Annotated in this window: 58 protein-coding genes and 2 pseudogenes (1 of these 60 running past the window's edge); 57 read left to right on the forward strand and 3 right to left on the reverse strand. The window is 52.4% G+C overall.

Translation table 11 applies throughout. The annotated features are described in order from the left end of the window. Positions 1-81 precede the first annotated feature (81 nt). The 17 genes and pseudogenes from NFS31_RS12725 to NFS31_RS28475 form a co-directional block, all read left to right on the forward strand. Positions 82-840, forward strand: a pseudogene (locus NFS31_RS12725) (type IV secretory system conjugative DNA transfer family protein); the annotation flags it as partial. 108 nt (positions 841-948) lie between these two features. Continuing rightward, positions 949-1,206, forward strand: coding sequence for a hypothetical protein (locus NFS31_RS12730; protein ID WP_251495620.1), 258 nt, complete (start codon positions 949-951; stop codon positions 1,204-1,206). Positions 1,207-1,217: 11 nt separating this feature from the next. After that, on the forward strand, positions 1,218-1,436 hold the full coding sequence (locus tag NFS31_RS12735; protein ID WP_160262703.1) for a Maff2 family mobile element protein: 219 nt from the start codon (positions 1,218-1,220) through the stop codon (positions 1,434-1,436). Positions 1,437-1,453: 17 nt separating this feature from the next. Continuing rightward, a complete protein-coding gene (locus NFS31_RS12740) occupies positions 1,454-2,125 on the forward strand; it encodes a VirB6/TrbL-like conjugal transfer protein, CD1112 family (protein WP_251495622.1) in 672 nt (223 codons plus the stop codon). A gap of 576 nt (positions 2,126-2,701) precedes the next feature. Beyond that, a complete protein-coding gene (locus tag NFS31_RS12745; protein ID WP_251495624.1) occupies positions 2,702-4,534 on the forward strand; it encodes a reverse transcriptase/maturase family protein in 1,833 nt (610 codons plus the stop codon). A gap of 102 nt (positions 4,535-4,636) precedes the next feature. Beyond that, positions 4,637-4,912 (forward strand): annotated as a pseudogene (locus NFS31_RS12750) (VirB6/TrbL-like conjugal transfer protein, CD1112 family); the annotation flags it as partial. A 29-nt stretch (positions 4,913-4,941) separates the two neighbouring features. Next, a complete protein-coding gene (locus tag NFS31_RS12755) occupies positions 4,942-5,469 on the forward strand; it encodes a PrgI family protein (RefSeq protein WP_251495628.1) in 528 nt (175 codons plus the stop codon). After that, positions 5,351-7,726 (forward strand): VirB4-like conjugal transfer ATPase, CD1110 family, encoded by a 2,376-nt coding sequence (locus NFS31_RS12760; RefSeq protein ID WP_416389461.1) that lies wholly within the window; start codon positions 5,351-5,353, stop codon positions 7,724-7,726. The genes NFS31_RS12755 and NFS31_RS12760 overlap by 119 nt, the downstream gene beginning before the upstream one ends. 12 nt (positions 7,727-7,738) lie before the next feature. Continuing rightward, complete coding sequence (locus NFS31_RS12765; RefSeq protein ID WP_251495632.1) at positions 7,739-8,596, forward strand: DNA-methyltransferase; 858 nt, start codon at positions 7,739-7,741, stop codon at positions 8,594-8,596. Beyond that, the gene (locus NFS31_RS12770) at positions 8,571-10,298 is read left to right on the forward strand and encodes a C40 family peptidase (protein ID WP_251495634.1); all 1,728 of its coding nucleotides are present in this window, start codon (positions 8,571-8,573) and stop codon (positions 10,296-10,298) included. The genes NFS31_RS12765 and NFS31_RS12770 overlap by 26 nt, the downstream gene beginning before the upstream one ends. 40 nt (positions 10,299-10,338) lie before the next feature. Beyond that, positions 10,339-11,556 carry a DUF4315 family protein gene (locus NFS31_RS12775; protein ID WP_331482624.1) on the forward strand — a complete coding sequence of 406 codons (1,218 nt, stop codon included), beginning with the start codon at positions 10,339-10,341 and terminating at the stop codon, positions 11,554-11,556. Continuing rightward, positions 11,528-13,633, forward strand: coding sequence for a CD1107 family mobile element protein (locus NFS31_RS12785; RefSeq protein ID WP_251495636.1), 2,106 nt, complete (start codon positions 11,528-11,530; stop codon positions 13,631-13,633). The genes NFS31_RS12775 and NFS31_RS12785 overlap by 29 nt, the downstream gene beginning before the upstream one ends. A gap of 297 nt (positions 13,634-13,930) precedes the next feature. After that, positions 13,931-14,575, forward strand: a complete 645-nt coding sequence (locus NFS31_RS12790) for a hypothetical protein (protein WP_251495639.1) — start codon at positions 13,931-13,933, stop codon at positions 14,573-14,575. A 69-nt stretch (positions 14,576-14,644) separates the two neighbouring features. After that, positions 14,645-16,747, forward strand: coding sequence for a DNA topoisomerase 3 (locus NFS31_RS12795; protein ID WP_251495641.1), 2,103 nt, complete (start codon positions 14,645-14,647; stop codon positions 16,745-16,747). Positions 16,748-16,750: 3 nt separating this feature from the next. Beyond that, positions 16,751-18,340, forward strand: coding sequence for a YodL domain-containing protein (locus NFS31_RS12800; RefSeq protein ID WP_251495643.1), 1,590 nt, complete (start codon positions 16,751-16,753; stop codon positions 18,338-18,340). 4 nt (positions 18,341-18,344) lie between these two features. Further along, the gene (locus NFS31_RS12805; protein ID WP_251495645.1) at positions 18,345-18,626 is read left to right on the forward strand and encodes a hypothetical protein; all 282 of its coding nucleotides are present in this window, start codon (positions 18,345-18,347) and stop codon (positions 18,624-18,626) included. A gap of 142 nt (positions 18,627-18,768) precedes the next feature. Then, complete coding sequence (locus tag NFS31_RS28475; RefSeq protein ID WP_331482625.1) at positions 18,769-27,510, forward strand: MutS N-terminal domain-containing protein; 8,742 nt, start codon at positions 18,769-18,771, stop codon at positions 27,508-27,510. A 40-nt stretch (positions 27,511-27,550) separates the two neighbouring features. Here NFS31_RS28475 and NFS31_RS12825 read toward each other — a convergent pair whose 3' ends face one another. The 3 genes from NFS31_RS12825 to NFS31_RS12835 form a co-directional block, all read right to left on the reverse strand. Beyond that, positions 27,551-29,044 (reverse strand): recombinase family protein, encoded by a 1,494-nt coding sequence (locus NFS31_RS12825; protein WP_251495649.1) that lies wholly within the window; start codon positions 29,042-29,044, stop codon positions 27,551-27,553. 167 nt (positions 29,045-29,211) lie between these two features. After that, positions 29,212-29,655 (reverse strand): SWIM zinc finger family protein, encoded by a 444-nt coding sequence (locus NFS31_RS12830; protein WP_251495650.1) that lies wholly within the window; start codon positions 29,653-29,655, stop codon positions 29,212-29,214. 50 nt (positions 29,656-29,705) lie between these two features. Further along, positions 29,706-30,107 carry a helix-turn-helix domain-containing protein gene (locus NFS31_RS12835; protein WP_251495652.1) on the reverse strand — a complete coding sequence of 134 codons (402 nt, stop codon included), beginning with the start codon at positions 30,105-30,107 and terminating at the stop codon, positions 29,706-29,708. Positions 30,108-30,285: 178 nt separating this feature from the next. On the opposite strand from NFS31_RS12835, the gene NFS31_RS12840 reads away from it, so the two are divergent. From NFS31_RS12840 to NFS31_RS13035, 40 genes are all read left to right on the forward strand, one after another. Further along, positions 30,286-30,489 (forward strand): helix-turn-helix domain-containing protein, encoded by a 204-nt coding sequence (locus NFS31_RS12840; protein ID WP_251495655.1) that lies wholly within the window; start codon positions 30,286-30,288, stop codon positions 30,487-30,489. A gap of 19 nt (positions 30,490-30,508) precedes the next feature. Further along, positions 30,509-31,177: a Rha family transcriptional regulator gene (locus NFS31_RS12845; protein WP_251495658.1), complete on the forward strand. Its 669-nt coding sequence runs from the start codon at positions 30,509-30,511 to the stop codon at positions 31,175-31,177. Positions 31,178-31,189: 12 nt separating this feature from the next. Further along, entirely contained in the window at positions 31,190-31,351 is a 162-nt protein-coding gene (locus tag NFS31_RS12850) for a BOW99_gp33 family protein (protein WP_251495661.1), read from the forward strand. Between the two features lie 36 nt (positions 31,352-31,387). Continuing rightward, positions 31,388-32,938, forward strand: coding sequence for a hypothetical protein (locus NFS31_RS12855; protein ID WP_251495664.1), 1,551 nt, complete (start codon positions 31,388-31,390; stop codon positions 32,936-32,938). A gap of 146 nt (positions 32,939-33,084) precedes the next feature. Further along, positions 33,085-33,570: a cell wall hydrolase gene (locus NFS31_RS12860; RefSeq protein WP_251495667.1), complete on the forward strand. Its 486-nt coding sequence runs from the start codon at positions 33,085-33,087 to the stop codon at positions 33,568-33,570. Between the two features lie 2 nt (positions 33,571-33,572). Beyond that, complete coding sequence (locus NFS31_RS12865) at positions 33,573-33,941, forward strand: hypothetical protein (protein ID WP_251495748.1); 369 nt, start codon at positions 33,573-33,575, stop codon at positions 33,939-33,941. After that, on the forward strand, positions 33,934-35,022 hold the full coding sequence (locus tag NFS31_RS12870; RefSeq protein WP_251495670.1) for a hypothetical protein: 1,089 nt from the start codon (positions 33,934-33,936) through the stop codon (positions 35,020-35,022). Before NFS31_RS12865 ends, NFS31_RS12870 begins: the two co-directional genes overlap by 8 nt. An 11-nt stretch (positions 35,023-35,033) precedes the next feature. Then, positions 35,034-35,588 carry a hypothetical protein gene (locus NFS31_RS12875; protein ID WP_251495673.1) on the forward strand — a complete coding sequence of 185 codons (555 nt, stop codon included), beginning with the start codon at positions 35,034-35,036 and terminating at the stop codon, positions 35,586-35,588. An 11-nt stretch (positions 35,589-35,599) separates the two neighbouring features. Continuing rightward, positions 35,600-36,964 (forward strand): DEAD/DEAH box helicase, encoded by a 1,365-nt coding sequence (locus NFS31_RS12880; RefSeq protein WP_251495676.1) that lies wholly within the window; start codon positions 35,600-35,602, stop codon positions 36,962-36,964. Continuing rightward, a complete protein-coding gene (locus NFS31_RS12885) occupies positions 36,961-37,134 on the forward strand; it encodes a hypothetical protein (protein ID WP_158604908.1) in 174 nt (57 codons plus the stop codon). The genes NFS31_RS12880 and NFS31_RS12885 overlap by 4 nt, the downstream gene beginning before the upstream one ends. Then, positions 37,131-37,298, forward strand: a complete 168-nt coding sequence (locus NFS31_RS12890) for a hypothetical protein (protein ID WP_158604907.1) — start codon at positions 37,131-37,133, stop codon at positions 37,296-37,298. The genes NFS31_RS12885 and NFS31_RS12890 overlap by 4 nt, the downstream gene beginning before the upstream one ends. A 14-nt stretch (positions 37,299-37,312) precedes the next feature. After that, positions 37,313-37,525, forward strand: coding sequence for a hypothetical protein (locus NFS31_RS12895; protein ID WP_251495679.1), 213 nt, complete (start codon positions 37,313-37,315; stop codon positions 37,523-37,525). Between the two features lie 6 nt (positions 37,526-37,531). Further along, the gene (locus NFS31_RS12900; protein WP_251495681.1) at positions 37,532-37,768 is read left to right on the forward strand and encodes a hypothetical protein; all 237 of its coding nucleotides are present in this window, start codon (positions 37,532-37,534) and stop codon (positions 37,766-37,768) included. Next, the gene (locus NFS31_RS12905; protein WP_251495684.1) at positions 37,750-38,883 is read left to right on the forward strand and encodes a hypothetical protein; all 1,134 of its coding nucleotides are present in this window, start codon (positions 37,750-37,752) and stop codon (positions 38,881-38,883) included. The genes NFS31_RS12900 and NFS31_RS12905 overlap by 19 nt, the downstream gene beginning before the upstream one ends. Positions 38,884-38,885: 2 nt before the next feature. Further along, the gene (locus tag NFS31_RS12910; protein WP_103240143.1) at positions 38,886-39,335 is read left to right on the forward strand and encodes a gp33 family protein; all 450 of its coding nucleotides are present in this window, start codon (positions 38,886-38,888) and stop codon (positions 39,333-39,335) included. A gap of 5 nt (positions 39,336-39,340) precedes the next feature. Next, positions 39,341-39,892 carry a hypothetical protein gene (locus tag NFS31_RS12915; RefSeq protein WP_103240142.1) on the forward strand — a complete coding sequence of 184 codons (552 nt, stop codon included), beginning with the start codon at positions 39,341-39,343 and terminating at the stop codon, positions 39,890-39,892. Positions 39,893-39,904: 12 nt separating this feature from the next. Next, positions 39,905-40,237, forward strand: a complete 333-nt coding sequence (locus NFS31_RS12920) for a hypothetical protein (RefSeq protein WP_103240141.1) — start codon at positions 39,905-39,907, stop codon at positions 40,235-40,237. Positions 40,238-40,258: 21 nt separating this feature from the next. Beyond that, complete coding sequence (locus NFS31_RS12925) at positions 40,259-41,077, forward strand: hypothetical protein (RefSeq protein ID WP_251495687.1); 819 nt, start codon at positions 40,259-40,261, stop codon at positions 41,075-41,077. Positions 41,078-41,142: 65 nt separating this feature from the next. Further along, positions 41,143-41,496: a DUF7768 domain-containing protein gene (locus tag NFS31_RS12930; protein ID WP_251495689.1), complete on the forward strand. Its 354-nt coding sequence runs from the start codon at positions 41,143-41,145 to the stop codon at positions 41,494-41,496. After that, a complete protein-coding gene (locus NFS31_RS12935) occupies positions 41,493-44,270 on the forward strand; it encodes a DUF927 domain-containing protein (protein ID WP_251495691.1) in 2,778 nt (925 codons plus the stop codon). Before NFS31_RS12930 ends, NFS31_RS12935 begins: the two co-directional genes overlap by 4 nt. A 409-nt stretch (positions 44,271-44,679) precedes the next feature. After that, positions 44,680-45,150: a hypothetical protein gene (locus tag NFS31_RS12940; RefSeq protein ID WP_251495694.1), complete on the forward strand. Its 471-nt coding sequence runs from the start codon at positions 44,680-44,682 to the stop codon at positions 45,148-45,150. After that, a complete protein-coding gene (locus tag NFS31_RS12945) occupies positions 45,147-45,374 on the forward strand; it encodes a hypothetical protein (protein ID WP_251495697.1) in 228 nt (75 codons plus the stop codon). The genes NFS31_RS12940 and NFS31_RS12945 overlap by 4 nt, the downstream gene beginning before the upstream one ends. 26 nt (positions 45,375-45,400) lie before the next feature. Next, a complete protein-coding gene (locus NFS31_RS12950) occupies positions 45,401-46,147 on the forward strand; it encodes a hydrolase (RefSeq protein ID WP_251495699.1) in 747 nt (248 codons plus the stop codon). Between the two features lie 288 nt (positions 46,148-46,435). Beyond that, positions 46,436-46,930, forward strand: coding sequence for an ASCH domain-containing protein (locus NFS31_RS12955; RefSeq protein ID WP_160229200.1), 495 nt, complete (start codon positions 46,436-46,438; stop codon positions 46,928-46,930). After that, entirely contained in the window at positions 46,902-47,129 is a 228-nt protein-coding gene (locus tag NFS31_RS12960; protein ID WP_160229199.1) for a hypothetical protein, read from the forward strand. Before NFS31_RS12955 ends, NFS31_RS12960 begins: the two co-directional genes overlap by 29 nt. Then, on the forward strand, positions 47,126-47,392 hold the full coding sequence (locus NFS31_RS12965; RefSeq protein WP_251495701.1) for a glutathione peroxidase: 267 nt from the start codon (positions 47,126-47,128) through the stop codon (positions 47,390-47,392). Before NFS31_RS12960 ends, NFS31_RS12965 begins: the two co-directional genes overlap by 4 nt. Next, entirely contained in the window at positions 47,385-47,588 is a 204-nt protein-coding gene (locus NFS31_RS12970) for a hypothetical protein (protein WP_160229198.1), read from the forward strand. Before NFS31_RS12965 ends, NFS31_RS12970 begins: the two co-directional genes overlap by 8 nt. 3 nt (positions 47,589-47,591) lie before the next feature. Then, positions 47,592-47,969 (forward strand): hypothetical protein, encoded by a 378-nt coding sequence (locus tag NFS31_RS12975; protein WP_160229197.1) that lies wholly within the window; start codon positions 47,592-47,594, stop codon positions 47,967-47,969. Next, the gene (locus NFS31_RS12980) at positions 47,956-48,114 is read left to right on the forward strand and encodes a hypothetical protein (RefSeq protein ID WP_160229196.1); all 159 of its coding nucleotides are present in this window, start codon (positions 47,956-47,958) and stop codon (positions 48,112-48,114) included. Before NFS31_RS12975 ends, NFS31_RS12980 begins: the two co-directional genes overlap by 14 nt. Positions 48,115-48,122: 8 nt before the next feature. Next, positions 48,123-48,539, forward strand: coding sequence for a VRR-NUC domain-containing protein (locus NFS31_RS12985; protein ID WP_172455126.1), 417 nt, complete (start codon positions 48,123-48,125; stop codon positions 48,537-48,539). Next, on the forward strand, positions 48,536-48,907 hold the full coding sequence (locus NFS31_RS12990) for a hypothetical protein (RefSeq protein ID WP_251495703.1): 372 nt from the start codon (positions 48,536-48,538) through the stop codon (positions 48,905-48,907). The genes NFS31_RS12985 and NFS31_RS12990 overlap by 4 nt, the downstream gene beginning before the upstream one ends. 83 nt (positions 48,908-48,990) lie before the next feature. Next, the gene (locus NFS31_RS12995; protein ID WP_103240131.1) at positions 48,991-49,335 is read left to right on the forward strand and encodes a hypothetical protein; all 345 of its coding nucleotides are present in this window, start codon (positions 48,991-48,993) and stop codon (positions 49,333-49,335) included. Next, positions 49,277-49,783 carry a hypothetical protein gene (locus NFS31_RS13000; RefSeq protein WP_103240130.1) on the forward strand — a complete coding sequence of 169 codons (507 nt, stop codon included), beginning with the start codon at positions 49,277-49,279 and terminating at the stop codon, positions 49,781-49,783. Before NFS31_RS12995 ends, NFS31_RS13000 begins: the two co-directional genes overlap by 59 nt. A 703-nt stretch (positions 49,784-50,486) precedes the next feature. Next, entirely contained in the window at positions 50,487-51,833 is a 1,347-nt protein-coding gene (locus NFS31_RS13005) for a site-specific DNA-methyltransferase (protein WP_120484843.1), read from the forward strand. Continuing rightward, positions 51,833-52,399, forward strand: a complete 567-nt coding sequence (locus NFS31_RS13010; RefSeq protein WP_120484842.1) for a hypothetical protein — start codon at positions 51,833-51,835, stop codon at positions 52,397-52,399. The genes NFS31_RS13005 and NFS31_RS13010 overlap by 1 nt, the downstream gene beginning before the upstream one ends. Then, on the forward strand, positions 52,386-54,299 hold the full coding sequence (locus tag NFS31_RS13015; protein WP_243126727.1) for a terminase gpA endonuclease subunit: 1,914 nt from the start codon (positions 52,386-52,388) through the stop codon (positions 54,297-54,299). Before NFS31_RS13010 ends, NFS31_RS13015 begins: the two co-directional genes overlap by 14 nt. A gap of 18 nt (positions 54,300-54,317) precedes the next feature. Beyond that, positions 54,318-54,539, forward strand: coding sequence for a peptidylprolyl isomerase (locus NFS31_RS13020; protein WP_243126726.1), 222 nt, complete (start codon positions 54,318-54,320; stop codon positions 54,537-54,539). 11 nt (positions 54,540-54,550) lie between these two features. Continuing rightward, complete coding sequence (locus tag NFS31_RS13025; protein ID WP_120398183.1) at positions 54,551-56,197, forward strand: phage portal protein; 1,647 nt, start codon at positions 54,551-54,553, stop codon at positions 56,195-56,197. A 19-nt stretch (positions 56,198-56,216) separates the two neighbouring features. Further along, positions 56,217-56,747 (forward strand): HK97 family phage prohead protease, encoded by a 531-nt coding sequence (locus NFS31_RS13030; protein WP_120398184.1) that lies wholly within the window; start codon positions 56,217-56,219, stop codon positions 56,745-56,747. An 11-nt stretch (positions 56,748-56,758) separates the two neighbouring features. Continuing rightward, positions 56,759-57,671, forward strand: the 5' portion of a protein-coding gene (locus tag NFS31_RS13035) for a phage major capsid protein (protein WP_103240125.1). Its footprint extends 665 nt past the window's final position; the window shows 913 of its 1,578 coding nt (coding positions 1-913); the start codon lies at positions 56,759-56,761; the stop codon falls past the right edge of the window.

Below are 57,671 nucleotides of genomic sequence, written 5' to 3' on the forward strand. Positions count from 1 at the left end.
GTGAGCTGAAAGGTTCACGCCCGGTTTAGGGCGGGGGAAAATCCGGAGATAACATCAAAGGATTACCTATCGCTATTCGCCGCTGTCCGGGAGATGATGGCTTATGACGAACTGGGGCTTGAGAAGCTGGGGGACGAAAAGACTGCCCTTTTTGCGGTGGTGTCGGACACTGATCCCACCTTTAACTTCCTTTCGGCCATGATGTACTCCCAGATGTTTAACGTCCTCTGCGACCGGGCTTTGAAGGTCTACCATGGCAGGCTCCCCGTCCATGTGACCTGCCTGTTTGATGAGTTTGCCAACCAGAAGATTCCCAACTGGGAGCATTTGGTATCGGTGATCCGGTCAAGGAACATCTCGGCCCACATCGTGTTGCAGACCTTCAGTCAGTTAAAGGGAATGTACAAGGACAACGCCGAAACCGTGGCCGGGTGCTGCTCCACTATGCTGTTTTTAGGCGGGAAGGAGGAAAGCAGCTTAAAGATGGTGTCCGGCCTTTTGGGGAAGGAAACCATTGACACCATGAATGAGAGCGATTCCCGTGGGGCGCAGCGCACTTACGGATTAAACTACCAGCGTCTGGGAAAGGAGTTGATGAGCGTGGACGAACTGGCGGTTATGCCCTCCAGCCGCTGCATTGTCCAGGTGCAGGGGGTGCGCCCGTTTTATTCCAGGAAATATGACCTTACCCGCCACCCCCAGTACAAATACACGGCGGACGCCAATCCCAAGTATGCCTTTGACGTGAAGGCTTACCTGGAACACCGGCTGAAAGTAAAGCCGGAGGAGGAATATGAACTTTATGAGTTAGGAGAACTGCCACCGGAAACGGCTGGGTGAAGGCTCCACCGAAACGATACCCCTTGGGGTTTTCAAAATCGGTGGGGCCTTTTTCTTTTTGCCCAGATACGGCGGATACCGGAGAAACCAACCGGAAAGGAGGCTGTTATGGAATTTTTCAATGAAGCGGTCAGGGTGCTGGAAACAATCGTGGAGGCATTAAATGGAAAGCGTGGAAAAGATGATCTGTCCCAGATTTCCAGACACCGGATAAGAAGGACGGAGTGCCCGGAATTTACCAAAACCATGGTGCGGGTGAAGAAGCACGTCCGCCCGCCGGTGAGGGCTGACCCGGAAAAAGGCCGACACTCAAATACCCTAAAACCAGTCACAGATAACCAGCAGACAACACATTTTCAAAAATAGGAGGAAAATATATGGGTTTCTTTACTACTGCCGTTTCAACGATGTCAACCTTAGTGGTGGCCCTTGGCGGGGGCGTCGGCGTGTGGGGCGTGATCAACCTCATGGAAGGGTACGGGTCGGACAACCCGGCCAGCAAGAGCCAGGGCGTTAAACAATTAATGGCCGGCGGGGGGATCATGCTCCTGGGCCTCAAGGTGGTTCCCATGCTGTCCACCCTGATCACGATCTAAGGGGAAGGTAGTGGCCTATGCAGAGTATCATCGACGCCATTGAGCAGTGGATCAGGGATTTCCTGATCGGGGCTGTCACCGGCAACTTGTCGGATATGTTTCACGATGTCAACAGCAAAGTGGCCACAATCGCTTCGGAAGTGGGAAAGACGCCGGAAACCTGGAACTCCGGCGTCTTCTCAATCATTCTCTCCCTCTCCCGGAACGTGGTCGTCCCCATAGCGGGGCTTGTGATCGCCGCCGTGCTGACTTATGAGTTAATCTCCATGATTATTGACAAGAACAACCTCCATGACATTGATACGTTTATGTTTTTTAAGTGGGCGTTCAAGTCAGCGGCGGCGGCAATCATCGTGAACCATACTTTTGATTTTATCATCGCCATTTTTCAGGTGGCCCAGACCATGGTGCAGAGGAGCGCCGGGGTCATCAACACCAGCGCCGCCATTGACATCACGTCCGCCTTGGCCAACATCACCACCCAGCTGGAGGCCATGGAACTGGGGGAGTTGTTTGCCCTCATGCTGGAAACCTGGGTCATGACCTTTGCCATGAAGGTCATGGGGCTTGTGATCACGGTCATTTTGTATGGGCGCATGATTGAGATTTATAGCGCGTCCAGAAGTGCCGCTTTTCATCCAAAGGCGGTGCGCGGGCATTTTGGGAATCCGGCTTTGGCAAGCCGGTAAAGAAAAGTATCAAAGACATGAAAAAATGTCACTTTAGCGTCATTCGGTTTACCCCGGAGGGAAACCACAAGGGGGACAATAGCGTACCGAAAAAATCGCAAGTTGGGGAAACCATCTACCCACGACTGAGCGGCAAGACGCAACATTGTGAATGAGGAACAAGGCTAAACTGCTTTAAGGGCAGTCCGAGGCGGGATACTCGACCCGGCGGCGCAGGATGGTTGTATTCGCCGTATGTCATAGCGGAATGTGACAGGTAGACACAGACCGCACGATACTTATGACAGCCAGCCGCAGTAAGCGGAAAAGGACGAAAACCCATTACCGACATCACAATACGCTTTTCCCAAGGTGTCTAACTGGAGATTGCCTAAACCGGAGTGCCGGGATTATCCGGCTATGCGTAATGCCGCAAGGTGAAAAATTTCAAGGGGTAAAAACCCAAGAAAGATGACGCTGAATATCCGGCATGGCAACGGAGCCTCCGTAGTAGTCCGAGGGCGGGAAAGCCGTCTACATGGCGAAGGGAGGTAGGATGTCAACCAATTCATAAAAAGGAAAGGTGCGTGAGGCATTATGAGAAGTCCTGAAAATGTGTTGGAAAGCCTAAAATCCAAGGCGTGTAACAAGAGTTACAAGTACGAGCGGTTATACCGCAATCTATACAATCCACAATTCTATCTGCTGGCATACCAGCGGATACAGGCGAAACCAGGCAACATGACAGCCGGAACAGACGGCAAAACCATTGACGGTATGGGAATGGCAAGGATAAACGCCCTCATTGAAAAAATGCGTGATTTCAGCTACCAGCCCAACCCGGCGAGGAGAACGTATATCCCGAAATCCAATGGGAAAATGCGCCCTCTGGGAATACCGTCATTTGACGACAAACTGATACAGGAGGTGGTGCGGCTCATCTTAGAGAGCATCTATGAGCCAACTTTCAGCGACTACTCCCACGGTTTCCGCATAAACAAAAGCTGCCATACGGCACTCAAATATGTGCAGAAATATTTTACGGGGACAAAGTGGTTCGTTGAGGGGGATATAAAGGGCTGTTTTGACAATGTAGACCATCATGTGCTGATTGACATTCTGCGGAAGCGGATTGCAGACGAACATTTCATTGGTCTGCTATGGAAGTTTCTGAAAGCCGGATATATGGAGGACTGGAATTATCACAATACCTACTCCGGCACTCCCCAAGGCTCTATCATCAGCCCCATCCTTGCAAATATCTATATGAACGAACTGGACAACTATATAGCAGAATACGCAGAGAAGTTCAACTGCGGAAACCGCCGTAAAATCAATCCTGCGTTCAAGAAGAAGTTGGATGTTTGCCGGGGAAAAGAGCAACGGCTTAAAAGAAATCTCTCTAAAATGAGCGAGAAAGAAAAAGAGGGCTTAATTGCGGAAATCCGGGAACTGCGGCGCAGTCTGAAATCCATGCCGTACAGTGACCAGATGGACGACAGCTATAAGAGGATTTGCTATGTCCGGTATGCGGATGATTTCCTGATAGGGGTTATCGGCAGTAAAGAGGACGCAGAACAGGTAAAACAAGAAGTAGGCTGTTTTATCTGGGAAAAACTTCATCTGGAAATGTCCGGAGAAAAGACACTGATTACCCACGGACATGATTTTGCAAAGTTTCTGGGATACGAGGTCACAATCGCCAAAGGCGCATATAACAAAAAGACCAAAACGGGAGCTACCAGACGAGTAAACAACGGAAAAGTCCTGCTTTATGTTCCCCATGACAAATGGGTTAAACGCCTGCTCTCCTACAGTGCCCTCAAAATTAAATACAACAAACAGAACGGAAACAAAGAGGTTTGGGAACCCGTCCGGCGTACCCGCCTGTTGCACCTGGACGACTTGGAAATCCTAAACCAGTACAACGCAGAAATCCGTGGATTGTACAACTACTACCGGCTCGCAAACAACGTGACCGTACTCAACAACTTCTACTATGTAATGAGATACAGTATGCTCAAAACTTTCGCCGGAAAGTATCGGACACGAATTAGCAGAATTATTCGCAAGTACCGCCAAGGGAAAGACTTTGTTGTGGAGTACCCGAAGAAAAATGGCAAAGTTGGTAAAGTGCTGTTCTACAACAACGGTTTTTGCCGGAATACCAAAGTGGAAAGCGGCAATCCCGATATAGTAGCAAGAGTAGTCGAGAACTATGGGCGCAACAGCTTGATGAAAAGATTGCAGGCGAATAAATGCGAGTGGTGCGGCGCAGAGAATGTACCGCTTGAGATACACCATGTACGAAAACTCAAAGATTTGAGTGGCAGGAAACAATGGGAAATCGCCATGATTGGGCGCAGGCGCAAGACAATGGCACTCTGCATTGACTGTCACGATAAGTTACACGCCGGGAAATTAGACTGACATCTGGAGAGCCGGATACATCGAGAGGTGTAAGTCCGGTTCGGAGGGAAGTTCTCGGAAACCTGCCATAGTGATATGGTAAGGCGTCGGGTTCTTACCCTACTTTACGCCAGTGTCGGCCCCCTTCCCTTCGCCACCTTGATGAACCGGGAATGGGGGAACATCGGCACCAACTATGTGCGGGGCCTTGCCGCCCTGGGGCTTCAGGGGTTTTTTATCATGGTCTGCGTGGGCATTTACGCCGTGCTGGTCAACGCCCTCACCCTGGGAGGCGATCTGCAGGCTGCCCTCTGGAGCTGCGCCGCCTACACGGTGCTTCTGTGCTTCAGCCTGTTTAAGACCGGCTCCGTGGCCAAGGGTATCCTGAATGCCCATTAAAAAGCCAGCGCAAAGAAAGGAGGATTTCTATGGCTTACGTGACCATTACCAAGGACTTGACCGAGGTGAAGGACAAGGTGGCTTTCGGCCTTACCAGGCGGCAGATCATCTGCTTTTTTCTGGGCGGCCTTTTGGGGGCCGGGGGGTATTTTCTGACCCGGCACGCTCTGGGAAATGACGCCGCCCTGCTTCTTCTGATCGCCCTGGCAGCGCCTTTTATGCTGCTGGGGCTGTATGAGAAGAACGGGCAGCCCCTGGAAAAGATTTTAAAGAATATCATTCGTGTCCGGTTCCTGGCCCCGGCGGTCAGGCCGTACCAGACCAACAACCGCCTTGCCGCCCTGGAACGGCAGGAGCGCTACGAAAAGGAGGTAAAGCAGCTTGTTTCCATTCCGAACAAGACCACAAACGACAAACGCCGTGGGCTGGGAACATCTTATCATTCGCCCCGGAACCAGGCTCTCCCCCGCCGACAAAAGGCGGGTGGAAAAGGCCGTAAGGCGGGCGAAGCGGGAAGGCAAAATTGCCCGCACCGCCCAGCAGACCATTCCCTATGAGGAGATGTACCAGGACGGCGTCTGCCGGATCACCAGCCGGCTTTTCAGTAAAAGCGTCGTGTGCGAGGACATCAATTACGCCGAGGCTTCTGACGATGAGAAGGCGGTTCTCTTTGAACTTTACTGCAAGCTGGTCAATTATTTCGGCCCCTCCGTGGGCTTTGAGTTGTCCGTGGTCTGCTGCCCGGCGGATATGGCGGAATACCGGCAGATGTTAGCTATCGCTCCCCAGGGCGACGCCTTTGATGAGATCCGCAAAGAGTACAGCGATATGCTGGTGGAGCAGGTATCAAAAAGCCGGTATGAGCGCCGGATCTGCCTGACCTATACCATTGAGGCAGATAATGTAAAGCAGGCACGCTCCCGGCTGGGGCAGATCGACAGTGACGTGGTGGGCCATTTCCGTGCCCTTATGGTGACGGCCCACCCCATGGACGGGTACGAACGGCTGGCCCTGCTCCACAAATGCCTGCACTTGGAGGAACGGAGGAAGTTCCGGTTTAACTGGGATTCCTTAAACGGCACCGGCCTTTCCAGCAAGGACTATATCGCCCCCAGTTCCTTCTTTTTTAAGGACGGGCGTTACTTCCGCACCGGCGCTTCTTTCGGCGCTGTTTCTTTTTTACAGATACGGGCCACCAAGTTATATGACACCCTGCTCAACAGCGTTTTAGAACTGGAGGGCAGCCAGATCGTCAGTATCCATGCCAAGGCTCTCGACCAGAACGCCGCCTTAAAAGCGGTGAAGCGGAAACTGAGCGATCTGGACAAAGCCAAGATTGACGAGCAGAAACGGGCCGTGCGTTCCGGGTTTGACATGGATATCCTGCCCCCTGACCTTGTGACCTTTGGCAAGGAGGCCCAGAAGCTGTTGGAGGATTTACAGAACCATGATGAAAAGATGTTTATGGTGACAATTCTCATTGTCCATATGGCTGCCAGCCGCCAGAAGCTGGAAAACCTGGTCTACTCGGCGGACGGGATCACCAATACCCAGAACTGTGATCTAATCCGGCTGGACTACCAGCAGGAGCAGGGCTTTCTTTCCGCCCTCCCTATCGGGATCAACCAGGTGGAGATCCAGCGGGGGCTGACCACCAGCGGCACGGCTATTTTCCTGCCCTTTCGGGCCTGCGAGGTATTCCAGAAGGGCGGGGTTTATTATGGGTTAAATGCCACCACGGGGCGCATGATACTGGCTGACCGGAAGAAACTGAAATGCCCCAACGGGGTGGTGCTGGGAACCCCCGGCTCCGGCAAGTCCTTCAGCTGCAAGCGGGAGGCGGCGGACGTGTACCTGCATACCAGTGACGACCTGCTGTTTTTAGACCCGGAGCATGAGTACCTCTCCCTCTGCCGGCAGCTTTCCGGCCAGATTATCCGGCTGGCCCCAGACAGCGGCGATTACATCAACCCCCTGGATGTGGACTTGTCCGTGGATACGGGGGAGAACCCGCTGCTTATGAAGGCGGATTTTATTATGTCGTTCTGTGAGTTGATTTTATCGGCTTCCCATGGCGGGTTGAAGCCCATAGAGAAATCGGTGATCGACCGGTGTATCCCCAAGATTTACCGGGAGTATTTAAAAGACCCAAGGCCGGAACGGATGCCGGTGCTTGGGGATCTGTACCAGTGCCTGCGCTCCCAGGAGGAAGGGCAGGCACTGGAACTGGCCACGGCTCTGGAACTTTATGTGTCCGGTTCTCTTTCCTATTTAAACCACCAGACCAATGTGAACATCAACAACCGGGTGGTCTGCTATGATATCAGCGCCCTGGGGCAGAACTTAAAAAAGCCGGGTATGCTGACGGTGCAAAACAACATCTGGCAGCGAACCACCATAAACCGCTACGCCGGGAAGACCACCCGGATCTACCTGGACGAGTTCCACCTTTTATTAAAAGAACCCCAGACAGCGGCCTACACAGCGGAGATTTATAAGCGTTTCCGCAAGTGGAACGGTATCCCCACGGCTTTGACCCAGAACGTGAAAGACCTTTTGGACAGCCCGGAGATTGAGAATATCCTGGAAAACAGCGATTTTATTTTAATGCTGAACCAGGCGGCCAGCGACCGGAATATCCTTGCCCAGCGGCTGGGGATCTCGCCCCAGGAACTGACTCATATCACCAACAGCGGGGCCGGGGAAGGGCTTTTGTTCTTCGGGGACAAGATCATTCCTTTTATTGATAAGTTCCCCACGGACACCAAACTGTACCAGGTCATGACCACCAAGCCCGCCGATCTTGCGGAGTAAGGGGGCAGGATTTTGGAGGAGAAAGACATAGGAGCCATGGATTTATTACGCAACCATATTTATTTGGGGGACTGCATGGAACTGTTCTTCAAAATCCCGGACGGTAGTGTTTCCTTAATCCTCACTGACCCGCCCTATGGCATTTCTTATCAGAACCATTTTTCTAATCGGAAACATTCCATGCTGGAGGGGGACACGGGAATTGACTACCAGAGGTTTGCCAGGGAAAGCTACCGAATCTTAAGAGAAAACGCCCACGCCTATTTTTTTACCCGGTTTGACTGCTATCCTTACCATTATCAGTGCTTAACGCAGGCCGGGTTTGTGGTGAAAAACTGCCTGGTCATTGAAAAGGGAACCATTGGCGGCATTGGGGACTTGGAGGGAAGTTTCGCAAATAACGGGGAATGGCTGATTTTCTGCCAGAAGGGACGGCGGGTATTTAATCACACCACGCTGCTGAAAAACCGTAAAAAGGAGGGAACCCGTTTTCAGCGGGGAAGGGAACCCAGCAAGAAGTATAAGACAAGATTTAACAGTTACTGGTTCGGGGAGGAATATCCCAAGGCGACCTATAACTCTACCTGGCAGAAGCGGAACCAGATTTTTCACCCTACGATCAAAAACGTGGAGTGCCTATCCTGGCTGATTCAGATTTCCAGCCTTCCGGGGGATCTGGTCTTTGACGGGTTTATGGGAACTGGCAGCACCGCATTGGCGGCTATGGCCACGGGAAGGGACTACTTGGGCGCTGAAATCGACCGGGGCCATTATGAAACCGCCAGGAGAAGGATTGCCCAGGCAATACAGCCTTGCGAAAGGATAACAGGAGGTGAAGGGATTCTTGAGAAAAAAGGGAAATATTTATGACGCCGATGATGTGGAGCGCAGTAAGCGGCTTTTGTTCAGCCCGGAGGAACGGGCGGCCCGTGCCCAGCACAAGGCGGAAGTCCTGGGAACCAAGCTGGAACGGGCAAAAAAGAAAATCCCCAAAAAGAAAAAGCTGCGGCTGAAAAAGGAACTTGACCCCCAAAAAAGCAGGCTGAAGCACACCCTCCGGTTTGAGGAAACGGAAAAGCGGCGGGGGAAGGAGGCCCTGCCAAAGAAGGCGGCAAGGCGCATGGCCCAGAGCGCCGGCGCCAATCTCCACGCCAAAGTCTACCAGGCGGAGGAGGAAAACGTGGGAACCAAGGCCGCCCACAGGACGGAACTGGCCGGGGAGGGAACCGCCGCCCTTGCTGCTCACAAGGTAAAGAATTATCACCAAAATGCCCCTTATAAGCAGGTGGAGAAGCTGGAGATCAAGGCGGACAAGGCCAATGTCAGTGCCGCCTACCGTGCTGCCCTCCGGGATAACCCGGAATTACAGAAGCACACGGTCAAGAATTTTCTCCAGAAACAAAAAATCAAGCGGCAGTATGCGAAAGATTACCGAAAGGCGAAAAAGGCCGGGAAGCAGGGTGTGTCCGCTGCCGGGAAAGCCAAGGACATTGCCGGCTCCATAGGCCGGGCAGCTTTAAACATCGCAAAAAAGCACAAGGGCGGCCTGGTGGTCGTTGGCCTTGGGGCGGCCCTGCTTGTTATGGTGGGTTCCTCCCTTTCCTCCTGCTCCATGATGATGGAGGGAGCCATAAGCGCCGCCCTGGGTACGTCCTATACGTCCGAAGAACCGGATATTATCCAGACGGAGGCGGATTTTGCCGCACTGGAAACCGGTCTGCAAAACCGGCTGTCGAATATTGAGGGCACTTACCCCGGCTTTGACGAGTACCGCTATGACGTGGACAGTATCGGCCACAACCCCAATGAACTGATCTCCTACCTGACGGCCAGGTATGACGCTTTTACCCCCGGCCAGGTGTGGACGGAATTACAGAGGCTTTTTGATCTGCAGTACAGCCTTACCACCCGTGAGGTAACGGAGATCCGGACACGCACCGTCACCCACACGGATTCGGAAACCGGGGACACCTGGGAGGAAGAGGAGGAATATGAGTACAAGATCCTCTATGTGACCCTGCGGAATAAAGGAACCGGCACGATAGCTATGGGAGAACTGACGGCGGAACAAAAGGAACGGTACACGGCAATCCTCTCTTTAAAGGGCAACAAGCCGGATCTGTTTGGAAATGATATTTACGCCAATGAAAGCGCCGGGGAGGATTACGACATTCCGGGGGAGGCCCTGGCTGACCCGGAGTTTGCGGTCCTTATCCGGGAGGCGGAGAAATACCTGGGATTCCCTTACGTCTGGGGCGGTTCCAGCCCGGCGACCAGCTTTGATTGCAGTGGCTTCGTGTGCTATGTCTACACCCACAGCGGCGTCCACAACCTGCCACGCACCACGGCCCAGGGCATTTATAACCAGTGCGCCCATATCCCAAAATCCGAGGCCAGACCGGGGGACATCATCTTCTTTACCGGCACCTACAACTCGCCGGGGCCGGTGAGCCATGTGGGGATCTATGTGGGGGAAAACCGCATGATCCACTGTGGGTCGCCAATCCAATACGCCCGGACGGACAGCCCGTACTGGTCTGGGCATTACTACGCCATGGGCAGGCTTAACTAGGGGAAATGCGGGGATACCGCAGAAAAGGAAGGAGGAAGGATTGAGGATCGGATTGATTGATGTGGATGGCCACCGCTGGCCCAACCTGTGCCTGATGAAACTTTCGGCCTACCACAAGAACCGGGGTGATACTGTGGAATGGCATAGGGAAAGCCGGCGTTATGATTTGGTTTACATGAGCCGGGTCTTTACGGACAGTTACTCCAAGGATTTTACGGGGATAATCCACGCCGACCGCATTGTGCGGGGAGGCACGGGCTACGGCCTGGACAACCGGCTCCCGGAGGAGGTGGAACACACCTGCCCGGACTACGCCCTTTATCCCCAGTTTGCCGACACCGCCTACGGCTTTCTGTCACGGGGCTGCCCTCGTGGGTGCGGTTTTTGTATCGTGGGGAAGAAGGAGGGGTTGAGGAGTGTGGCGGTGGCTGACCTCTCGGAGTTCTGGTGTGGGCAGAAAGAAATCAAGCTGCTGGACGCTAATCTTCTGGCCTGCCCGGACTGGGAACGGCTCCTTGCCCAGCTTGCGGACAGCGGGGCCACGGTGGACTTTACCCAGGGGCTGGACGTGCGGCTTATGACCCCCAAAAAGGCGGCCATGCTCAACCGGGTCAGGACAAAAATGCTGCATTTCGCTTGGGATAACCCGGAGGACGATCTGACCCCGTATTTTAAACAGTTCGCCCAGATGACCGCCGTTAAGGACTGCCGGAAGCGCCGGGTTTATGTGCTGACGAATTATGGGAGCAGCCATGAGCAGGATTTATACCGGATTTACACCCTGCGGGACATGGGATACGACCCTTACGTGATGATCTATGAGAAGGCCACCGCCCCGCCCATTACCAGGCAGCTCCAGCGGTGGGTGAACAACAAGCGTCTGTTCTGGGCCATTGGGGATTTCAATGATTATGACCCGGACTGGCGGAAACAGGGCGCCCCGGCAGCGGGGAGTTCCGGAAAAGAAAACAGAAAAAGGAGGATTTACGATTTGAATTCAAGCAATAAACTTCAAAAAGTCCTGACGGAAATCAGCAGGACAAAGGAAAAGATTGCCGCCCAGCAGACCCGGCTTCGGGAACTGGAACAGCAGAAAACAGAACTGGAAAACGTGGAGATCGTCGGCATGGTTCGCGGGCTTAGTGTGGCCCCGGAGGAACTGGCGGCGTTTATCAAGGCGTTCCGTGGCTCAAAAGCCGGGGCGCCTGTTTTCATGGAGAGGGAGGAGAATGATGGACTGGAACAGAAAACGGAATAAGAGGCTCACTGGGACGGCCTGCCTGCTGCTCTCTCTGTTTCTTTTCGCCGTGCCGCTTCTTGGCATGGCAGCGGAAAATACGGGTTCCGAAAACAACGCCGGTGCCTGCGTCTGTGACAGCTTCTGCACGGCGGAGGCTTTCAACCAGGAGTGCCCGGTATGCCTGGAAAATGCCGAAAGCTGCACGGGGCAGGCGGCAGCGGAGGAGGAAACGTCACAAAAGCCGCCCTGCTTTTGCGAGAAGCGCTGTACCAGGGACAGCCACAATACCCAGTGCCCGGCCTGCGCCGCCGACATGGATCTGTGTATTGCCCCGGCGGTTGAGGAGCCGCCCGCTGCCTGCTCCTGCGCTGAAAAATGCCGGGAGGGTTTCGTCAACCCGGAGTGCGCCCTTTGCCAGACTGACCAGACACAGTGTACTGGCAAGGAACCGGAACAGCCTTCGGAATCGGAAAAACCGTCGGAGCCGGCGAAACCGTCAGAATCGGAGAAACCCTCGGAGCCGGAGAAGCCGTCAGAATCGGAGAAACCTTCGGAACCGGAAAAGCCTTCAGAATCAGAGAAACCGTCAGACGAGCCGGAGAAATGTGTTTGCAAAGAGAAATGCGCCGCCGGTGCGGTCAATACGGATTGCCCGCTCTGCAAAAATGACCGGACAAAATGTACCGGCCAGGAACCGGCAACACCTAAGTTTACCATTTCCATTCTCTCCCCGGACGGCTGGCATACCAGGAAAGCTAAGGTGACAATCCGTGTCAGGGACATAAACGGAACCGGCTGGGAAACCGTGGAGGCGAAGATCAACAGCGGTGGCAGCTGGGTGGACTTGACGGACGACCTGGCGGAGAAAGAGAAAACCGCCGTGGAGATTTCGGAGAACTGCACCATTTATGTGACCGTCACCGACAAGAACGGGAAGACCCACACCAAGAACCGGTACATAGAAGTTTTTGACCGGGAGGCCCCCACTGTCCGGGCGGGGATTGACGGGGAACTTCTGCGGGTGGAGGCCAGTGACGACCTCTCCGGCGTGGATCAGGTGTATGTGTGCGGAAATGCCTTTTCTGATTTGAACAATGGCACCCTGGACGTGCGGCTGAAGGATTACGCCGACAATTACCAGCAGATCACCATTCAGGCTACGGACAACGCCGGCAACAAAAGCAGCATGACCCAAATGAGAAACGCCTACTATGAGGAACCGGGAAAAGAAACCGGGGCAGGCTCTGGAAGCGCCGCTAACCCCACGGCCCAGGCCCCGGCAGCCCAGAACCCGGCTGCGTCACCGGCTGCTCCGGGGACGGCTGCCTCCGGCAGCGGAACCGCTGTCCCTGGCGGCCAGAAAGGGAACGGTTCTGTATCCGGGCAATCGGAAAAGCCCGGTGGTTCCGGCCAGACTTCCAAGGAGGATACAGAGGAAAAAGACCCTTCTGCGGTAAGTCCTACGGCTGTGGGGGAAAAGGAGGACAACCCTTTTACCCCGGAAGGCAGCGCTACGGTGGTGGACAACGCCACGGACAGCCAGGGCAAGGAGTTCTACACCATTATGACGCCGGACGAAAACGTGTTTTACCTGGTCATTGACAAGCAGCGTGACAGCGAGAACGTCTATTTCCTCAACGCTGTGACGGAAAGCGATCTCATGGCTCTGGCGCAAAAGGACACCCAGGCCGCTGTCACTGCCACAAAACCGGAGAAACCGCCGGAGGAAACAGAGCCAGTGACCGAACCGCCCACACAGCCGGAGGAGCCAAAGGAGGAGCCGGAGCCGCCCGCACCAAAGAGCAATAACGGCATTTTGTTCCTCGCCCTGGTGGTCGCCCTTGCCGCCGGCGGCCTTGGCTACTATTTTAAGGTTTACAAACCCAGGCATGAACTGGACGATGCCGAGGACATTGACGAGTTTGATTTTGAGGGGCCGGAGGAGCCTATGGTCAATGAGGATATGGCACAGCCCTTTGGGGAGGAACCGGAAACACGGGATATTTCCGAGGAAGAAGAAGCCGAACAGCGCCGGCTTTATGAGGAAGATAACGAGGACATTCCCATAGAGGGTGACGATGACCTTGTTTTCTGACAACCCCGGACTGGAGCGCATGATGACGCAGAAGCCCACGGGTGGGCGTGTGAGAAGGGGAAACCCCTCTGCCGCCCAGGATTCCCCCTGCCATGACTGTAGTTATGGCAGGGGGCGGCGCTGTGTGGGGATCTGCTATCGGGAACTGATGAATGGAAGGAGGAGAAAAAATTGATATGATTTGAAAATCGTTTTATTTCCTAAATTTCATGTGGTTTTGAGAAACAACCTATGCTAAAATTAGAAACATATTTGCTATTGATTTTCGCTATATATTCACGATTTAGGAGGCAATTTATGTTTGACTGGTTAAAAAGGCACAAGATACCGATAGCAATAATTTCATTTGTTATTATTTTTGGAGTTCCACTAATTATTCATGTATTGTTTAAAATTAAAGCACCTAATTCATTTTGGGTTGCTGAATGGAGTGCCGGTGATTTGTTAAGTTATTACGGCTCAATCTTAGCCTTTTTAGGTACAGTAGTATTAGGTATTTTAGCCCTCTATCAAAATCATATAATAAAAATCGAATCAGATCGAAGAACAGAACTTTTAGAACAAATGGAATACGAACGCAATATTCCTAAATTTAGTGCCTTTTCAAATGGGACACAGGGACGAAAATCACATTTAAAATTTAATATTCAAAATATATCTGAAAATATTGCAAGTGAAGTAAAACTTTATAATATTAAGATTTTTAGTCCCAATAATGATATAATTTGGAAATCAAATGATGATTATCAATATCCTTGTATTCCAAGTAATGGCATATATCAAGTGGATTTGAAGAATCCGGGACTTGAAGAGGAAGGATGTATTTTCTTTTTAGAACTACAGTGTACTGACAAATTTAACAAACTTCATAAATTTGAGATAAAGGGACTATGCCAAAAAGGAGAAAATTATCCAGCTTTTAAAGTAACAAAATCAGAATAAACATTTTTCAGAGAGCAGTCAATAATGGTTGCTCTTTTTTGTTTTCAAAAATTGGCAGGAGGAATTTTTATGAAACTTGTGATTGCCGAGAAGCCCAGCGTGGCCCAGAGCCTTGCCGCTGTGCTGGGGGCCGGAAAACGGGGGCAGGGGTATCTGGAGGGGAACGGCTATCTTGTGTCCTGGTGCGTGGGGCATTTGGTCGGGCTGGCGGCGGCTGACGCTTACGACCCTAAATATTCCAGGTGGTGTTATGAGGACTTGCCCATTATACCGGAGAAATGGAGATACGCTGTCGCCCCGGACAAAAAGGAACAGTATGAGGTGCTGGTTTCGCTGATGAACCGCCCGGACGTGGAGAGCCTGGTCTGTGCCACGGACGCAGGCCGGGAGGGGGAACTGATCTTCCGGCTGGTTTATGACCATGCAGACTGTAAAAAGCCTTTTGACCGCTTATGGATTAGCAGCATGGAGGATTCCGCTATCCGGGAGGGGTTTGCCGCACTGCGCCCTGGAAAGGACTATGACCGGCTGTATGAAGCCGCCCTCTGCCGTGCCAAGGCGGACTGGCTGGTGGGGATCTCCGGCACACGGCTGTTTTCTTCCCTTTACCAGAAAACCCTGAACGTGGGCCGGGTCATGACGCCGACCCTGGCCCTGGTGGTGGAACGGGAGGCGGCGATCTCCGGGTTTAAAAAGGAAAAATTTTATACCGTTGCTCTGGATTGTGGGAAGTTTTCCGCCGTCAGCGGGCGGTGTGAAAACCGCAAAGCCGCCGACCATTTGGCTGCCGCCTGCTACGGTCAGGCTGCTGTTGTAAACAAGGTGGAGAAGAAACAAAAGTCTGTCCAGTCCCCAAAACTGTATGACCTGACCTCCCTGCAAAGGGACGGGAACCGGATTTTTGGCTACACGGCCCAGCAAGTCCTGGATTACGCCCAGGCGTTATATGAGAAGAAACTGCTGACCTACCCCCGCACGGATTCCAATTATCTGACGGAGGACATGAGGGATACTCTCCCCGGACTGTGTGAGGCGGCCATTTCTGCCCTGCCCTTTCCGGTGACAGTTTCCGGCGTGGACGCCGCCCGTGTGACAGACAACGCCAAAGTGAACGACCACCATGCCCTGCTCCCCACAAACCAGATGGCCGGGGTTGACCTTTCGGCGCTGCCTGCGGGGGAACGGAACCTTCTGACCCTGGTGACGATACGGCTTTTGTGCGCCGTGGGGGAAAAGCAGGTTTATGAGGACACGGAGGCGGAGATCACCTGCGGCGGCGGTCTGTTTACGGCAAAGGGACGGGTGATCGTTTCCCCCGGATTTACAGAAGTGGAGCAGGCGTTTCTTTCCACCCTGAAAAAGAAACCGGAAAGTGATTCTAAGGAAGAACCGGGAGCCCTGCCGCCTCTCTCCCAGGGGCAGACCTTTGAGAAGATGAAAGCGACCGCAAAGGAGGGAACCACAAGCCCGCCCCGGCATTTCACGGAAGATCTGCTCCTCTCGGCCATGGAACACGCCGGCGCTAAAGAGTTTGCCCAGATCGGGGACGTAGAGCGCACGGGCCTTGGAACCCCGGCCACCCGTGCCGGCGTGCTGGAAAAGCTGGTGCGAGGGGGATTTTTGGAGCGCAAAGGCAGACAGTTACTCCCCACCAAAAAGGGAACCGACCTGATCGCTGTCCTGCCGGACACGGTGAAATCCGCCAGCCTGACCGCCCAGTGGGAATCGGGCTTAAAGGACGTGGAACGTGGGGAACAGTCCGCCGCCGCTTTCATGGAGGGGATCGAGGGCATGGTTTCTGACCTGGTGGCCCAATACCGGGGCGTTTCCGTGGATACCTCTATGTTTCGGTCAAGGGAAGTGATCGGAGCCTGCCCCCGCTGCGGGAGTGACGTGGTGGAGGGAAAGAAGAATTTTTACTGTACCAGCCGGGAATGTCCGTTTTCCATGTGGAAAGACGACCGGTTTTTTACTTCCAAGCACAAGGAACTGACCAAGCCCATGGCGGCGGCTCTGTTAAAGAACGGGCGTATCAAGGTAAAGGGGCTGTTCAGTGAGAAAAAGGGCGTTCTCTATGACGCTTTCGTAGTGCTGGCGGACACGGGCGGAAAGTATGTCAATTATAAGATTGAACTGCCACCCAGACCGAAAAATACCCAGGGAAAGGAGTAAACTATGGATATAAAAACGTTGTTAGATAACGAGATCGACATACTCCTGGCTGCCCTTGACCGCTTAAAGATCTATGACATCAGCCTTTCCTATACGGCAGACGGGCAGATAACCGCAAGGGATTATGAGAACCAGTGGACAGCAAAAGAATTTTATGAGTTTCTCTTAAATGAGGCTATCTCCTATCAACCGGACGGGACGAGCGCTGTGATGGCAGAGAACACACTGTTGTCCCTGCGCCGGCTGGGGGAGCATTACGGCGCTGTCTTTCCGTTTATGGAGCAGGCAGAAAGCCCAAAGCGGGAGGCGGACACGTTTACCATTTACCAGTTAAAGGACGGGGAGGCGCTCCACTACCACCGGTTTGAGCCTTTGGAACGGTTGGAAAAGTCCGGGCTTTCTGTGGAGCCGGACAATTACAGCCAGGTTTACACCGCCCCGCTGCCGGAGGGCGGCTCTGCCCAGGATAAGCTGAACCAGATTTATGAGAGGTTCAATCTCAACCACCCGGCGGATTTTAAGGGGCACAGCCTTTCCGTGTCCGACATCGTGGTATTCCATGAAAATGGCAGGGATACGGCCCACTATGTAGACCGGTTCGGGTTTCAGGAAGTGCCCCAGTTCATCGCCCAGGAGCCGGGCCGGTTCCGCTATTACATTACCCAGGAAGCCATGAATATCGGCACTTACCCCTACATGGGGCCAACGGACGTGACCAGGTTCACCGCCAGGCCCCACAAATATGAGCGGGGCACGGTGGAGGCTTTTGGCTATGCGGAATATCCTGGCCCTCTGTCACCGGAACAGTCCCGGTCATACGCCCTTATCCCGGCTGCCGCCAATGAGAATTATCTTAAAAACGCCGAGATGTCGATGGAAGCCAACACCAACATGATCGACGGAATCCTGAACAACCTGCCGGAACAAAAGCAGGAGCCGGGGGATTTTAGGGAACCGGAAGTCTTTCCCGTGGAGCCAGTGGGCCGGTTTAAACGCCACATCGAGCCGGACGAGATCACCCCGGAGCAGCTGATCATCAAAGGCGGCATTGTCCTCACCCCCTGCGCCTCCAACCCGGAGTATTATGAATCCACCAACCGGAACGTGGCAGGCCGGTACATTGACGCCCGGATCTATGAAGTGGCCGGACGGAACAAAAGGGGAAAGCCTACGGCCTTTCGTGTGGCCGAGGGCGCAGCTGTGGAAAATCCCCTGGAACCGGCTGGCAAGATGATCGGGATCACCCAGTCCGGCGGGATTGTTTGCGGCCTGGTGGAGAAATATGAGATGGAGGGCTTTGTCCTGGCGGACAAGACGGTGCTGCTTGAAAAGGAACGTGACGCCCACGGAAACTATTACGCCGGTATCAGTCTGGACGGCATGATGTTAAAGCTGCCGAAGATGTATGCCGCTGTCACTGATGAAAAGGGGAAAGTCCTGGCTTTCCGGGAAATGCGGGAGAAGGATTTTTCCAGGGAGGAACCTCCTAAGAAGGCAGAGAAAAAGCCCTCTATCCGGGAGCAGCTTGGGAAAAAAGTGAGCCAGAAACCGGAGTTAAAGCCGCCCGCCAAAAAGAAAAGCCATGAGAGGTGAGGCCATGAACGTGACAAAGTATGAGCAGGAAACCATTATCCTCTTTAATGAGCAGGAGGCCGCCGCCACGATCTATACCTACAATACCGGCTTGCAGCGCACGCTTATCTCCTTGTGCGAAAGCCACCCGGCCCAGGTGCGGCAGACCGAGGACAACGGGATCGGGGCGCTGACCTTTGAACTTCCCAAGAAGTGGGTCAAAGTATCCCCGCCCAGGGCGCTGTCGGAGGCTCAGAAGAAGGTGCTGGAAGATATGAACCGGAAGAACCGGGAGCGCCGGAAATAACATTTACGTGGCCCGCAAAATAGCAGACTACATAACCCCTATTACCAAACAGCTTGTTACCCAACAATCACCTATCCATAAACCACCCGGAATTTGCCCGCCCAGCAGGTTCCGGGTTTTTTCGTCTGAAAGGAGGTCAATTATGGCAGACAGATGGTTTACGCACATCTCCGAACTGGCAAAGCAGGCCCAGCAGGAAGTCACCAGATCGCCGGAACAATGGCAGAAATTTTTAACTACCGCTTCCCGCTTTTACAAAAGCTACAGCTTTGACGACCAGCTTTTAATCTATATCCAGCGCCCGGACGCCACGGCCTGTGCCGACATGGAAACCTGGAACGGCAAAATGCGCCGCTGGGTCAACGCCGGCTCCAACGCTATCGGCTTAATCCGCAAGGGAACCGGCGGCAGGCCCTATATCCAGAACGTCCATGACGTTTCCGACACCCACCGGGTCAGGGGAGGCAAAGACCCCTGGCTCTGGAACATGGAGGAATCCTACCACGCCCCGGTAGTGGAGCGCCTGGCGAAAGCCTTTGACATTCCCGGAACCGGCAGCCTGGGCGACACGGTCATGGAGGCCGCCGCCCGTGTGGTGGAGGACAGCTACGGGGAATACCTCCGTGACCTGCACTATGAGGTGGAGGACAGCTTTTTAGAGGAACTGGACGACCAGAACATCGACCTTATCTTCCGTGACACCCTAAAAGCCAGCGTCCAGTACGCCGCCCTGACCCGCTGCGGCCTGGACGCCTCCCTTTACCTGGACACGGAGGACTTAGGCGACGTGGTGAATTTCAACAACGTGGGAACCCTGGCCTGCCTGGGAACCGTCACCGCCGAGGCCAGCCGTGCCGTCTTAATGGAGGTGGGGGAAGCGGTCAGGCTCGCCCAGCTTGAGCAGGCAAGGCAGGGGCAGAAAGGGCTTGCCAAAACCCAGGGGATCGCCTATAATGAAAGTGCAAACTTTAACGCTTTAAATCGTGAAAGGAGAAAGGAACATGAACAATCTGACATACACCAACCGGAACGGATACCAGATACCCAATCTCGTGATGGACAGCAGGGAAGGAGAACCGGAAACCCTGACCAGGTTCGGCAGGGCCAGGGAGAAATACCTGATGGAACACCGGAAAGCCCTTTACACCAGCCTGCTCTTAAAGGGAACCCTGTGGAGCCATTTGACGGAGATCGACCAGGCGGCCAACGAGCAGATGGACAGCCTGACGGCGGAACTGGCAGCCAGCGAGGGCGTGACGGAGAGGCTGAAAGCGGAGAACCAAATGGCTTGGGTGGGACAGCTGAACAATATCCGCCAGCGGGCCGAGGAGATCATCATGGCGGAACTGATCTACAGCTGAATACGGAGCCGGAAACGGCCAGACCAGAAGCGGCGGGCATTGGGCCTGCCGTTTCTGCGTCCCTGGAAATGGCTGTGGAGATGGGCGGGCCGTTTTCCGGCACGCCTTACTCCCAGCTTTCCCTATTCCCTACGGTGGAGGAACAGATCGGGCGTATCGCCCAGGCCGGAAGGGAGGAACCTGCCCCTGGAAGTTCCCTCATGGGGGTCGTGCCGGAGCAGGCGGTGGAGAGAATCTTATCCGCCGGAACCAATGACCCGGCCAGCGCGTTGCGGATCTATGCCCAATACCAGGCCGGCGCAAAGGCCGGGGAAATGGCGGTTTCTTTACGGCGAGAATTTGGCCGAGGGGGGCGTGGCTTTTCCATTGACGGCGCTTCCTACGCTGTGTGGTTTGACGGGAACGGGCTTGCCATAAACAGCGGAAAAAGCGCCCGGTATGACCGGGAGAGCCTGCGCTTATCCTGGACAGAGGTGGAAAGCCGTATCCGCCGCCTGGTGGAAAGCGGCGGATACCTCTCCCCGGAGCGTGCCGCAAAGACCTGGGACAATGAGGCCCACGAACTGGCGGAGAGCCTCTGGTATCTCCGCCAGGATTTTGGCGAGCCGGCACGCCAAGCCGGGCTGCTCCCCCTGGTGAGTGAGGTTTACATGGAACGGGGCGGATTCCCGGAGGCGACAGAGAAGCTGGAAGCCATGCTGCAATCCCCGGAAAAGACAGCCGCTCTTGCGGAAGAAATGCGGGAACTTTGCTCCACATACGCCGAAAACCCGAATATCCTCCGGTTCCATTTCCACCGCCCCCTTGCGGTAATGAGGCGGCTGGAACGGCTCCAGACTTCCGTAAAAGTATTTCCGCTGACAGAGGGATTTAAGGAGGAGCGCCCCGCTTTTATTACCGAGGACGAGATCGATGAAGCCGTTGCCCCAGGAGGAAGCTATTCGGACAGCAGGCTGGCGGCTTATGTGTTCTTCCAGAACCACCCTGACCGGAAAGAGCGTCAGGAATATTTAAAGGAATCCTTTGGCACTGGCGGGGCCGGCAGGCTTACCCAGGACACCTGGCATGACGCCAAGGGGTTCAAACTGAAAAGAACCTTTGAGGAGCCATACGCCCAGATCGCTTTAAACTGGAACCAGGTAGAGCGCCGCATAGACAAACTGATGGGAGCCGGACGTTTCCTGACACCGGACGATCAGGCACGCTTCCCGGAATATGAGAAGTTTATCCTCTCCCGTGATGTTAACGCTTTCTTTTACTATGGGGCAAAGGAACAGCGGCCTTATGAGGAACCGGACTTTGGAAAGGGCTGGGAAACCGTCCGCAAGTTGATTGACGACCCGGCCCAGGTGGATACCCTTCTTTCCGTGATGAGGGACGGTTTACAGTCCATGGCTGTGGGGCAGCGTGGCTATGAGGTATGCGCCAACGCTTATGACAGCCTTTCCGCTTACAAAGACGGCACATACTCTCTCCTTGGCCGCCCCGTGCCTGCTCCCGCAAAGGAAACCATGAAGGGGGCGGGACAAACGGAACCCGGCAAGAACCGGGAGAAACAAGGGCCGGCAAACCGTGAAAAACGCCCCCAGGACGCCGCCAAGTCCACCCTTAACCGGTTAAAAAGCCAGAGCCGGAAACAGACGAGGGAAGAACAAACCGGCCAGCTTGCCTTTGATTTCTCCGGCGGGACGGTTTCCATGGAGGAAAAAACGGTCACAGAAACCACGGCGGAGCCGGAAGCGGCCCACCCTACCCTCCGTGACCTTTATCACCAGTACCAGCCTGTGGTGCTGTCCCAGGTATTTGAGGACAGCGCCTTTTTTCATGCCCTTAAAAACTCTGACGAGCAGAACCTTCTCCTGGAATGTGACGCCGCTATCCAGCGAGCCGTCCTTTCCCTGGGGGAAACGGAACTGACCAAAGCCTATTTTGACACGCCCCAGTTCCATAACCGCCTGCACCGGGAGATTCTGGCGGAGGCAAAGGAGAGCCTTTCCCGGAACCCAAGGCGGCTTTATGAGGCAGCCCTGCCGGAACTGGTGGAAATGGTGAAACAGAGTGAGAGCTATCCCTTCCTCCGTGACCGGGATACGGATGTGGTGGAGGCGCAAAGGGAACTTTATGCAGAAGTTGATAACCTGCTGGCAGGCTTAAAGGACAAAAGCCCTGCCCTCTATGAAGCCTACACCACCCTGCCGGATTTCCGGGAATATCTGGTGGAGGATATTTTACAGCGCACCTACCAGGACGTGGCGGCGGACAGCCATACCAGCGTGGAGCAGCATGAAAAGGAAGCAAACGCCCCGGCATGGGTGAGGGGCGGCGCAAAGACGGAGGAATCACCGGAACCGGGAACAATGGAAACAGAGAATGCCATAGAACCGGAAACAGCCGGGGAAACCTGCCTTGTCCCCCATATCCATGCTTATAACGCCTTAAAAGAGGCCCACCCGGAGGAACTGGTGGGAATCCAAAACGGCGGTTACTGTCTGTTTTATGGTGAGGACGCAAAGACAGCTTTTGAGAAAATGCCCGTGTCCTGGCTGCTCCCCGCCGACCTTCCCGGTATCGGCCAAGTGACCGTGGCGGGAATAAGGGAGGGCTGGCAGGAGATCGCCGCCCGGTTAATGGAGGCCGGACAAAGCGCTGTATTCTTCCAGGATAACGGTGAGGATTACACCGCCCTGGGCCGCACCCTGGCTCTGAAAGAGCCTGACCAGGCCGATATACCACACTTGCCCCAGGAGCCGGAAAATCCTGCCCGTGGCGGCGTGCCGGAAGGGGAAAAACAGCCCAGCCCGGAGCCGAACCTGATTCCGCTTACAGAGGAATATTTACAGTTAAAGGCCCAGTACCCCGGCCATGTGGTCGGCGTCCGTGTGGACGACCTCTATCTATACTATGGCAAAGACGCCGAAACCGCCGCTAACGCCCTGGGGAAAAAGGCGATCACCAGGGAAATACCGGGGCTTGGGAAAACTCTTGTCACCGGTTCCCGCACAAGCTGGCAGGCCCAGGGGGAGAAACTGTTACAGCACGGCAGCAGCGCCGTTTTTGTCCGCCCGGAGGGGAATACCTACACCGTTGTAAAAGAACTGGAAATATCCGATTATCTCCCCATTGGACTTCAAGTGACGGACGATGAGCGCACTTTTATTATTGAGAGCGTGGACTACGATTTCGGCACGGTCAGCCTCCGTGACGAAACCTTCGCAGGCAGCGCCGGCTTTCCCATTTTTCGGAATGAGCCGGTTCCTTATGTGCGGGAACTGGTAAAGCAGGCGCTGGAGCAGGAACGGGAAGCCCTGCCTTCCGCCGGCCTGACACCAAATATTACCCACCAGGAGCAAGAACCACTCGCGCAAAAACCTTTGGCACCGGAGTCATTGACGCCAGAGCCGTTCATGCCAGAGCCAGCAGCGGCAGCACCACCGGAACCGCCCAAGGCGGAAAATTTCCGTATCACTGACCCCGACCTTGGGGTGGGCGGGCCGAAAACAAAGTACCAGGCGAATGTGACCGCTATCCGGCTCTTAAAGGAACTGGAAGCCGCCGGGCAAAACGCCACCCCGGAGGAGCAAACGACCTTATCTCGGTATGTGGGCTGGGGAGGAATCCCCCAGGCGTTTGACGCCAATGATGAAAAGTGGACAGCGGAATATGCCGAACTCAAAGGGCTTTTAACCCAGGCGGAATATGAAGCCGCCAGAGGCTCCACCTTAAACGCCCACTACACCGCCCCGGCCATTATTGAGGGGATTTACAAGGCTGTGGAGCAGATGGGACTGAGTCCCAAAAATCTGCTGGAGCCTTCCATGGGCACGGGGAATTTCCTGGGTATGCTGCCGGATTCCATGAAGGATACCGCCCTTTACGGCGTGGAACTGGATTCGATCACCGGCAGGATCGCCAGGCAGCTTTATCCCCAGGCCCACATCACGGTGGACGGATTTGAGCGGGTGCGTTTTCCTGACAATTCCTTTGACCTGGCGGTGGGCAACGTGCCCTTTGGCAATTACCAGGTGGCAGACTCCCGGTATGACAAGGAACATTTTTTTATCCACGATTATTTCTTTGGGAAAACCCTGGACAAAGTGCGCCCTGGAGGTATCGTGGCTTTTATCACCTCCAAAGGAACCCTGGACAAGCCAAACAGCGCCGTCCGGGAATACTTAGCAGAGCGGGCCGACCTTCTGGGGGCTGTCCGGCTGCCCAACAACGCCTTTTTGCGCAACGCCGGCACGGAAGTCACCAGCGACATTCTGTTTTTGCAGAAACGGGAGAACCCGCCGGAACATCTGCCGGACTGGGTGGAGGTTTCCCAGACCGGGGACAAAATCCCCATAAACAAGTATTTCCTGCGGCACCCGGAAATGGTCTTAGGAACCATGGTTTGGGAAAGCGGCCCCTACGGGCAGGAAACCGCTTGTAAGCCCCTGCCGGATACGGATTTAAAGGAACAGCTTGCCCAGGCGATTACCCACCTGGAAGCCCCAGATCACTCCCTGCTCATGCGGGAAATCGAAGCGTCTGGGCAGCCAGAAACACCGGAATCTCCCACGGAGGCCCGCAATTTCAGCTACACCCAGGTGGAGGGCAGACTTTACTACAAGGAAGATGGCAGCCTGCTTCCGGTGACGGTTCCGGCAGCCACAGAGGAACGTATCCGGGGAATGATCGTGCTGCGTGACATCACCCGGAACCTGATTGAAGCCCAGTTAAACAGCGGATTGGAGGAAGAGATCAAGAACCTGCAACAGAAGCTGAACACCGCCTATGACCAGTTCACCGGCAAATACGGCCTGCTGAACAGCACCGGCAACAAGCGTGCCTTTGAGCAGGACAGTTCCTACTGCCTGCTCTGCTCCCTGGAAGTCTTGGACGAGGACAGGAAACTGGAACGGAAGGCGGATATGTTTTCCAGGCGCACCATTAACCAGGCGAAACGCATTGACCATGTGGACACTCCCACGGAGGCCCTGGCGGTTTCTATCGGGGAGCGTGCCGGGGTAGACCTTCCCTTTATGGCAGAACTGTTAGACCGGCCTGGGGAGGAGGAAAGGATTGCCGGGGAACTCTCCGGGGTGATCTTTAAAAACCCGGAGAAAAGCTGCCATGACCCACTGTCCGGCTGGGAAACCGCTGATGAATACCTTTCCGGAAACGTGCGGAAAAAGCTGGCGGCGGCCAGGGTCGCCACGGAGCGTGACCCCGCTTATGAGGCCAACGTGTCAGCATTGGAAAAATCCCAGCCAAAGGACTTGTCGGCTGCGGAGATCGACGTGCGGATCGGGGCCACCTGGATTGACTCGGAGTATTATACCCAGTTTACTTATGAACTGCTAAAGACCCCAGGCTATTTAAGAGGGGACACCATTGCCGCCCGCTATTCCTCCGCCACCGGCGAGTGGAACGTCAGCGGCAAGGCCCGTGACAGCGCAAACAACACCCTGGCCTATGTGACCTATGGAACCAAGAGAAAAAACGCCTACGCCATTATCGAGGACAGCTTAAACTTGCGTGACTGCCGGGTGTATGACACAATCCATGAGGCGGACGGCACGGAAAAGCGGGTACTGAACACCAAAGAAACCATGTTGGCCCAGCAGAAGCAGGAAATGGTGCGGGAAGCCTTCAAGTCCTGGGTGTGGAAAGACCCCCAGAGGCGGGAGGTACTCTGTGGGAAGTACAATGAGATTTTCAACAGTATCAAGCCCCGTGAGTACGATGGCAGCCATATCCGGTTTACGGGCATGACCCCGGAGATCCACCTGCGTCCTCACCAGTTGAACGCCGTGGCCCGTATGCTCTACGGCGGCAACAGCCTTTTAGCCCACTGTGTGGGAGCCGGCAAGACCTTTGAGATCATAGCGGCGGCCATGGAGGGGAAACGGCTGGGACTCTGCCGGAAAAACCTGGTGGTGGTTCCCAACCATTTGACGGAACAATGGGGCGCTGATTTCCTGCGCCTCTATCCGGGAGCCAACATTTTAGTGGCCACCAAGAAGGATTTTGAACCCCAGAACCGGAAGAAATTCTGTTCCCGTATCGCCACCGGGGATTATGACGCCGTGGTGATCGGCCACTCCCAGTTTGAAAAGATTCCTTTATCCCCGGAGCGCCAGAAGGAAATCCTGCGGGATCAGATCGACCAGATCTTAGACGGGATTGCCGAGGCCAAGGAGCAGAACGGGGAACGCTACACCATTAAGCAGCTGGAGAAATCCCGCAAGAGCCTGGAGGCCAAGCTGCAAAAGCTGAACGACCAGAGCCGCAAAGATGACGTAGTGACTTTTGAGGAACTGGGGGTTGACAAGCTGTTTGTGGACGAGGCCCACGGCTTTAAGAACCTTTTCCTCACAACGAAAATGCGGAATGTGGCAGGGATCGGCCAGTCCGAGGCCCAGAAGTCCAGCGATATGTTCGCCAAGTGCCGGTATCTGGACAGCATTACGGGAGGAAAGGGCGTGGTATTCGCCACCGGAACCCCGGTGAGCAACTCCATGGTAGAACTTTATACCATGATGAGGTATCTCCAATATGACCTCCTAAAAAGCACCGGCATGGAACACTTTGACAGCTGGGCGGCGGCTTTCGGGGAAACGGTGACGGCCCTGGAACTGGCGCCGGAAGGCGGAGGCTTCCGGGCAAAGACAAGGTTCGCCAAGTTCTTCAACCTGCCGGAACTCATGGCCATGTGGAAGGAATCGGCAGACATTCAGACGGCGGAACTGTTAAAACTTCCCGTGCCGGAATCGGAAAACCTCACAATCGTCACCAAACCCAGCGAGTTTCAAAAGGAACTGGTGGCCGAACTGGGGGAACGGGCGGAGGACGTGAGAAACCGCCTGGTGGAACCCAGAGACGACAATATGCTCAAGATTACGTCAGACGGAAGGAAGCTGGCCTTAGACCAGCGGCTGGCCTACCCGGAACTGCCGGACGACCCGGAGAGCAAGGTCAACGCCTGCGTAAAAAATGTGCTGCAAGTCTGGCATGATACGAAGCCCCAGAAAGGGGCGCAGCTGGTTTTCTGCGACCTCTCCACGCCCCATGGGGATGGCTCTTTCAATGTGTATGACGACATCAAACAAAAGCTGATGGCCCAGGGCGTGCCGCCGGAGCAGGTGGCTTTTATCCATGACGCAAAGACGGATGCCCAGAAAGCGGAGTTGTTCTCGAAAGTCAGGAAGGGCCAGGTGCGTGTCCTCTTAGGCTCCACCTCCAAAATGGGGGCAGGCACCAATGTCCAGAAAAAACTTGCGGCCCTCCACCATTTGGACTGCCCCTGGCGGCCCGCTGACATCGAGCAGCGTGAAGGGCGTATCCTGCGCCAAGGGAACCAGTTTAAGAGCGTGAAGATTTTTAAGTATGTGACGGAAGGAACCTTTGACGCCTACAACTGGGGGCTGATCGAGAACAAGCAGAAATTCATCGGCCAGCTGATGAGCGGCAAGAACCCCTCCCGTTCCTGCGAGGACGTGGACGAGGCCGCCCTCTCCTATGCGGAGGTGAAGAGGTAAGCGGCTATTAGTAAGTGAAAAAAACAATAGCCGCTTGTTTTCAGCAGAAAGCCCAGTATATAGTTATATCCCCGTTGAGGTACACGACTTTTTCTATAAGGGTATGCACCAGGTCATAAAGCGCGGCATTATCCCCGCTTTCTATAACGGCCCCCAGGCTTGCGAGGGAGGCTATAGCAGCTTCCTTTGACAGCTTCCCGGTACTTTCCCTTTCGGCTTCGTCCAGGCGCTTCTGAACCGCTTCCCGTTCTTCCTTAAGGGCAGCAAGGCGGCCTTGTATTTCTTCCAGTTCCATAACCCCGGATTGATACAAATTAAGAAGGCGCGTAAGTTGCTTTTCTACGCTTGCAAGGCGCTCCTGGAACACCGGCAGGTCGGGCGCGGCTTCTTCGGCGCTTTCTTTGATAAGGGGATCGAGGGCAGCCGGATCGAGGGCGAGCTTTTTAATTTCTTCCAGCACCAGGGCGTCAAGTTCCGCCAGGGTAAGATGCTTTTTCCGATTGCTACAGTTTTCAGAGCGGATCATGGCCGGAGTAGAACGGCTTACAGAGTAGCACATATATTTCTTTACCCTTTCCCCGCTTTTTTTCTTCCAGGAGCGGACCGACATCCGGGCGCCGCAGTCCCCGCAGAACAGAAGGCCGCAGAGCAGCCCGTCCGACTCGCCATAAGAGCGCTTGAACGCCTGGAGGTTTTGGCTTAAGCGGTCATTGACAGCTTGCCATAGATCGGAGTCCACCAGGGGATCGTGCCGCCCTTCGTAACATTCTTCTTTCATTCTTACCTTTCCCATATAAACCGGATTACGCATAATACGGCTGATACGCCCGACGGCAGAATGGCGGTCAAGCCCAGGGAAAAGCCCGTACTTTTCCTGCACATACCCGGCAACCGCGCTCTCGCTTTTCCCGGAGGCATAAAGCCGGAACATATCCCGGACGGCTTTAGAGGTATACGGATCTACAATAAGGGCAAGTTTGCCGTTTTGTTGCATTTGGTATTGATACCCGATAGGAGCGCGTCCGGAGAAATAACGGCCTTCCTTAAGCCCGGCTTGCTTCCCCATCATAGTGCGGAGCTTTATATTTTCCCGTTCCATTTGAGCGAAAGCCGCCAGTATACCGACCATACACCGACCGAAGGGCGTGGCTGTATCAAAACTTTCCATAATTGAAACGAAGTTGCAGCCATTTTCTAAAAAGACATCTTCCAGCAGGACAAGCACGTCCTTCTGGGACCGGGAGAGCCGGTCGAGCTTCCAGACAATAACCTTTTTTACATAACCGGCCCGGACATCCTTTATAACTTTATTGATACCAGGCCGGTCCAGCGTAGCCCCGGAGTACCCCGGATCTATATGGACCGCGTTTACAGTAAAGCCCATAGCGGAGCAGTAGGAGCGGAGCCTTGCCTCTTGTTCCCCTACGCTGTAACCTTCTTCCGCCTGTTCCGTTGTAGATACCCGGATATATAGATCAGCGACGTTTTCAAGATTGAAAGCCGCTGGAGCCGGGCTTAATTCTTTTTGTTTCATAGAGCATAGTCCTCCTTAAAAACGGGCGCAAAAATAGCCCCGCCTTTTACTTGTGTTTTTGGCCGGACCATGCTATAATACATTTGCTCGGAATGTTTATATAGCATGGCCGCAAAGCCGCCCCGTCCCCGTAAGCCACGCCAATGGCTGGGGGCGGGGTTCCTTTTTTATTTCAAAGTTTCTACGCCGCATTTTGAAGCAAGGTAATACATATGCTTGCAAGGTACTTTTCTTTTCTTAAAATCCGGACAGGAGCAGCGGCGGAACGTTGTCCGATATTTCCCATTAGTAGCACCAGCAAATAAACCGTACTTTAATTCAGTATCTATGTAGGTCGGCGTTAATTCACCATACGCTGCCCTTTCTTTTCTTGCCTGGGCTTTTTCACCTTCAACAAACGCCCAGCGTTTCCAGAGCTTTTCCGCAGGAGTTTTGATATATAAAATATCTGATAGTATGGGGCTGGTTGCAATTATTAAACATATAATTGCAGAGATTATAGCATTAATAAACCCATATGGATTAGGTGTAAATAAACAGCCAGGAACGCAGACAATAAATAAAGCAAATATTGCAAGTTTCCATATTTGGAAAAATCGTAAGTATTTCATTCAGGCACCCTCCTAACAAAACAAATTATTTTGCGTAAATAGTCTTTTATTTACGCTTTTTCTTGTAATATTCCAGACGATACAAATTTTTTATATTTGTTTGATTGGATTAGGTCGTCAGAATAATCAACTAATTTTTCTCGCCCTTCAGCATTTAAGCCCTCATAGTTTACACAGAGAGTTTTTAATAGCGGATCATTTTCTTGTACAACAAGAGCTGAGTACGAAGAATTACTCCTTGGATTATCTGATAACCCTAAAAGCCAATCGGTAGTACACCCACACACGTCAGCGACTTTTAAAATATAATCGCTTCCAGGTTCCCTAGAGCCGTTTTCGTAATTCGTAATTGTTCTATACGGAATATTGAGCATCTCAGCAAAACTTTTTCGATTATGGCCTATAAATTCTCTGGCTTTTATAAGGCGTTCAGATATAACAGCCATTCCCATATGATTACCCCTCCTTTCGCAGTCAACTTTAACACATTCAAAAAGAAAAAGCAACAATTTTTTATCCAATTCGGGTAAAAAATCATAATAAAAGGCTTGACATTTACTCGATTTGGGTATAATGTAAAGAAGCGAACTTACCCAAAATGAGTAAATATATACGGAAGGAGCGAATAGTATGCGTTATAAAAACATTGAAGCAGAGCGAGCAAGGAATGGAATGACAAAAGAAAAGTTTGCCACTTCTTTAGGCGTTTCTGTTAGCACATTAAAAAACTGGCAGAACGGCAAGACGGAAATTCCAGCAAGCAAGATTATTGTAATGGCCAATCTTTTCAACGTTTCCACAGATTACCTGCTGGGACGAACTACAAGCAACTAAAGGGAGGCAGATTTATAGCATGGATAAAAGAAACGGCTTACGCTTTGGCGGGCGGGGCGGCTTCGGCAGCTATAAACATTACGAGCAAACGAGAATAGGAGGAAAATACGGCATGAACAAATTGGAAATTGTATTAGACAGTCGGGAAGTGGCTGCAATGGTTGAAAAGGAACACAGCAAACTGTTAAGAGATATTCGAACCTATGTTGAACAGATGGATGAGGTTAATAAAAAGGCATTTGAGGAAGGGAAAGGAGCCGAAGCCAAAATTGGATTGGGCGATTTTTTCAAAGAATCCAGCTACTTAGATGCCAACAACCAGAGCCGTCCATGCTACCAGATTACAAAAAGGGGTTGCGAATTTATCGCCAATAAACTGACTGGGGTTAAGGGGACAGAATTTACGGCACGTTACATTAACCGCTTTCATGAGATGGAGGATGCACTGGAAGGAGAAAGAAACATTTACAAAGTAAAAGATACAAGCCTCGGAGAAATTACGAGCTTTGTCAGAGAGATGGACAAGGTGATGCGCGACCAGAACTCAAATCCTTCGGATATCGCTGAAGCTTTCAAAGAAGTTTGTGAACAGTTCGGCATAAAGCTCCCGAAAAATTTTGTCAGGGAGCCGCAGGTGATAGAAACAAATTATTTTATTCCGTTTTCTGAGATAAGCGACTGCGATTAAGGAGGATAGCGGATGATTAAACACGTTTTAGCGGACGGAACACAGCTTAAAAGCATAGAGGGGCGGATCATACCGCCGACCGGAAAAACCGAAGCCGTTTACAAATTGATTGCTGACTTTTTGACAAGCCAGAAGCCCAGCACGGCAGCAGAACCGCAGGCAAGCCGGGCGTAAGAGGGCAAAGAAGCCAGGTAGACAAGGAGGGATAAGATGGAATACCAGGACTTAAAGAGCGGGATAAGGAACCACTTAAATGACGCCGCCGAAGATTTCTTTATGGTCGGTTATTTCCTTCGGCAGATCAGCGAAAACGCACTTTTCACGGAGGACGGCTATAAAAATATATGGGAGTTTGCAAAAGGGGAATACGGCTTAAGCACTTCCAGCGCAAGCCGTTTTATGGCAATTAACGCCCGCTTTTCCATTGACGGCGGCGAGCATATGGCGGAGAAGTACATCGGGATGGGCGTAAGCAAATTACAGGAAATGCTGGGGCTTCCCGACGAGGAGCTGGAGAAGGTAACGCAGGAAACCACCGTAAGAGAAATAAGGGCAATGAAAAAGAAGCAGGAGGAACCGAAGTCATTTTTTGGACTTCCTAAAACAGTACGCCCGGAAGGTTCCTTACTTACCACACCCGGATGCGGCGACGGAAAATACGATTGTTTCAGTTGCGCCCGCCCTTGTGGCATACGGCAGGAAGAACGATACTGCAGGGACGCGCCGCTGGGGAACCCGTTTTTTTGCACCCAGATGAGCGAAGAAAAGCGGCTGGACATTGAGGCGGGGCTTTTCAGCGAAAAGTGCCAGCACCTACATCCAGAGCTTGCACCGATACGGGAAGGGGATAAGGAGCCAACGCCCTGCTGCCTTACTTGCGAACATAAAACTTGTTATTCCCGTTGCGACGTCGCAAAGAAAAAGGACGAGGACGAGAAAAAGAAGGCCCAGGAGGAACTGCAGAAGCAGCAGCGCGAGGCCGAAGCAAAGAGGCCGGAACCTTCCGACCGCGATATAAAAGCCTTTTACGACTGGGCCGGTATTAAGACCACGGACAACATCACGGCGGAGGACTTAAAGAAGCGGTACAAAAACGCAGGAGGCGGAGGCGGCAGGGGAGCCGCGCTGCAGGATTACACCGGGAGCGCCAGGGGCATCCGGATCAACCACAAAAAGGAGCTTACCTGGGTGCAGATTGCTAAACGGATTAAGGAGATCCAGGAGGCGGAGAAAAAGAAGGCCGACTTTGTGGAGCGTTCCAACGGGGCGCAGAAAAACGTCCGCGACCTTATTAAGCAGCAGGAGGAAAAGCGCCGGATTGAGGCTGAGGAAAAGAAGGCAGCCAGGGCCGCCGCGAAGCTGCAGGCAGAGGCCGAGGAACCGGGAAAGCCGGAAATCATAGACGGCGATTTTCGGGAGGTTGAGGAAAACGAAGAACAGCCCATCACCGCCCAGGAGCCGGAGCTGGTACTTTGCGACACTTGCGAGCATGAGGGTGAGTGCGCGGGCAAAAAGACCCACGAGAACGGCTGCATGGGGTACGAGGAAAAGGCCCAGGAGCTGGAGGCCGAAGCGGAGCCGAACCCGGAGGAATACTCCCGCTTTGACGTTGCGGACATTCTTAAAAGAGAAAGCGCCTACCTTAAGGACGGAGGCGAAGCAGGCGCCCCGGCAAAGTTTATCCGGAACCACAAAATCCTGGTTGACGCCTTAACCCTTTTACTTGAAAAGATGGACGCCGAAGGAGGTGCGGAGGATTGACGCGCAGAGAATACCGCAGACGGAGAAGGCGGAGGGCGCGGCGCCGGTACTTGATAAAGCGGATAGCAATAAGCAGCGCCTTTCTATTGGCAACCGGAAGCGTGTTCTTTTCAGTATACGCTGTGACGAACCAGGAGCGCCCAGCATTGGAGGAAACGGAAGCGGTCGGGGAAATGCCCACCATAGCGCCGGAAGCGCCTACAGAGGCGCACAGCAAGGCGCAGGAGGGGAAGGACTTAGGCTGGACAGCCGCCGAGGAATACAAGGCCGCAAGGATGGCCATGGCGGAGGCGGAGGGCGAGGACACAGAAGGGAAAGCGCTTGTTATTCTTGTAATTTACAACCGGCAGCACTCCGGGAAGTTCCCGGACACCGTAGGCGGCGTTATTTCCCAGGAGAACGCCTTTACTTCCTACCATAACGGCAGGTACGACCGAGTAAAGCCGGATGCGGACTGCTGGGCGGCGCTTGACTTGATACAGATCCAGGGCTGGGACGAAAGCCAGGGGGCGCTATACTTCGAGCGGACGCCGGAGGACGAGGAAAGCACCTGGCACAGCCGGAACCTTGAACGGCTTTTCACACACGGGAACCATACATTTTATACAGAGAAGGAGGCGAAAGACCCTTGAAGATGGCAATGAAGGACGGGCAGATCCTTATAAAAGATGCCGATAACACACAATTCACGATTATTAAAAGTTGGAGCAAGATGAAGTGGAGCAGGGCGGAGCGGATGTTTTACGGGCCGGCGGAAATTGAGCTTTTAAACAAGCTGGCCGGAATAGTACGGCTTCCCGGACCCATTGAAGCAGAGCGGCAGAGGTTGAACCAGATCGCCCAGGCAGTAGACGCAGAGCGGATGAAAACGGACCCGGAGCCACTTTATAAGTACCCGGTCAAGTTTCCGCTTTTCAAGCACCAGACCAGGGCGGCAAACATGGCGCTTATTACCTTCGGTTTAGTTCCGCCGCCTGAGAACAGGAGGGATGTGGATGAGTGAAAACATTTTACAGCGTATGGAGCGTATCGACGCAAAACAGAAAATTTCCAGCTTTATGGTAAAGGAAAAGCAACCATACGATTTTAAAGTAAAATACGCAACCATACGCGCAAATGAATTTGCAGAGGAATGCTATAAGCGGGGATTGAATTACCATGTTTCCGTAGGAGGATTGGACAGTATTACACTATTTCTTTTCTTAAAAAGAATACATATTGATGCCCCAGGGATTAGCGTTTCTTTTTTGGAAGATCCAAGTATACAAAAAATTCATAAGGAATTAGGGATTGAGCGTTTAAAATCTTCTGTTCGGTATACGGACGATAACGGCATGGAACACAGATGGAGCAAGACGCAGATTTTACAGGAATTTGGCTTTCCGGTTCTTTCAAAAGAAATAGCCGGAAAAATTGAAACATTGGCAAACCCGACAGACAAAAACAAAACCGTCCGCCATGCAATTATTACAGGAGAAACCGGGGAATACGGAGGCTTCCAAAAAAACAGCAGGACGAAGATGTCACAGAAATGGCTTGAAAAATTCGGGGGCTATGCAAACGAAATTGAAGGAACAAGCTACCAGGTTCCACCGTTTAAAGTTTCCTCCAAGTGTTGTTATTACTTGAAGGAGAAGCCGTGCGACGATTGGGCAAAGGAAAATAATAGCGTACCGTATTTAGGCTTAATGGCTTCTGAGGGGGGCAGGAGGGCGAAAAGCCTTAGAATTAACGGATGTAATTATTTTGGAAAGTCAACAACCAGGTCTTGTCCGTTTGCTATTTTCAATAGACAAGATTTATTACAGCTTGCGCTTGATTTAGAAGTGCCAGTGCCGGAGATTTACGGAACCATTGAGAGGAAAGAAGACGGAACGCTTTACACAACGAAAGCACAAAGAACCGGCTGCAGTATGTGCGGCTTTGGAATCCACCTTGAAAAACGACCTCACAGATTTGACCTATTAAAAGAGCAGCACCCGAAAGAATGGTATTTCTGGATGTATGAGTGTTGTGTAGACGAAGAAACGGGAGAGAAATACGGTTGGGCTAAAGTGCTTGATTATATAGGTGTTGGATATTAAGGAGGCAAGGTGTGGACAGGCGGGCTGTTATTGAGAGATTGGAGGACTTGCGGGAACATTGCAGGGAGATGATCGACAGAGTCGACCCAGAATGCATCTGGCGGAGCGACGCGGAAGCCCTTACCGAAGCTATTAAGGCGTTAAGCCTTGATATAGATAAAAACCAAAAAGGAGAATCAGACATGACGAGCGAAGCAAAAGTAACTATTGTAGCACACGACGGAACCACGAAGGAGCTTACCGGAGATACGGTGATATGCTTCACAGTATCCAAGGCGGCGGAGTTTTTAAGCGGAAAAGCCAAGATAATCGACGCAAACGAGGCTTTTGTAGGGCATGACATACCGGATCCGCTTTTTGCCGCGACGATTGCAAGCCTGGTCGGTTCCTTAATTGAGGTACGGCAGAAAGAAAGCCCCATGGCGGCAGCCTTTACCCTTCACGAAGTAAGCCGGATATTAGAGGCGAAAAGTAAGTCGCTGGTTAGCGGAGCTTCGGATCACCAGAAGGAAGCAGAGCTGGAGAAGGCCATAGAGGAACTTTTAAAAGCCGTATTTACCAGATAGGAGGCAGCAGGATGGCAAAGACACAGCAGGCCGCCCAGGGTAAAGGCTTCGGGCTTTTATTCGAGATGGGCTGCGGAAAAACTTTAACAGCGATTGCAATCGCCGGGGCCGCCTACGAAAAGGGAGAAATTGAAAAGGTTTTAGTAGTTGCGCCAACTTCGGTCTGCAGCGTTTGGCCGAAGGAATTTAGCGACTACGCAAACTTTAAATACAAGGTAAACGTACTTTTAGGCGATAAGAAGAAACGCCTGCAGGAGTTGGAGGCCCTTAAGAATTTCCCTTTTAAGGCTTTGAAGGTTGCGGTCATTAACTACGAAAGCACATGGCGGGAGGGGCTTTTTGAGGCGTTGATCGATTGGAAGCCGGATCTTGTTATAGCGGACGAGAGCCAGCGGATCAAGACCCACGACGCCGAACAGAGCAAGGCAATGCACCAGATCGGGGACGTTGCGAAGTATAAACTTATTCTTTCCGGGACCCCGGTGCAGAATGACGCTATAGACCTTTTCAGCCAGTACAGATTTTTAGACCCTACGATCTTCGGCTGGAATTACTACGCTTTCCGTAACCGCTACGCCATTATGGGCGGCTTTAACCGAAAGCAGATCGTAGGCTATAAGGACTTAGACCAGCTTATCCAGAAGGAGCATAGCATAGCTTACCGGGTAACGAAGGACGAGGCCCTGGACCTTCCCGAACAAACATTTTTAACCCGGTATATTCAGCTTGCAGGCAAGGAAAAGCAGCTTTACGACAAGATCAAAAAAGACAGCTTCGCAGAGCTGGAGAACGGCGGCATGATTACGGCCCCGACCGTACTTACAAAACTTCTGAGGTTGCAGCAGTTCACGGGAGGCTTTATCCAGGCGGACGAGGGAGTCAAGCCGGAGCTTGTTTTTAAAGGCAAGCTAAACGCTCTGGAGGATATTTTAGAGGATTACGTTATAGGCGAGGGAAAGAAGCTGGTGGTGTTTTGCCGCTTCCGCCCGGAGATTGACTTAATACAAAAGCTGCTTGAAAAGAAAAAGATACAGTACCGGAGCATATACGGCGACATCAAGATCGACGACCGGGGGCCGATTGTAGCAGACTTCCAGAAGGATCCGGAAATAAAAGTATTCCTTGCCCAGATTGACACCGCCGGCCTGGGTATTACCTTAACCGCCGCCGATACCTGCGTCTACTACAGCGAAAATTTTAACTACGCAGCTTACAGCCAGAGCCTGGCCAGGATCCACAGGATAGGACAGCGGAACGTATGCACCTATATCCATCTTGTAGTAGAGAAAACCGTAGATGAGGTTATTTTAAAGGCACTTTCCAAGAAAGAGGACCTTGCAAAAACCATTGTGGACGATTGGAGGCAGTATTTTTGATTGAGGCTATAAAAGTAACCCGGAGGCTTGACAAGGGACGCTTAAGCCTTCCGAGAGATTTTAGGGAGGCTGCAGGCTTCGATCCGTTTCAAGAGGTAAGCGTAGCCCTTGCAGACTTTGAGGGGGAAAAGGTTTTCATTATAGCAAAAAGGAAGGAGGAACCGAAGTGAAGTTAAACGAGGTATACAGCAAGCCGCTGAAGGATGTTATTGAGGCGTTGGAGCTTTCCGACATGAAGGTCCATACCGACGATGGCGGCAACGTAAAAGCTATTGAACTTAAGTATACAGAGAAGAAAGCGGATCCGGAACCTAAAACGAATCCGTGGGCATAGGAAGGAGAAAAGCCATGAGTACACCGAGCAAAGAAAAGGCAGTTTGTAAGACTTGCCAGCTTATGGAGCCGGAGATCGTAAGAAACGGCCGCAACATTTTTTATTGTATGCACCCGGAGGCAAAAACCGAGTGCCTGCCGCACCGGATCATCACCAGGAGCCGCGAAAGCGAGATACCGACAAAGACGGCGCCGAAGTGGTGCCCACTTAACCAGAAGGAGGGATAAAGAGCCATGCCGAAACATACCGAGCAGAAAGAAGAAATTGTAATTTGTAAGCATTGCGGCAAGCCGGAATATTGGGGAGCTATGCGCTGGCTTTCCGGGCGTTGTTCTTGCCGGAATTGTTACCGCAGCTTTTGGGAGGACCAGAACCACGAGAGATACACCTGGGACGACTTAGACGGGCCGCGCCCTACCATGGAAGAATATAAGGAGCAGGAGGCGAGGAAATGCGGAAATACGAATTAAGCATAAGCGCAGACTACGTCCCGGAATGGGGAACCACCGAAGCAATAAGGGAATACTTTCAAAATTCCATAGACGAGGAAACCAGGGACTCCAGCAATAAAATGTTTTTTGATTACGACAGCGCAACCCAGACCATCCGGATCGGAAACAAGCATAGCGACCTGGATATAAAAACGCTTCTTTTCGGAGTTACCACGAAGAACAAAGACAGCGCCATGATCGGGAACCACGGAGAGGGCTATAAGATCGCTACCGTTGTTTTACTTCGTTTAGGAAAAACCGTTGTTTTCCAGAATTACTGCCGCCGGGAAATTTGGCGGCCCCGACTTGTAAAGTCCCGCAGATATGGCGGTGTTTTGGTTCCTACTTTCTTCGTAGAGCCAGAGGCCGTGTGGAAGAAAATACCGGAGCATAGCTTAATTATTGAGGTCGGCGGAATAACACCGGAGGAATATCAGCAAATAAAAGATTGCAATTTGCACATGCAGGAAGGATATGCCCACCGGGACACCAGCTACGGCGCAATATTGGACGATGAGGAAAACAAGGGCCGTATTTTTGTAGGCGGGCTTTTCATTTGCAAGGAACCGAGGCTGGAGGATATAGGGATAGACTTTAAGCCGAAGGTCGTAAGATTGGAGCGCGACAGAAGCATGGTAAACAGCTTCGACGTTCAGTGGTACGCTGCCCGGATGGTTGAGGAATTGAAGGACGCAGAAACAACCAAGCGGTCGCTTAATTCCTATAGCGGGGTATATATAAATTCCTACAGCGTTCCCAGCGGACTGAAAAACGAAATAGCCGAGGACTTCATAAACGAGCATGGAGCGAAAGCCGTGCCAGTAAGCAACCAGGCAGACATGGAGAAACTTAAGAAGCGGGGATATAGGCCCGTCATTGTTTCCGAAGCGAAGCGCGACGTCATACTTGAATCGGAGCTTTACGAAGAAATTAGGGCGGAGAACACAAGGGAAAAGGAAAAAGCCCGCCCGCTTTACGACCGTTTCTGTGAATTTGCGGAGAAAATCGAGGACCGGCTGGAGGAAAGCGAAGTAACCACGCTTTATGAATTTTTGGACGAATTATCAGAGCTTGAAGAAAAAAAGGAGGACTAAAAGTGGCAGATATTTTTTTATTGATTGACGAATACAAGGAGTTGCTGGACGAGAAGGACCGGCTTAAGGACGCCACCACGAAAAACAATAAGATCCTGGAAGAAAAGCGCAAGGAGCTGGCCCAGGCCATGATCGATGCGGAAAGCCCGAGGATAAGCCGGGGCGGCTTCCTTTACAGCTTGCAGGATAAGACCAAGTACAACAAAATCGGCGGCTGCGACGAGAACGGCTTTTTTGAAACATTGGAGGAACATGGGCTGGGGGATATTATTAAGCGTACCGTAAGCGCGCAGACCTTGAACGGAGCTATGGCGGGACTTGTTGAGGAAAACGACGGGAAGCTGCCGGAGGACTTCGAGGAATTTATTAAGCCCTACCAGTATTACGACGTAGGCAAGAGGAAAGAAACCAATAAGGCGGCAAAGAACGCCAAGCAGAAAAAGGAGGGATAGGACTCATGACGGATTACGAGCAGATGGAAATTGACGTAAGACTGGAGTCAGAAAAGGACCTTAAGACCAACGTAGGGAAGGTTATTAAGTTCTTTTACGACAAGCGCCGGATGGAAGCCGAGGAAAGCGGCTGGCCGCTTAAGCAGGTAAAAGGCAAGCATGAGGGCTATGGGATTGCGGCGGAGGCTTTCAGCAAGATCGGGGCGAAGATGAAAGCCCTTGACCGGGGAATGAAGGACTACCTGGCATTATTGCAGGTAAAGGGCGAGGACGGCGTGAGCATTTGCGGCGATATTTACGCCCAGGCGCTGGAGCTTGCCATGGAAGCCATAGGGATGGCGGCGGACGCCACCCGGATATTAAACGACCTTTATTACGGCTACGACAGCCGGACACCGATAGAGCAGGCAATAGCCGAAATGAAAGCCCAGGACGACCAGGAAGGGGCGGAGTTTGAGGAAGCCGAAGAATCCCAGGGCGGGGAGGAAAACGGCGACGGTGAGCCGCAGGAGGAAGCCGAGGGGTACGACCCGGACGGAAAACCGGGAGAAGATTAAGGAGGACATGAGATGGCTTTAAAAGTAAATGAGATTGTAAAGGTTGAGGTGGAAGCCAGCGACGGCCAGGTCTTGAGAGAGGGCGACGCTATTATGCTTCGGGTAAGCAGACGGACCCCGGAGGACGTAGTCTGCAGGTTTGCCGGACTTTCAAACGGCTACTTTGTTACCACCACCCTGGACGGACAGCACGAAAACAAGTACCGCCAGGCAAGCATTGAAACCTGTTACCGCATTAAGGAAGTAGAGAAGATCCCGCCCCAGGAACTTAATGGAACGGGCAAGGAAGCAGCAGACACAGCAGCACAGAGCGCAGCCGCACCGACTATGATGCCGGGCGCATAAATAAAAGGAGGATATAACACCATGGCAGAAGCTAAAGCAAAAAACGAATTGGCAGTAGTAGACAACTTCGACCTGCAGACCATTAGCGGAGATTTGGCGCAGGCGATAGCGGAGGAAATGGACGGGCTGGGCGCCCTTCCTTTTGACCGCGTCAAGATCCCTTCCGGCGGCGGGCTTGCGTTTGAGCTTCCGGGCGAGGACGACGAGAACCCGGAAAGCGCAACGGAGATCGTAGGCGTTATTTTGGATCACCACCCGGTCAACGCATACTGGCGTGAGAAGTTCGCCGGGGGCAACGAACAGCCGGACTGCTCCAGCCACGACGGCAAGCAGGGAGTGGAGAGGGAAACCGGGGAAATTAAGGACTGCGCCTTATGCCCTTATAACCAGTTCGGCAGCGACGACAAGGGGAAGGCTTGTAAGAACGTACATCGGGTATTTATTCTTCGGGAAGGGAACCCCGTACCCCTGGTGCTTTCTTTGCCGCCGACCAGCCTTAAATATATGCGGGACTATATCGCCAAGCGGGTGATCCTTAAGGGTTTCCGTTGCTGGCAGGCAGTAACCAAGATCACGCTGAAGAAAGAAAAGAATGCCGCCGGGATTGCGTACAGTCGGGCAGTATTTACCTTCGTAGGGAAATTAAGCCCGGAAAAGGCAAAGGAAGCCGAAGCCATGAAAGACTGCGTTAAGCAACAGTACCGCCAGCTTGACGTAGAGGGCGCAGACTACAACGCAACCACAGGAAACACCCAGGATGGACCGGCAGCACCGAAAACCGACGAAGCGGGCTTTATGAACGTACCGGAAGGGAGCGACGAGGATCTGCCCTTTAATTAAAGGCATAGGCTGGGGCGGGGCGCTTACCCCCCCCCCAGCTAAAAAGACGGTTGGAGGATAAGCGCATGGACAAGGTATATATAATTTCACGTTATAGAGCGTTCACGGAAAGCGGGATGGAATTTAACCGCAGGGTGGCGAGGTATTTCTGCAGAAAAGTTGTTTTAGAGGGGAAGATCCCGGTCGCCCCGCATTTGTTTTATACCCAGTTCCTGGACGAGAGCCAGGAGAAGGAGCGGCAGATCGGGCTTGATATAGGACTTAAGGAGCTTCGGGAGGCTGACGAGTTTCTTTTGATTATTATAGGCGGGCGGATAAGCGAAGGGATGCGGCGGGAAATACGCCAGGCGACAAGAGCCAGGATGCGTGGAAGGGTAGTATATATGACCCGTAAAGAGATTAAGGAAGTGATAGGATGAACGCCGAACAGCTTAATATAGACGACTTCGTCAATTACGAAGCGGAGTACAGAAGCGTCATAAAAGGCGCGAAGCCCAGCGGAAGCAGTTTAGTCGGCCGCTGCCCCTTCCACGACGACAAAAAGAACAGTTTCAGCGCAGACCTAAAAACCGGACAGTGGCACTGCTTCTCAGAGGACCGCGGGGGAAACTTCGTAAGTTTCTGGGCGGAGCTTCACAACGTAGACACCAAGGAAGCCTATAAGCAGATTTTAGAGAAGTACGGAAAGCTGACCGAGCCGGACCCGAAGAAAAACAAGCCAGCCAAGCCAAAAAATAAAAGCTACACCCTCGCAGAGTATACCTTTAATAAGCACTTGCCGGAGGACTTTTTAAAGGACACCTGCGGCATCAGCACCGCCAAGGATAAGGACGGGACGCAGTACCTTAAAACGCCTTACTTCAACGAAGAAAACACAACGCCGATCTTTCGGAAGCGTTACGGCGATAAGGAATTTAGATGGAGCTGGGGCAGCGCCGGGAAGTTGATTTTATACGGCGACTGGAGGCTGCCGGAAATACGGAAAACCGGATGGGCGGCTCTTGTAGAAGGGGAAAGCGATACCCAGACTTTATGGTATTTAAAAGTTCCGGCACTCGGATCACCAGGGGCGGCGAACTTCAACGCCCGGATGGTTCCGAAGTTGCAGGACCTTAAGCTGTATATACACCAGGAACCAGACCAGGGCGGCCAGACGTTCCTCGCTAAAGTTTGCCGGATATTGAAGGAGGAAGAATTTTTAGGCGAGGTTTACACATGGAGCTGTAAGCAGTTCGGAGTCAAGGACCCGTCGGAGCTTTACTTAAGGGACGGAGCGGAAAAGGCATCCGAGAAGATACAGAAAGCCATAAAACACGCCCAGAAGTTAGACCTTGACGACCTGTCCGGGGCGATACCGGAAGCCATAAAAGGGGCGCCCGCGAACCTTCGCCAGCCGGAGGGCTGGATCTATTCAGAGAAGGGCATAAGCCACATAGACGAAAAGAAAGCGATACCGACCATGGTCTGCAGAACGCCGATCATATTAACCCAGCGGCTTAAGAGCATGGAAACGGGCGAGGAAAAAATAGAGATTGCATTTAAGCGGGACGGGCAGTGGAGCCGGGCTATATACCCGCGTTCTACTATATTCACTTCCCGGAATATAACCGCGCTTGCAGATTTGGGATGCACCGTAACCAGCGAGAACGCCAAGCAGGTCGTGAGCTTCCTGGCCGCATTGGAGGCGGAGAACATAGACATTATACAAAAGGCGGATAGTACATCCACCTTCGGCTGGCAGACGCGGGGCCGGTTCCTTCCAGGACACGGGGACGACATAGTGCTGGATATTGAGCCATCCTTAAGAGGTTGGGCGGCGGCTTACCACACCGCCGGAACCTTCGAGGGATGGATCGCCACCATGCAGCCGCACCGGAGCCGGGACAAGTTCCGCTTTATATTGGCGGCCAGCTTCGCCGCCCCGCTTCTTAAAATCATTCAACAGCGGATATTTTTTGTATATAACTGGGGCGGATCCAAGGGAGGAAAGACCGCAGCCCTTAAGGCGGCACTTTCCGCCTGGGGGGACCCGGAACGCCTTATGGTAAATTTCAACGCTACCCAGGTCGCCCTGGAGAGGATGGCGGGCTTTTATAACGACTTGCCACTCGGCATTGACGAGCGGCAGCTTGCAGGACAGAAGCAGGAGAACCTGGAAAAGATTGTTTACATGATCGCCAGCGGAACCGGAAGGGCCAGGGGAAGCAAGGGCGGCGGACTGCAGACGCTTAACACATGGCGCACCGTAGCCCTTGCCACAGGCGAAGAACCTTTAAGCACCGACACCACGCAGACCGGAGTCAGTACCCGTGTACTGGAGATATACGGCGGCCCTTTCGACGACGAGAAATCCGCCAGCCTTATGCACCAGCAGGCGCCTACAAATTGCGGCTGGGCCGGCCCGGAGTTTATAAGCCACCTTTTAGCGACGGACGAGCGGACCATAACGGATCAATACGAAAAGATGGTAGAAGAAATTTACGCAGCGGCAAACGGTACCAGCGGCGCACATATAGCCGGGATAAGCGCGGTCGCCCTTGCGGATGCGATTATAGATACCTGGATATTTGGGAACGAAACGGACGAAAACCGGAACGAAGCGGAACAAAATGACGATTTACCGGAGCAAAACGCCGGAAATCGTAAAAAACCGCTTGAAATACGGAACGAATCCTGGGAGAGAGCCGTCCGGATGGCAAAGGCGATTATACAGGAGCAGCTCGCCGCAGGCGTAAGCGACGTAAACGAAAACGCCACCCAGTTTATAGTAGATTGGATATTGAGCAACCGCGCCCAGTTCGGGGACAAGGCAATCGGGACGTGCCTGGGGACAATAAGTCACGACCAGAGCAAGGCCTATATATTCCCTTCACTTCTTAACCAGGCATTAACCAAGGCCGGATATAGCCCCCGGAAAACTATGAAATATTTAGCGGATAAGAACATAATAACCAGCACACCAAAAGCAAACGGCGGCAAGGAATACTGCATAAGAAAATGGTTTGATAACAGAACGAGCCGCTTTGTTGAATTTGATTTAGGGAGATTTTCAAAACCTGTTGATCCATTAGACGAGGACGAGGCGGCAGAAGCCGCAGGCATTGAGGAAAAATCGAAAGCGGACGAGTGGCAACAGTTAGGCTTTGACACAAAGTCGCCCTTCGACGAGGAAGAAGCAGAACTGCCATATTAACTATACTTATTTCCTTACGCCTAAAAAATAGGCGTAAGGTTAGGCGTAAGGTTAGGCGTAAGGAAGAAAACCCCGAAAACAAGCGGCTTTTTAAGCCTATTATATATATTCTTACGACATTACGCCTATTATATAGGCTTATTGCAGAAGTAAAAAGGTAAAGAAAAAACGTGCGCTTTTTAAAAGTAACGGTATATTTCCAAAAAATAGGCGTAAGGCGTAAGGAATCAAAAGAACCCCTTATAAATTCAGAGTTTATCACATTACGCCATGCAAAAACAAAAAGGCGTAAGGAAATTTAGGCGGAAGGAGGTGGGCGGCCACGGAAAAAGCAGAAAAAGCCCTTGAAAAAGCGGCGGCAACGCTTGAAAAATACCGAAAAAATAAAACGCTTGTACCGCCGGAAGAATTGGCCGGGAAGTATAAAAAGTCGTTTGAGAAATTGAAGCAGCAGCTTAAGGAGGAATTAGAGGAATATTTAAGGCTTTTCGTTCTGGACGGCTTGCAGGTACGAAACGACGACGAGGGGCAGCAGGTCATAGCTGAAATTAACCAGGCATTTAAGGAGGCACAGATCGGCAGGCAGGTCGGGCGGGCAGCTTTCCGGGAATTTGACTTAGAGAAAATAAAACGGATTGCCGAAGAACACCGCCGGAAAGTAGGGGGGATATATAAAGCATACTTTGACCGCCACACTTGCCTCTACGCCGCCGGGCCTTCCTGGGACCCGGACAATCCACAGCCGCCGCTTATTTACAACGATATTGTGGATAAGTTCTACGACGAGGCGGCGGGCGGGTGGATAAGCAAAGAGAAGCCCCCAGGGGCGGCAATATTGATTTTCATTTCAGAAAAAAAGGAAGGAGGGAAGAAAGAGTGACGGAAAGAACATGGGCATTATTGATTATCTGCATAACCGTTATTTTTATAGCGGCTATTATAGCGGACTGCATTAAGAGCGTAAAGGGTATAAGGGATAAAGCGGAAAAGCTACAAAAATTTGAGCCGGAGCTTTGGGCGCACAACATACCATGCCCACCACATAAAGCCCCGATAACAAAAGGCGTTATAGTAGGCAGTAAAGAATGGCAGGAAGATGAATAAAACAACCGAGCAAAAGGAGGATAAGCATGAACAGACAGGAGAACGTAAAGAAATTTGAGGAACTTTTAAGCCAGGTAGACCGGGAAGGGATGCCCCAGCTTCTGGAGTACATCCGGGACAAGAGCGACTTTTACACGGCTCCGGCTTCTACCCGGTTCCACTTAAGCACCGAGGGCGGCTTACTGCAGCACAGCCTCAACGTGTACGAGTGCCTGCAGAGGAAAGCCCAGGCGGACACCGTATGGCACGACATTTTGACAGCAGCCGGGAAAGATGCCCTTATCATTTGCCCCTTGCTTCACGACCTTTGCAAAACGCATTTTTACAAGATCGATTTTAAGAACCAGAAAACCTATGACCCGGAGAAGGTAAAGGCGGCGGAGCGTTGGCAGGTAAAGAAAGATAACGCCGGGGCTTTCATTTGGGAATCGGTTCCCTGCTACACCGTAGACGACCGGGTGCCATACGGACACGGAGAAAAGAGCGTTATGATGATTGAGCAGTTTATGAGGCTTACCGGCCCGGAACGCTTCGCCATCCGCTGGCACATGGGATTTTCAGAGCCGAAGGAGCTGCATTTACAGCTTACCCAGGCTATGAGCAAATACCCACTTATACTTGCCCTTCACGAAGCGGACCAGGAGGCAAGCACACTTTTGGAGGACGAGAAGGACAACCGGGCATGGCTCACGGATGAGGGCAAGACCCAGGCAGGCCAGAACGAAGGGTGCGACTTCCAGGAGGCTGAGGCGATAGGAGAGGCGGGTGAGTAGGATGGAGTTTAATATATTCCAGCCGTTATGCCCTTTCAGCGGTTTAGCTTACGCATACCAGGACGACCACACACGCATGGAAATGGTATGCCATAGGGACGACCGCAGGCCAGACGGGCATAGCTGGAGCATTTGCGACGAAGGACACTGCCCATATTTTGGGATCCGGATAGTTGGAAGCAACGTCACTATATACAACAGCTATGGCGTAGAGTTGGGGCAGTGCGAAAGCATAGAGGCAACGGCAATATTACCCCCGGAAGATTATGAGTAAGGAGATGTAGAAAATTGAAAGCTATAACCGTTTGGCAGCCCTGGGCGCAGCTTTTGGCGGAGGGTAAGAAGCACGACGAAACGAGAAGCTGGCGGACGAATTACCGGGGCGAGATATTAATCCACGCAGCAAAGTCCGATCACAGCGGAATTTTATTACACATTCCAATGAATGAGCTTAAATATTTTCAAGAGGCAGGCATAACAAGCCGTATTGATAAACTGCAGACCGGAGCTATAATCGGTTCCGCAATTTTGACGGATTGCAAGCTGATAGATCAGGAATACCACGACTTTATAAAAGAGCTTTGCCCGGAAGAATATGCATACGGCGACTTCACGGTCGGTCGGTATGCCTGGAGGTTTGAGAAGCCGCAGCTATTCAAAACACCGATACCAGTATCCGGAAAGCAGGGCTTATGGAACTTCGGAGAAAACGTCCAGATCCGCAACGGCGAATTATACATAAAGGAGGCAGCGCATGGAAGGGAAAATGGAAGGATTGACTAAAGAGCAGATCATAGAAAACCAGAAGAAAGAGCTACAGAAGCTGGCGGCGGAAAATTGCTTTTTAGGCAACCAGGCAAAGGAGGCCCAGAAGGAAGCGGCGCAGATTAAGGAGGAATTGAGAATCGCCAGGAGCGACAACGAAACCTTGAAGGAAGCTATTGTAAATCGTTTTGTTTCAGAGTGGGGAGGCAGATCATGAACAGAAATAGAAAAGGCAATAAATACTTGATTACGAGGGCGAGATATAAATCTATAAAGGCTTTCGACCACCAGCAGATGGAACAATTCTGCACAGACATATATAAGAGCGGCTACCAGGACGGCAGAGAGAGCGTCCCAGGCGTTGACATTACGGCAATTATGAAAGCGATTGAAAATACCAAGGGGATCGGAGCCAAAAAGCTGGCAGACATAAGGGCCAGCATAGAGGCGGTATTTGCAAAGGACGGAGATAATGAGTGATAAGGATATTATAGACGGAGCCAACACCCTGGCGCTTCAATACTTTACGGCATACAACCGGATGCTGCAGCTTACCGGGAACTCGGAGGAAGCGATCCGGCTTACAAGTTCTTTGTTTGAGGCTATGTTTGCAGGGAACCGGCCACGGCCGGAACCAGGGGCGGGCGGCTTCACATTGTACTGGGATAGGAGGTAAACAGTGACTAAAGAGCAATATGACAAGGCGACGGAGATTAACAAGGAAATACAGAAATACGGGGACCTGATCGCAAGGATTAAGCAGGGGCTTTCTACGAAAAAAGTAGGGGACTCCATAGCAAAAGGGAAGCTGAAGAAAGACGGCGGCGACCATAACGCAGGGTGGCAGCTTCTCCGCTTCTTTCAGTTGAGGCTTGAAAAAGAAAAGGTTATTGTAATGCCTCATTACGAATTTGCACGGGGAATAGAGATAGACGCAGAGCCGGAGCTAATCGCCGTTATTCTTGATTATTTGGAGAAGAAAAAGAAAGCCTACGAGGCGGAGTTTGAGAAGATAGGAGGTGAGGGCCGTGACGGAGCAGAAAATGAAGCAGATTAACGCCTGGCTTAAGAAGGTAAACAAGGGCAAGCTGGAGATGCAGGAAAAGATGGTTATAGCCAACGCCACCATGGAGATGTTGGAGAAGTTGGAACCCATTTACGACAAGTACAACGGTAACAGTTGCGACGTCGCAAGAAAGTAGAGGCTTTGATGATTGATTTTGAACAGTTTAAAACCAAGGCGGAGGTCATTAAGTACCTTAAGGCTACGAAGGATATATCCTGCCAGACGACCGCACAGGCGGAGAAGTACCTGCGGGCGCACTTGCCAAAAGAAAGTTATTACCAGGATAAGATCATAAAGCACATAAGGGAACTTATACCCTCTTCCTTCGTTTGGAAAGCGGCGGCCGGACCATACAGCCGCCAGGGGATCCCGGATATTTGCGCCGTAGTAAACGGCCGGTATTATGGCTTTGAGGTAAAGCGGCCATTTATAGGCGTTCTTTCCAAGATACAGGAGCGCACCATACTGCAGATAAGGGCGGCAGGCGGGAAAGCCTACGTTGTTACATATCCGGACGAGGTAACAAGAATATTACAGAAAGAGATCGGAGGGACACCATGAGCAGAGAAGCGGAGCTTATAAAAGAGATTGACAAACATATCAAGAAAGCGGGCGGCCTTTACGGTTTGGAGCTTCCCGACAGCGACCTGCGGATCATACAGGCGGCGCTTGTTGAAAAAGAAGTCCGGATGAGCCGGATCGAGGCTGGGGACGTTGTAACAGATAACGGCTACCACCAGGAAGTCGTTATAACACGCATTGACAAGCACGGATATTTTGAAGGGTATTATGTAGCCGACGGCGTAACCGTAAAGGGGCTGGAAATTAAGAACTTTGTTAAGATTGCAGACAAAAGCGGAGAGTGGAAGTCCTGCAGGGGCGGCGTATACTTTCAGCGCAAGGGAGGCGATCCGCCAAGTGAGAAATAGCGAAGGATATAAGGATCCGACCGCCGGAGCAGCAATCGCCAGCGTGAGGCGACAGGAGAAGCGGCGAAGGAAGGAGGAAAAGCGTGAACAGAAAACAGGCGAGGGCAGCCATGCGGGGGAAAGCGAAGGGACCGAACTTAAACGACCCCAGGCAGGCGCAGGCAATGCTTGAAAATTTACCTATTGCCACATTGGTGGCCGGAATTAACAATAGCCTTGATATTCTGCAGAAAAGAGGTATACCCATTTCAGACTGGGACCAGAAAAAGCGGGAGCTATACAGGCTTAAGGTTTTCGGCGGCAAGGTTTACTTTTTAGCGGCTGAGTTAGACAGATCCGAGCAAAAAACGAATAAGGAGAACGAAGCCGATGGATCAGAAAAGCAAGCAGCGGAAAAACGGACAGAGCGAGGACAAGGAAACGCTTAAGGAGTATTTAAACCAGTATTACACCGGACGCATTAAGCGGTCACAGCTTGAAAGACGGCTTAAAAATATCCGGGCGGAAATGGATGCCCCTATAGGCGGCTACGGATATTCCCCGGTAAATTACGGAGGCACAAACAAAGTCGGATCCGGCGCCGCTTCCTTCGTTTACCGCATGAGCGAGATTGAAACCCGGATAGAGGACCAAAAAAGCCGGGTAGAAAAAGCACTTTTGAAAGTCATGGATATTATGGACTTTTTGGAGGAAAACAGCACGGAGCGGATGGTATTGGAGCTTCGCTTTATTGATTGCAAAGGCTGGGCGGCCATTGAGAAGGAGATGCACTTAAGCCGAAGCTCACTTTTTTCCTACCAGGACAAAGGGCTGGATAAGCTATTGACCTATAAGAAAGTACGCCAGATTTTAAGGGAGTATAAAAAAGAGGTTTGAAATATAGCCCCCTATGATACCCCCATATAATACCCCCGTATTTTCGCCCCATTTTTACAAGGCGAATTTTACGAGGGTATTTTATACCCCTTCATTTGGCACAGCACAGAGAAAAGCGTACATAGAAACATAACCCCATACAGCCCACAAGCCCAGCATTTACAAGGCTTCGCAAGTTTTTTAAACTTCGGACTCTTTTGGACTATTAAGTGTGCTAATATAGTAGCATGGACACGGAATAAAAAAGCATACCCCCATATAATAAGCCTATAATAAGCCCAATTTTTAAAGCTATACCCCCATATAGCAGGGCATAATATAGGCTTATTATATTGCATACATACAAGCACAGCACCACGCCACAGCGCAAGCACACAAGGGCAAGCACCACAGCCCAGGGCATAGGCGCACATAGTACCATGGCACAGCATAGCGCGAGGCAGGCACAGCACAAGCAAGCATTGAAGCAGAGAGGGCAAGGCATACAGCACCACACCGAAGCAACGCAAGCAAAGAGAGAGGGCGACAGGGCAAGCCCCTGGCTGCGCTGTTCAGCAAGCCCACCCGCACAACTCGCAGTAGGTACTTACCAAGCCATATCCGGCCTGCGGGGCGAGGAAGGCGCGGTATTTTTGGCGATAAAATCGAAAAAAAATTTTGCCTTTCGTTACGCAAGGGCAGAACCGGAAGGAGGAAACGGACTATGGAGCTGGTAAAAAGACAGCTTGCAGACCTTAAACCAGCGGAATATAATCCGCGAAAAGCATTAAAGCCGGGCGACCCGGAGTACCAGCGCATAGCCGCCAGTATAGAAGAATTTGGCTACGTTGACCCGATTATTATCAACGCAGACAATACCATCATAGGCGGCCACCAGCGGCGCACGGTCATGCTTGATTTGGGCTACACAGAGGCGGACTGTATTCTGGTTGAGATGGACAAGACCAGGGAAAAGGCTCTCAATATTGCCTTGAACAAAATAACCGGAGAATGGGACGAGGCGGCCTTAAAGGATTTATTGATAGATTTGGATAAGGCAGACTATAACGTGGGGCTTACAGGCTTCGGAGGCGACGAGATCGAAAAGCTATTTGCAGCCGTTGAACTTACCCAGGAGGCAAACGACGACGGCTATGACCCGGACGAGAAGCTGAAGGAGCTTAAGGAGGTTCGGACGCGCCCCGGCGATATTTGGCAGATGGGGAGCCACCGCCTCATGTGCGGGGACGCTACAGACATTTCAGACATTGAGCGGCTGATGGAAGGAGCAACGGCCGACCTTATCATCACCGACCCACCTTATAACGTAGATTACGAAACCAAAGATAAGAGCCTGGAGCGTTCCTATAAGCGGAACCGCACCCGGACAAATAACGAGATCCAGAACGACCGGATGAGCAACGACGCCTTTTACAGTTTCTTGTATAAGGCGTTTTCTAATTTCAACGAAGCAGCCCGCCCCGGCTGTTCGGTTTATATATTCCACGCCGACAGCGAGGGTATAAACTTCCGAACCGCCATGAAGGAGGCAGGCTTTTACCAGGCGCAGACGCTGATCTGGGAGAAAAACCAGTTTGTCATAGGCCGCCAGGATTACCACTGGCGCCACGAGCCGATCTTATATGGTTGGAAGGAGGGCGGCGGTCATTACTTCGGCGGAGGGCGCGGACAAGATACCGTTTTCATAGAAGATGATATAGACTTTTCAGCCATGAAGAAAGCGGAGCTTGTCGCCTACATTGAGGGCATCCGGGAACGCCTGCAGGAGAACACGTCGGTCTTGTACGAAAAGAAGCCAGCCCGGAGCGATATGCACCCGACCATGAAGCCCGTGGCGCTTTTCGGCCGGCTTATTACCAATAGCAGCAAGTACGGCGACACGGTCGCTGACTTTTTCGGAGGGAGCGGCACGACGCTGATCGCTTGCGAACAGCTTAACCGCAGCGCATACCTTATGGAGCTTAACGAAAAGTACTGCGATATTATTATAGACCGTTGGGAAGAATACACCGGCCAGAAGGCCGTAAGAGTGAGGGAGGGCGGAGCATAATGGCAGAGGAAAAAGCAAGCGGCGGGCAGTTCGTAAAGGTTGAAATCATAGCCCAGATTTTCGGAGTTTCCGTCCGCAGGGTGCAGCAACTTACCCAGGAGGGAATCATAAAGACGGACGAAGTCCCCGGAGAGGGCAGGCGTTACGAGCTTGTACCGACCATTAAAACATATATTCAGTATTTGTCCGACAAGGCATACGGCAAGGGCAAGTCCGAAAAGGAAACGGAGTTAAGGCAGCAGAAGCTGGAGGCAGAAATCGCCCTAAAGGAAAGCCAGGGCGAGATGCACCGCATGAGGGCGGAGATCGCCGCCGGGAAATATATAGATGTTGAGGAAGTAGCCTTAGATTATCAAAAGTTTTTCGTTTCCTTCAAACGGTTCGCTATGGGCATACCGTCCCGGCTTGTAAGCATAGTAAGCGATAAGCTGGAGCCATTGGAAGCCCGCAAGGCGGAGAAGGAAATGAGCGCAGAAGTAAAGCGTATGCTTCGGGCTTTTGTCGTAGCCGGATATACACCGGAGCTGGGGGAAGAAAAGCCAGGGAAGCGCCGTGCAAAAACCTAAACAGCTACGCCTCCGGAAATACGAATGCAAGGCATACCAGAAATCCGCGCTTGAATACTTGAATCCCCCGGAAGATATGGCAGTATCCGAGTGGGCGGAACAATACAGGGTGCTTTCCAGTTTGACCAGCGCAGAACCGGGGCCATGGAGCAACGACCGGACTCCGTATCTGGTAGGCATCATGGATGAGTTTCTAAACCCAGAAACGGAAGAAATAGACTTTTGCAAGCCTACCCAGTGTGGCGGAACCGAGGCGGAGCTTAATATGCTGGGCTACATTATCCAGCAGGACCCGTCCCCCGTGGAAGTTGTATACCCTACGGAAACCATGGCTGGCAGCGTTTCAGAAAAGCGGATCAGGCCCATGATAGAAGCAGCCCCGACCCTTTATAAAAAATTTGATAAGAACAGCAGCAACTTAGAGCTTGACTTTGATGATATGTTTATAAAACTTGTTTGGAGTAACAGCCCTTCCGGGCTTGCTTCTTTCGCCATGAAATACCTTTTTCTTGACGAGGTGGACAAGTACCCAGGAGCCAGCAAGAAAGAGGCGGATCCGATCAGCCTGGCAAAAGAGCGTACAAAGACTTTCCGAAACAGCAAAGTCTATATGACCAGCACACCGACCATAAGGACGAACCACATCTGGAAAGCCAAGGAAGGAGCCGACGCAGAAAAGCATTACTTCATACCTTGCCCGCATTGTGGGGAGTTTATAGAGCTTCACTTTGACAACCTTAAGTGGCCCGGAAAAGATAAGGATCTTGTGGACGCATACGGAGAGGATGCCATAAAGGAGAAGCTGGGGAACTTTGAGCCGATAGACGACTCGGAGGGTTTGAGCGACGCAGACCGGGCGGAGTTTGCTTTTTACGTTTGCCAGGAGTGCGGATGCGTAATCACGGATGCCCAGAAGCAGCAGGCAGTAAAGAAGGGACACTGGGAGGTCGTAAGACAAACAACCCGCTTTGTAAAAAAGGTTTGTTTCTGGATAAATACGCTTTATAGCCCCTTCGTCCGGTTTTCCGAAATTGCGAAGGAATTTATGGACAGCAAGGCGGACCCGGAGAAACTACAAAACTTCGTAAATTCCTGGCTTGCAGAACCATGGGAAGATACCAAGCTAAAGACCAGCAAGGACCTTGTTATGGAGCGGCAGACGGAGCTTGCAGAGTTTACCGTGCCGGATTGGACGAAGCTGCTTACCGCAGGCGTAGACGTACAGGAAAACAGCGTTTACTGGACAATAAGAGCCTGGGGCGACTTCTTGACAAGCCAGAACGTAGCACACGGCCAGGCTTACAGTTTTAAAGAGGTTGAGCAGATTATGAACCTTGAATATAAGACAGAGTCCGGAGCCGTTGCAATAGTAAACCTATGCCTCATAGACTCCGGCTACGAAGCAGACTCCGTATACGATTTTTGCGCCTTGAACGCAGAATGGGCGAAACCGGCCAAAGGATCCAGCAACCCCATGCAGAGCCATTTTAAGCTGAGTACCGTCAATAAGGACGCTTCCAAGGCTTACGGTATGGATCTTGTTATCGTTGACGGCGGCAAGTATAAGGACATGATCGCCAGCAGGATGCACCGGAAGAACGGCAACGGAAGCTGGATGGTATACAAGGGCTGCGACGAGGAATACGCCGAGCAGGTAACGGCAGAGCATAAAATCCTCGTTAAAAACGGAAACAGCAAGCCGCGGCTTGAATGGGTGCCAAAGCACAGCCATGCGGACAACCATTATTTAGACGCGGAAGTCTACGCCATGGCGGCAGCAGATACCCTGGGCGTCCGTATGCTTCACTTGCAGAACATACAGGAGGAACCGCAGGAGCCGAAGAAAGAGCAGTACACGCCGGAGGAAGAATGGATAAGCCAAAACGAAAGCTGGCTATAGCAGGAAGGAGGGAACCGGGTGGAAGAACAGATGACAGCGCAGGAAATGCTTACCGAAGTAAATAACGCTATTTACGCTATATGCGTAGGCGGGCAAAGTTACAAGATAGGCTCCCGGCAGCTTAACCGGGCAGACCTTAACACATTATACAAGATTAAGAACGACCTTATGGCACAGGTCGCAGGAAGTACACCGGGCTTTTTGGACGATTGCTACGTCGCAGTATTTGACCGAAGATAGGAGGGAAAGAAGTGGGAAACGTATTAGACAATATAATCGGCTTCATTTCCCCGGCAGCCGGAGCCAGAAGGGAAGCATGGAGGCAGTACCTGGACGAGCAGCGCCATTATGACGCCGGGGGCTATGACCGCCTTAACGCCGGGTGGGTGGCCTATAACCAGAGCGCAGAGCAAACGGACCGCTACAGCCGGGACACCATAAGAGCCAGGGCCAGGGACTTAGAGCGAAACAGCGATATGGCAAACAGCGTGATCGGGGCATACCGCCGGAATGTAGTAGGCCACGGCTACACGCTTCGGGCAAGAACCAGCAATGAAACGCTTAATAAGCAGATACAGGAAGCCTGGATAGAGTGGTGCAAGCGTAAAAATTGCGACGTAACCGAAACGCAGAGCTTTAACCAGATGCTTAGAATGGCGGAGCGCCGGAAGAAGGTAGACGGAGGAATCCTTTTTAAGAAGTGCTACACCAGCGGAGGGCTGCTGCCCTTTAAGTTGCAGGCGTTGGAAGTTGACGAGCTGGACACCGGACGGGCAGCGCCGCACAACCCGAAACACCGGGTGGTCGGAGGGATTGAGCTTAACACCTATAACAAGCCCATGGGCTACTGGATCCGCCAGTATAACGTAGACGGCTTCGGGCAGATTGAACCCGTCTATGTTCCGGCAAAAGATATTATTTTCTATTTCACGAAAGACCGCCCTTCCCAGGTTCGGGAGATGAGCGACCTGGCCCCGACCATTACCAGGGTAAGGGACGCGAATGAGTTTATGACGGCGGTAAGCGTAAAGGAGCGCATAGCCGCCTGCCTTGCCGTTTTCGTAAAGAAGATCATACCGACAACCGGGAACTTTGCAAGGGGCGTGGGAGTAAGCGACGGGAGGCCCCGCGAGGACTACGACGGAAAAAGGATAAGCCCCGGCATGATAAAGGAGCTTAACGCCGGGGACGAGATCCAGGTCGTAAACCCGACCGGACAGGCAACGGATGCCGCCAGCTATATCAAGCTGCAGCAACGGCTTATAGGAGCCGGGCAGGGCTTAAGCTACGAGGCTACCAGCCGGGACATGAGCCAGAGCAACTACAGCAGCGCAAGGCAGGGAATCATTGAGGACGGCCAGACCTACATAGAGGACATAGAGCTGCTGAAGGAAGTAGTTATGGACGAGGTATACGAAACCTTCATAATTTCCGGCGTCCTTTCCGGCTTATTCAATATCCCCGGCTTTTGGGAGGATAAGCAGAAATATTTTAAGCACGAGTGGGTGGCGGCGCCGAAGCCGTGGATCGACCCGGCGAAAGAAGCCACAGCTACCAAGGTCGCACTGCAGACCGGACAAAAGACATACCAGCAGGTCGCAGCGGAGAACGGCAAGGACTGGAAAGAGCAGATAGACGAAACCGTCGCCGTTTTAGAATACGCCAGGAAAAAAGGCATTGAGATGGGAGGTGTTATATTTGACAGAACCGAAGCGGAGCTTACACCTGCAGACGAGCAGAAGCCAGAACCGGGAGCAGTTCCCGGCGGACCTACTGACCAGGGCGGAGGAAACCAGCCACCAGGGCAGCAGCCGGGGAACGGGCAGCAGGACGGCAACCAGCCAGCCGCAGACGGCGGCGAAGGACAGCCAGAAGGAAAACCAGATAAGGGCGTTTAGTTCGGCAACAATCCGGGCTATGGAAGGGGAAGGGAATGAACGGAAGTTCATTCTTTCGTTTTCTTCGGAAGAACCTTACGAGCGTTTCTGGGGTAAGGAGATTTTAGACCATAACCCGGCAGCCGTTGACCTTACCCGGCTTAACACAATAGGAGTCCTTCTTTTTAACCATAACCGGGATAAGGTTATAGGCAAGATCAACCGCGCCTGGATTGAAAACCAGCGGGGCATGGCTGAGGTAGAATTTGACAGCGACGAAGAAAGCGAGGTCATTTTTCAGAAGGTAAAAAGCGGGACGCTCAAGGGCGTTTCCGTTGGGTATAAGATTGGTGTGATTGAGGAAGTCATGCCGGGGAAGATATCCACCGACGGACGTTTTAACGGTCCTTGCGACGTCGCAAGGGAATGGATGCCCTACGAGATAAGCGTAGTAAGCGTCCCAGCAGACGCTACCGTGGGAGTAGGGCGGGAGCTTAAAGGGAATCCGCAGGCTCCGGAAACTTTAACTTGTTTTGAAGCACAACTTCAAATAAATAAAAACAGAAAATAGGAGGTACAGAGATGACACCGAAACAAAGACGAGAAGCCGCCATGCTGAAGCAGCAGGCCATTGTGAACGCCGCCAAGGCAGACGGCAACCGTGCGCTGACGGCGGAAGAACAGGCACAGTTTAACGCTCTCCAGAGGGAGATTGACGAAGCCCAGGCAGAGATCGACGCACAGGAGAGAGGGCTGGCAGGAGGAACCGGAGCGGCAGCAGCACCCCCGGCGGCGAATCCCCAGCAGACGACACCACCCCCGGCAACCGCACCGCAGACAGTACCTGCAGATGGACAGCGGAGCGCAACCGAGGCGGAGCGTAACCGGGTAACGGAAATTATGGCACTTTGCCGGGACTTCGATGTGGATCCGGCGGAGCATATCCGCAACGGTTCCAGTTTGGATCAGGTACGCAGTTCCATCCTTGACGGCATGAGGCAGACCGGAAGCCCTGTGGGCGTACAGGTCACCAGGGACGAAAACGAAACTTTCAGACAGAGGGCAACCGACGCGCTTATGCTTCGGGCAGGCGTACCCGTAGCCACCCCGGCAGACGGAGCGAATGAGCTTAGATCCATGAGCCTCCGCGACCTTGCTATTGAGTGTTTGAGCAGGGACGGGCGGGACACTATGCAGCTTTTGAGGATGCAGCCCGACGATATGTACGGCGAGCTTTGCCGCCAGTTCTACAACCCTACGGCAGCCTTTCCGGCGATCCTTGACAACACGATCAGAAAGAGCATTGTGCAGCTTTACAACGCAGTGCCTACGACCTTCCAGGCATGGACCACAAAGGGCAGCTTGAAGGACTTCAAGACCACAGCGGATCACGAATACGTGATCGGAGGTATGGGCGACTTCCTTCTGGTTCCCGAAAACGGCGAGCTTAAGCCGGATAAGCCCAGGACGGAGCTGCTGCCGAACCGCAAGCTGG

The sequence above is a fragment of the Otoolea muris genome, from assembly GCF_943193115.1.
In the GTDB taxonomy this organism is placed as follows: Bacteria; Bacillota; Clostridia; order Lachnospirales; family Lachnospiraceae; genus Otoolea; species Otoolea muris.

What these genes read in the sequence shown, in the direction of transcription:
- NFS31_RS12730 (WP_251495620.1), top strand. Translation starts at nt 949, where the DNA reads ATGGAATTTTTCAATGAAGCGGTCAGGGTGCTGGAAACAATCGTGGAG.
- NFS31_RS12735 (WP_160262703.1), top strand. Translation starts at nt 1,218, where the DNA reads ATGGGTTTCTTTACTACTGCCGTTTCAACGATGTCAACCTTAGTGGTG.
- NFS31_RS12740 (WP_251495622.1), top strand. Translation starts at nt 1,454, where the DNA reads ATGCAGAGTATCATCGACGCCATTGAGCAGTGGATCAGGGATTTCCTG.
- NFS31_RS12745 (WP_251495624.1), top strand. Translation starts at nt 2,702, where the DNA reads ATGAGAAGTCCTGAAAATGTGTTGGAAAGCCTAAAATCCAAGGCGTGT.
- NFS31_RS12755 (WP_251495628.1), top strand. Translation starts at nt 4,942, where the DNA reads ATGGCTTACGTGACCATTACCAAGGACTTGACCGAGGTGAAGGACAAG.
- NFS31_RS12785 (WP_251495636.1), top strand. Translation starts at nt 11,528, where the DNA reads ATGATGGACTGGAACAGAAAACGGAATAAGAGGCTCACTGGGACGGCC.
- NFS31_RS12790 (WP_251495639.1), top strand. Translation starts at nt 13,931, where the DNA reads ATGTTTGACTGGTTAAAAAGGCACAAGATACCGATAGCAATAATTTCA.
- NFS31_RS12795 (WP_251495641.1), top strand. Translation starts at nt 14,645, where the DNA reads ATGAAACTTGTGATTGCCGAGAAGCCCAGCGTGGCCCAGAGCCTTGCC.
- NFS31_RS12800 (WP_251495643.1), top strand. Translation starts at nt 16,751, where the DNA reads ATGGATATAAAAACGTTGTTAGATAACGAGATCGACATACTCCTGGCT.
- NFS31_RS12805 (WP_251495645.1), top strand. Translation starts at nt 18,345, where the DNA reads ATGAACGTGACAAAGTATGAGCAGGAAACCATTATCCTCTTTAATGAG.
- NFS31_RS28475 (WP_331482625.1), top strand. Translation starts at nt 18,769, where the DNA reads ATGGCAGACAGATGGTTTACGCACATCTCCGAACTGGCAAAGCAGGCC.
- NFS31_RS12825 (WP_251495649.1), bottom strand. Translation starts at nt 29,044, where the DNA reads ATGAAACAAAAAGAATTAAGCCCGGCTCCAGCGGCTTTCAATCTTGAA.
- NFS31_RS12830 (WP_251495650.1), bottom strand. Translation starts at nt 29,655, where the DNA reads ATGAAATACTTACGATTTTTCCAAATATGGAAACTTGCAATATTTGCT.
- NFS31_RS12835 (WP_251495652.1), bottom strand. Translation starts at nt 30,107, where the DNA reads ATGGGAATGGCTGTTATATCTGAACGCCTTATAAAAGCCAGAGAATTT.
- NFS31_RS12840 (WP_251495655.1), top strand. Translation starts at nt 30,286, where the DNA reads ATGCGTTATAAAAACATTGAAGCAGAGCGAGCAAGGAATGGAATGACA.
- NFS31_RS12845 (WP_251495658.1), top strand. Translation starts at nt 30,509, where the DNA reads ATGGATAAAAGAAACGGCTTACGCTTTGGCGGGCGGGGCGGCTTCGGC.
- NFS31_RS12850 (WP_251495661.1), top strand. Translation starts at nt 31,190, where the DNA reads ATGATTAAACACGTTTTAGCGGACGGAACACAGCTTAAAAGCATAGAG.
- NFS31_RS12855 (WP_251495664.1), top strand. Translation starts at nt 31,388, where the DNA reads ATGGAATACCAGGACTTAAAGAGCGGGATAAGGAACCACTTAAATGAC.
- NFS31_RS12865 (WP_251495748.1), top strand. Translation starts at nt 33,573, where the DNA reads ATGGCAATGAAGGACGGGCAGATCCTTATAAAAGATGCCGATAACACA.
- NFS31_RS12870 (WP_251495670.1), top strand. Translation starts at nt 33,934, where the DNA reads ATGAGTGAAAACATTTTACAGCGTATGGAGCGTATCGACGCAAAACAG.
- NFS31_RS12880 (WP_251495676.1), top strand. Translation starts at nt 35,600, where the DNA reads ATGGCAAAGACACAGCAGGCCGCCCAGGGTAAAGGCTTCGGGCTTTTA.
- NFS31_RS12895 (WP_251495679.1), top strand. Translation starts at nt 37,313, where the DNA reads ATGAGTACACCGAGCAAAGAAAAGGCAGTTTGTAAGACTTGCCAGCTT.
- NFS31_RS12900 (WP_251495681.1), top strand. Translation starts at nt 37,532, where the DNA reads ATGCCGAAACATACCGAGCAGAAAGAAGAAATTGTAATTTGTAAGCAT.
- NFS31_RS12905 (WP_251495684.1), top strand. Translation starts at nt 37,750, where the DNA reads ATGCGGAAATACGAATTAAGCATAAGCGCAGACTACGTCCCGGAATGG.
- NFS31_RS12915 (WP_103240142.1), top strand. Translation starts at nt 39,341, where the DNA reads ATGACGGATTACGAGCAGATGGAAATTGACGTAAGACTGGAGTCAGAA.
- NFS31_RS12920 (WP_103240141.1), top strand. Translation starts at nt 39,905, where the DNA reads ATGGCTTTAAAAGTAAATGAGATTGTAAAGGTTGAGGTGGAAGCCAGC.
- NFS31_RS12925 (WP_251495687.1), top strand. Translation starts at nt 40,259, where the DNA reads ATGGCAGAAGCTAAAGCAAAAAACGAATTGGCAGTAGTAGACAACTTC.
- NFS31_RS12930 (WP_251495689.1), top strand. Translation starts at nt 41,143, where the DNA reads ATGGACAAGGTATATATAATTTCACGTTATAGAGCGTTCACGGAAAGC.
- NFS31_RS12935 (WP_251495691.1), top strand. Translation starts at nt 41,493, where the DNA reads ATGAACGCCGAACAGCTTAATATAGACGACTTCGTCAATTACGAAGCG.
- NFS31_RS12950 (WP_251495699.1), top strand. Translation starts at nt 45,401, where the DNA reads ATGAACAGACAGGAGAACGTAAAGAAATTTGAGGAACTTTTAAGCCAG.
- NFS31_RS12960 (WP_160229199.1), top strand. Translation starts at nt 46,902, where the DNA reads ATGGAAGGGAAAATGGAAGGATTGACTAAAGAGCAGATCATAGAAAAC.
- NFS31_RS12965 (WP_251495701.1), top strand. Translation starts at nt 47,126, where the DNA reads ATGAACAGAAATAGAAAAGGCAATAAATACTTGATTACGAGGGCGAGA.
- NFS31_RS12970 (WP_160229198.1), top strand. Translation starts at nt 47,385, where the DNA reads ATGAGTGATAAGGATATTATAGACGGAGCCAACACCCTGGCGCTTCAA.
- NFS31_RS12980 (WP_160229196.1), top strand. Translation starts at nt 47,956, where the DNA reads ATGAAGCAGATTAACGCCTGGCTTAAGAAGGTAAACAAGGGCAAGCTG.
- NFS31_RS12985 (WP_172455126.1), top strand. Translation starts at nt 48,123, where the DNA reads ATGATTGATTTTGAACAGTTTAAAACCAAGGCGGAGGTCATTAAGTAC.
- NFS31_RS12990 (WP_251495703.1), top strand. Translation starts at nt 48,536, where the DNA reads ATGAGCAGAGAAGCGGAGCTTATAAAAGAGATTGACAAACATATCAAG.
- NFS31_RS13000 (WP_103240130.1), top strand. Translation starts at nt 49,277, where the DNA reads ATGGATCAGAAAAGCAAGCAGCGGAAAAACGGACAGAGCGAGGACAAG.
- NFS31_RS13005 (WP_120484843.1), top strand. Translation starts at nt 50,487, where the DNA reads ATGGAGCTGGTAAAAAGACAGCTTGCAGACCTTAAACCAGCGGAATAT.
- NFS31_RS13010 (WP_120484842.1), top strand. Translation starts at nt 51,833, where the DNA reads ATGGCAGAGGAAAAAGCAAGCGGCGGGCAGTTCGTAAAGGTTGAAATC.
- NFS31_RS13030 (WP_120398184.1), top strand. Translation starts at nt 56,217, where the DNA reads ATGGAAGGGGAAGGGAATGAACGGAAGTTCATTCTTTCGTTTTCTTCG.